This window comes from Paraburkholderia phytofirmans, from assembly GCF_046028095.1.
GTDB classification, from domain to species: domain Bacteria; phylum Pseudomonadota; class Gammaproteobacteria; order Burkholderiales; family Burkholderiaceae; genus Paraburkholderia; species Paraburkholderia phytofirmans_A.
This window is the reverse complement of sequence record NZ_JAQQDJ010000001.1, coordinates 517,223-574,893: the sequence shown is the minus strand read 5'-3', so window position 1 is coordinate 574,893 and position 57,671 is coordinate 517,223. Positions and strand designations below refer to the sequence as shown.

At 63.3% G+C, this 57,671-nt stretch carries 51 protein-coding genes (1 of these 51 cut by a window edge); 36 read left to right on the top strand and 15 right to left on the bottom strand.

Annotated features, from left to right (window positions below):
- Positions 1-74: 74 nt before the first annotated feature.
- From PQR54_RS02565 to PQR54_RS02545, 5 genes are all read right to left on the bottom strand, one after another.
- The gene (locus tag PQR54_RS02565) at positions 75-947 is read right to left on the bottom strand and encodes a ferritin family protein (RefSeq protein WP_408243941.1); all 873 of its coding nucleotides are present in this window, start codon (positions 945-947) and stop codon (positions 75-77) included.
- A gap of 565 nt (positions 948-1,512) precedes the next feature.
- Positions 1,513-2,331 (bottom strand): PhaM family polyhydroxyalkanoate granule multifunctional regulatory protein, encoded by an 819-nt coding sequence (locus tag PQR54_RS02560; RefSeq protein WP_408243940.1) that lies wholly within the window; start codon positions 2,329-2,331, stop codon positions 1,513-1,515.
- A 97-nt stretch (positions 2,332-2,428) separates the two neighbouring features.
- The gene (locus tag PQR54_RS02555; protein WP_408243939.1) at positions 2,429-3,316 is read right to left on the bottom strand and encodes an enoyl-CoA hydratase/isomerase family protein; all 888 of its coding nucleotides are present in this window, start codon (positions 3,314-3,316) and stop codon (positions 2,429-2,431) included.
- Between the two features lie 49 nt (positions 3,317-3,365).
- Entirely contained in the window at positions 3,366-4,601 is a 1,236-nt protein-coding gene (locus PQR54_RS02550; protein WP_408243938.1) for an ABC transporter substrate-binding protein, read from the bottom strand.
- 254 nt (positions 4,602-4,855) lie between these two features.
- Complete coding sequence (locus PQR54_RS02545; RefSeq protein WP_408243937.1) at positions 4,856-5,839, bottom strand: fumarylacetoacetate hydrolase family protein; 984 nt, start codon at positions 5,837-5,839, stop codon at positions 4,856-4,858.
- Positions 5,840-5,967: 128 nt separating this feature from the next.
- Between PQR54_RS02545 and PQR54_RS02540 the strand changes: the two genes are divergently transcribed.
- The 7 genes from PQR54_RS02540 to PQR54_RS02510 all read left to right on the top strand — a co-directional run bounded on the left by PQR54_RS02540 (position 5,968) and on the right by PQR54_RS02510 (position 14,341).
- Positions 5,968-6,870 (top strand): IclR family transcriptional regulator, encoded by a 903-nt coding sequence (locus PQR54_RS02540; RefSeq protein WP_408243936.1) that lies wholly within the window; start codon positions 5,968-5,970, stop codon positions 6,868-6,870.
- 281 nt (positions 6,871-7,151) lie between these two features.
- Complete coding sequence (locus tag PQR54_RS02535; protein ID WP_408243935.1) at positions 7,152-8,447, top strand: DUF3108 domain-containing protein; 1,296 nt, start codon at positions 7,152-7,154, stop codon at positions 8,445-8,447.
- 184 nt (positions 8,448-8,631) lie between these two features.
- Positions 8,632-9,420 carry an alpha/beta fold hydrolase gene (locus PQR54_RS02530; protein ID WP_408243934.1) on the top strand — a complete coding sequence of 263 codons (789 nt, stop codon included), beginning with the start codon at positions 8,632-8,634 and terminating at the stop codon, positions 9,418-9,420.
- Positions 9,421-9,538: 118 nt separating this feature from the next.
- Positions 9,539-9,796 carry a BTH_I0359 family protein gene (locus PQR54_RS02525; protein ID WP_007179533.1) on the top strand — a complete coding sequence of 86 codons (258 nt, stop codon included), beginning with the start codon at positions 9,539-9,541 and terminating at the stop codon, positions 9,794-9,796.
- A 300-nt stretch (positions 9,797-10,096) separates the two neighbouring features.
- Entirely contained in the window at positions 10,097-11,167 is a 1,071-nt protein-coding gene (locus PQR54_RS02520) for a homocysteine S-methyltransferase family protein (RefSeq protein ID WP_091796928.1), read from the top strand.
- A gap of 87 nt (positions 11,168-11,254) precedes the next feature.
- Entirely contained in the window at positions 11,255-13,972 is a 2,718-nt protein-coding gene (gene metH / locus PQR54_RS02515) for a methionine synthase (protein ID WP_408243933.1), read from the top strand.
- A gap of 159 nt (positions 13,973-14,131) precedes the next feature.
- Positions 14,132-14,341, top strand: coding sequence for a hypothetical protein (locus PQR54_RS02510; RefSeq protein WP_012431543.1), 210 nt, complete (start codon positions 14,132-14,134; stop codon positions 14,339-14,341).
- A gap of 142 nt (positions 14,342-14,483) precedes the next feature.
- On the opposite strand, the gene PQR54_RS02505 is transcribed toward PQR54_RS02510, so the two are convergent.
- Entirely contained in the window at positions 14,484-14,810 is a 327-nt protein-coding gene (locus PQR54_RS02505; RefSeq protein ID WP_121306771.1) for a DUF1840 domain-containing protein, read from the bottom strand.
- A gap of 445 nt (positions 14,811-15,255) precedes the next feature.
- Between PQR54_RS02505 and argS the strand changes: the two genes are divergently transcribed.
- From argS to PQR54_RS02475, 6 genes are all read left to right on the top strand, one after another.
- Positions 15,256-17,046, top strand: coding sequence for an arginine--tRNA ligase (argS, locus tag PQR54_RS02500; protein ID WP_408243932.1), 1,791 nt, complete (start codon positions 15,256-15,258; stop codon positions 17,044-17,046).
- 61 nt (positions 17,047-17,107) lie between these two features.
- Entirely contained in the window at positions 17,108-17,929 is an 822-nt protein-coding gene (locus PQR54_RS02495) for an SPOR domain-containing protein (protein ID WP_408243931.1), read from the top strand.
- Positions 17,930-18,101: 172 nt separating this feature from the next.
- Positions 18,102-18,740, top strand: coding sequence for a thiol:disulfide interchange protein DsbA/DsbL (locus PQR54_RS02490; RefSeq protein ID WP_012431539.1), 639 nt, complete (start codon positions 18,102-18,104; stop codon positions 18,738-18,740).
- Positions 18,741-18,755: 15 nt separating this feature from the next.
- The gene (locus PQR54_RS02485; RefSeq protein ID WP_408243930.1) at positions 18,756-19,535 is read left to right on the top strand and encodes an SDR family oxidoreductase; all 780 of its coding nucleotides are present in this window, start codon (positions 18,756-18,758) and stop codon (positions 19,533-19,535) included.
- A gap of 3 nt (positions 19,536-19,538) precedes the next feature.
- Complete coding sequence (locus PQR54_RS02480; RefSeq protein WP_408243929.1) at positions 19,539-20,357, top strand: cobalamin-binding protein; 819 nt, start codon at positions 19,539-19,541, stop codon at positions 20,355-20,357.
- Between the two features lie 267 nt (positions 20,358-20,624).
- Complete coding sequence (locus PQR54_RS02475) at positions 20,625-22,211, top strand: ABC transporter substrate-binding protein (RefSeq protein WP_408243928.1); 1,587 nt, start codon at positions 20,625-20,627, stop codon at positions 22,209-22,211.
- A 91-nt stretch (positions 22,212-22,302) separates the two neighbouring features.
- Here PQR54_RS02475 and PQR54_RS02470 read toward each other — a convergent pair whose 3' ends face one another.
- Positions 22,303-23,376 carry an MBL fold metallo-hydrolase gene (locus tag PQR54_RS02470; RefSeq protein ID WP_408243927.1) on the bottom strand — a complete coding sequence of 358 codons (1,074 nt, stop codon included), beginning with the start codon at positions 23,374-23,376 and terminating at the stop codon, positions 22,303-22,305.
- Positions 23,377-23,566: 190 nt separating this feature from the next.
- Here PQR54_RS02470 and PQR54_RS02465 point away from each other — a divergent pair, with 190 nt between their 5' ends.
- From PQR54_RS02465 to bioB, 12 genes are all read left to right on the top strand, one after another.
- Positions 23,567-23,971, top strand: coding sequence for a MerR family transcriptional regulator (locus PQR54_RS02465; RefSeq protein ID WP_012431532.1), 405 nt, complete (start codon positions 23,567-23,569; stop codon positions 23,969-23,971).
- 85 nt (positions 23,972-24,056) lie between these two features.
- Complete coding sequence (aceK, locus tag PQR54_RS02460; RefSeq protein WP_408243926.1) at positions 24,057-25,895, top strand: bifunctional isocitrate dehydrogenase kinase/phosphatase; 1,839 nt, start codon at positions 24,057-24,059, stop codon at positions 25,893-25,895.
- 94 nt (positions 25,896-25,989) lie between these two features.
- Positions 25,990-26,766, top strand: coding sequence for a carbonate dehydratase (gene can / locus PQR54_RS02455; RefSeq protein WP_408243925.1), 777 nt, complete (start codon positions 25,990-25,992; stop codon positions 26,764-26,766).
- The gene (locus PQR54_RS02450) at positions 26,759-27,952 is read left to right on the top strand and encodes an acetyl-CoA C-acetyltransferase (protein ID WP_408243924.1); all 1,194 of its coding nucleotides are present in this window, start codon (positions 26,759-26,761) and stop codon (positions 27,950-27,952) included. The genes can and PQR54_RS02450 overlap by 8 nt, the downstream gene beginning before the upstream one ends.
- 46 nt (positions 27,953-27,998) lie before the next feature.
- A complete protein-coding gene (locus PQR54_RS02445; RefSeq protein WP_408243923.1) occupies positions 27,999-28,676 on the top strand; it encodes an SDR family oxidoreductase in 678 nt (225 codons plus the stop codon).
- A 27-nt stretch (positions 28,677-28,703) separates the two neighbouring features.
- A complete protein-coding gene (locus PQR54_RS02440; RefSeq protein WP_408243922.1) occupies positions 28,704-29,834 on the top strand; it encodes an acyl-CoA dehydrogenase family protein in 1,131 nt (376 codons plus the stop codon).
- Between the two features lie 7 nt (positions 29,835-29,841).
- Complete coding sequence (locus tag PQR54_RS02435; RefSeq protein ID WP_408243921.1) at positions 29,842-30,291, top strand: YchJ family protein; 450 nt, start codon at positions 29,842-29,844, stop codon at positions 30,289-30,291.
- Positions 30,292-30,866: 575 nt separating this feature from the next.
- Positions 30,867-32,144 carry a dienelactone hydrolase family protein gene (locus tag PQR54_RS02430; protein WP_408243920.1) on the top strand — a complete coding sequence of 426 codons (1,278 nt, stop codon included), beginning with the start codon at positions 30,867-30,869 and terminating at the stop codon, positions 32,142-32,144.
- 1,023 nt (positions 32,145-33,167) lie between these two features.
- The gene (bioA, locus tag PQR54_RS02425; protein WP_408243919.1) at positions 33,168-34,529 is read left to right on the top strand and encodes an adenosylmethionine--8-amino-7-oxononanoate transaminase; all 1,362 of its coding nucleotides are present in this window, start codon (positions 33,168-33,170) and stop codon (positions 34,527-34,529) included.
- Complete coding sequence (gene bioF / locus PQR54_RS02420) at positions 34,529-35,713, top strand: 8-amino-7-oxononanoate synthase (protein WP_408243918.1); 1,185 nt, start codon at positions 34,529-34,531, stop codon at positions 35,711-35,713. Before bioA ends, bioF begins: the two co-directional genes overlap by 1 nt.
- Entirely contained in the window at positions 35,710-36,453 is a 744-nt protein-coding gene (gene bioD / locus PQR54_RS02415; protein WP_408243917.1) for a dethiobiotin synthase, read from the top strand. The genes bioF and bioD overlap by 4 nt, the downstream gene beginning before the upstream one ends.
- A 34-nt stretch (positions 36,454-36,487) precedes the next feature.
- Positions 36,488-37,573, top strand: a complete 1,086-nt coding sequence (gene bioB / locus PQR54_RS02410; RefSeq protein ID WP_408243916.1) for a biotin synthase BioB — start codon at positions 36,488-36,490, stop codon at positions 37,571-37,573.
- Positions 37,574-37,665: 92 nt separating this feature from the next.
- On the opposite strand, the gene PQR54_RS02405 is transcribed toward bioB, so the two are convergent.
- The gene (locus PQR54_RS02405; RefSeq protein WP_408243915.1) at positions 37,666-38,691 is read right to left on the bottom strand and encodes a sulfate ABC transporter substrate-binding protein; all 1,026 of its coding nucleotides are present in this window, start codon (positions 38,689-38,691) and stop codon (positions 37,666-37,668) included.
- Positions 38,692-38,827: 136 nt separating this feature from the next.
- Positions 38,828-39,430 carry an RBBP9/YdeN family alpha/beta hydrolase gene (locus PQR54_RS02400; protein WP_408243914.1) on the bottom strand — a complete coding sequence of 201 codons (603 nt, stop codon included), beginning with the start codon at positions 39,428-39,430 and terminating at the stop codon, positions 38,828-38,830.
- Between the two features lie 325 nt (positions 39,431-39,755).
- Here PQR54_RS02400 and PQR54_RS02395 point away from each other — a divergent pair, with 325 nt between their 5' ends.
- The 6 genes from PQR54_RS02395 to PQR54_RS02370 are packed head-to-tail and all read left to right on the top strand — an operon-like array spanning position 39,756 to position 43,902.
- Positions 39,756-40,697 (top strand): 2-hydroxyacid dehydrogenase, encoded by a 942-nt coding sequence (locus tag PQR54_RS02395; protein ID WP_408243913.1) that lies wholly within the window; start codon positions 39,756-39,758, stop codon positions 40,695-40,697.
- A gap of 60 nt (positions 40,698-40,757) precedes the next feature.
- Complete coding sequence (locus PQR54_RS02390) at positions 40,758-41,684, top strand: hydroxymethylglutaryl-CoA lyase (protein ID WP_408243912.1); 927 nt, start codon at positions 40,758-40,760, stop codon at positions 41,682-41,684.
- Between the two features lie 53 nt (positions 41,685-41,737).
- Complete coding sequence (locus PQR54_RS02385) at positions 41,738-42,259, top strand: YbaK/EbsC family protein (RefSeq protein WP_408243911.1); 522 nt, start codon at positions 41,738-41,740, stop codon at positions 42,257-42,259.
- 13 nt (positions 42,260-42,272) lie between these two features.
- A complete protein-coding gene (locus tag PQR54_RS02380; RefSeq protein WP_408244244.1) occupies positions 42,273-42,497 on the top strand; it encodes a DUF1289 domain-containing protein in 225 nt (74 codons plus the stop codon).
- Complete coding sequence (locus PQR54_RS02375) at positions 42,494-42,985, top strand: MaoC family dehydratase (RefSeq protein WP_408243910.1); 492 nt, start codon at positions 42,494-42,496, stop codon at positions 42,983-42,985. The genes PQR54_RS02380 and PQR54_RS02375 overlap by 4 nt, the downstream gene beginning before the upstream one ends.
- On the top strand, positions 42,982-43,902 hold the full coding sequence (locus tag PQR54_RS02370) for an MBL fold metallo-hydrolase (protein ID WP_408243909.1): 921 nt from the start codon (positions 42,982-42,984) through the stop codon (positions 43,900-43,902). Before PQR54_RS02375 ends, PQR54_RS02370 begins: the two co-directional genes overlap by 4 nt.
- 316 nt (positions 43,903-44,218) lie before the next feature.
- Here PQR54_RS02370 and PQR54_RS02365 read toward each other — a convergent pair whose 3' ends face one another.
- Positions 44,219-45,118: a DMT family transporter gene (locus PQR54_RS02365; RefSeq protein ID WP_408243908.1), complete on the bottom strand. Its 900-nt coding sequence runs from the start codon at positions 45,116-45,118 to the stop codon at positions 44,219-44,221.
- A gap of 114 nt (positions 45,119-45,232) precedes the next feature.
- Between PQR54_RS02365 and PQR54_RS02360 the strand changes: the two genes are divergently transcribed.
- Positions 45,233-45,703, top strand: coding sequence for an Lrp/AsnC family transcriptional regulator (locus PQR54_RS02360; RefSeq protein WP_408243907.1), 471 nt, complete (start codon positions 45,233-45,235; stop codon positions 45,701-45,703).
- Between the two features lie 55 nt (positions 45,704-45,758).
- On the opposite strand, the gene PQR54_RS02355 is transcribed toward PQR54_RS02360, so the two are convergent.
- Positions 45,759-46,649 carry an alpha/beta fold hydrolase gene (locus PQR54_RS02355; protein WP_408243906.1) on the bottom strand — a complete coding sequence of 297 codons (891 nt, stop codon included), beginning with the start codon at positions 46,647-46,649 and terminating at the stop codon, positions 45,759-45,761.
- A 282-nt stretch (positions 46,650-46,931) separates the two neighbouring features.
- Between PQR54_RS02355 and PQR54_RS02350 the strand changes: the two genes are divergently transcribed.
- Positions 46,932-47,891 carry an NAD(P)H-dependent flavin oxidoreductase gene (locus tag PQR54_RS02350; protein ID WP_408243905.1) on the top strand — a complete coding sequence of 320 codons (960 nt, stop codon included), beginning with the start codon at positions 46,932-46,934 and terminating at the stop codon, positions 47,889-47,891.
- Between the two features lie 47 nt (positions 47,892-47,938).
- On the opposite strand, the gene PQR54_RS02345 is transcribed toward PQR54_RS02350, so the two are convergent.
- The 3 genes from PQR54_RS02345 to PQR54_RS02335 form a co-directional block, all read right to left on the bottom strand.
- Entirely contained in the window at positions 47,939-51,418 is a 3,480-nt protein-coding gene (locus PQR54_RS02345) for a methylmalonyl-CoA mutase family protein (protein ID WP_408243904.1), read from the bottom strand.
- A gap of 82 nt (positions 51,419-51,500) precedes the next feature.
- Positions 51,501-52,439 (bottom strand): LysR family transcriptional regulator, encoded by a 939-nt coding sequence (locus PQR54_RS02340; protein WP_116143216.1) that lies wholly within the window; start codon positions 52,437-52,439, stop codon positions 51,501-51,503.
- A gap of 204 nt (positions 52,440-52,643) precedes the next feature.
- The gene (locus PQR54_RS02335; RefSeq protein ID WP_408243903.1) at positions 52,644-53,729 is read right to left on the bottom strand and encodes a porin; all 1,086 of its coding nucleotides are present in this window, start codon (positions 53,727-53,729) and stop codon (positions 52,644-52,646) included.
- 124 nt (positions 53,730-53,853) lie between these two features.
- On the opposite strand from PQR54_RS02335, the gene PQR54_RS02330 reads away from it, so the two are divergent.
- Positions 53,854-54,066, top strand: coding sequence for a hypothetical protein (locus tag PQR54_RS02330; RefSeq protein ID WP_408243902.1), 213 nt, complete (start codon positions 53,854-53,856; stop codon positions 54,064-54,066).
- Positions 54,067-54,432: 366 nt separating this feature from the next.
- Here PQR54_RS02330 and PQR54_RS02325 read toward each other — a convergent pair whose 3' ends face one another.
- Positions 54,433-54,945, bottom strand: a complete 513-nt coding sequence (locus tag PQR54_RS02325) for a hypothetical protein (protein ID WP_408243901.1) — start codon at positions 54,943-54,945, stop codon at positions 54,433-54,435.
- A gap of 596 nt (positions 54,946-55,541) precedes the next feature.
- Between PQR54_RS02325 and PQR54_RS02320 the strand changes: the two genes are divergently transcribed.
- Complete coding sequence (locus PQR54_RS02320) at positions 55,542-56,570, top strand: bile acid:sodium symporter family protein (protein ID WP_408243900.1); 1,029 nt, start codon at positions 55,542-55,544, stop codon at positions 56,568-56,570.
- Between the two features lie 292 nt (positions 56,571-56,862).
- On the top strand, positions 56,863-57,671 hold the start of the coding sequence (locus PQR54_RS02315; RefSeq protein ID WP_408243899.1) for an EAL domain-containing protein. Its footprint extends 1,042 nt past the window's final position; the window shows 809 of its 1,851 coding nt (coding positions 1-809); the start codon lies at positions 56,863-56,865; its stop codon lies off the right edge, out of view.

The following is a 57,671-nucleotide window of genomic DNA, read 5'->3' as shown; positions in this document are numbered from 1 at the left end:
GGGCGTCAGGCCGTTCTTTTTCAAACCGGTTCGCAGCGCGCGGCGGCGCAAACCGAGTCACATGCTCGCTACCCTCAGGCCGGTTGTTCCGCCGACTTCTGATCGGCTTGCAGACGCAGCACCACTTCCTTGCGGTAGCGGTTCAGTTCCTGCGCGGTGGTGAACGTGCGCTCGAACAGAATGGACAGATTGTGCAGAATGCGCTCGACCACCTTCTTTTCCCAGCCGTCGTCGAAGCGGATCTGTTCGTCGAGCCAGCGTTCGAGCCATTCCGGATCCGGCAGACGCGACTGAATCGTGTCGCGCGGGAACAGCGCCTGATTCACGTGCAGGTTGGTGGGGTGCAGCGGTTTTTCCGTGCGGCGCGCCGATGCCATCAGGACACCGATCTTCGCAAACGCAGCCCGCGCGATGTCGCCGGTTTGCGCCATTGCCTTCTTCATGTAGCGCAGATACGCGCCGCCATGCCGCGCTTCGTCGCGCGAGATGGTTTCGTAGATGTGCTTGATGACCGGCTCGGTGTGCCATTCGGCAGCCCGGCGATACCAATGATTCAGGCGGATTTCGCCGCAGAAGTGGAGCATCAGCGTTTCGAGCGGCGGCGCCGGATCGAATTCGAAGCGCACGGCGTGCAGTTCCTCTTCGGTCGGGCACATTTCCGGTTTGAAGCGGCGCAGATATTCCATCAGCACCAGCGAATGCTTCTGTTCTTCGAAGAACCACACGCTCATGAACGCGGAGAAATCGCTGTCGTGATGGTTGTCACGCAGAAACATTTCCGTGGCGGGCAACGCCGACCATTCGGTGATCGCGTTCATCTTGATCGTCGCTGCCTGCTCGTCGGTCAATAGCGATGCATCGAACTTGTCCCAGGGAATGTCTTTCTCCATGTCCCATCGAACGGATTCGAGCGATTTATAAAGTTCCGGATAAAGCATGGTGTTCATAGTCCCACCCCTGTTCTGCGCATACTGTGTGTGTCTGTCACTACTACGGTGTAGTACTTTTGCCCACGACGAACGGATCGCACCTAAATGTGCACCGTTTGCCGGCCAAGCATTCAATTTTACGCGGTAATCGGCCGCCCAGATGCACCTGACGGCAAAGAAGACCAGGCGTTTGCGCCCGCGCGTCTACCCTACGTTACGCGCTGCGCGGCCAACCGTGGGTGAGGGATACCCTGTGCCTGAGGTCGAGCCAGTTTGCGATGAAAACCGCACCGTCCAGCCCTGCGCCGGTGTTGCCGGCGGCGAATGGAGCAAGGGCGGCTGGATTGGTAGTTTTCAGCGCGCGCCCAAAAGCCAAAATAAAGCTTACACAATGATAGCACGCTGACTTCAACGAACCCGCGCTGTAACAGTCGCAATTCCGGTGCCTGGCTGACCGTGCGCAAGAAATCGTGCGATTCGCGGAGTGTGGCCGACGATCGGGGTCAAAAGCATGACAGACGGCCAACTCGCCTTTCTGTGTGGTTTCGATCCCCGCGCCGCGCCACGCGTTTCATTCCTGCCTTTAAATAGACTTTTTCGTGGCTTTCGGGCTGGCGCTGGCGCCGCTCGTACGCTTCGTGGCCGCCGGCGCCCGCTTCGCCGCCGTCCGTTTGGCCTCTGACTCCGCGGCGTCCGCGTCTCGCGCCGACGTCTGCGGCGTGCCGGCCGCTGGCTCGCCGCCGGCTGCCGAAGCGGCCGCATCGTCCGGGACAAAATCGGACGCCTCGGCGCCCGCACCGGCGGCCGGCGGTTGCGTCATCGCGAACTGGGCGATCTGGTTGAACTGCGATTGCAGCAGATTCCACCACGCGGATGCGTCGAATGGCGGCGTGGCCGACGCCTCCTCTTCCCCACCCGCCGATTCCTCAGCCGACGAAGCGGCGCTCGCCGCATCCGGCGGCGCCGGGGCAGGCGCCGCCGGATGCGGCCAGCCTCTCGCGGCGGGCGCGGGACTCGGCGCGGCCGACTCCGCCGCGGGTTGCGACATCGACGACTGCGCGAACGCGCCGAACGCGCGCAATGTCGCGAGCGTCGCGCGCTGCACTTCGAGCGCCTGAATCGCGGATTGCAGCATGCTCAGATTCAGCTTGAGCCATTGCTCGACGGCCCGCATGTCGGTGATGCGCTTGTCGAGTTCCTCGACGTTGGTGAGCGGCGCCATCATGTCGGACATCATCGAGAGCGAAGGTCCGAGGCCGCCGCCGCCGGCTGGCTGCGCGCCCGAAAAAGCCGAGCCGAACGGCGACAGCCGCATCATGCCCCACATGCGTTCGAGCATTTCAGCGGGCGGGAAACCAGGAAAGCCGGGAAAGGGCGGCGTGGAGTTAGAAGTATCGGTCATGGTTGTCGCCTCGCTGCGTAAATTGAAGAAGAAGCGGTAAGGAAGGGGCGCCGTCCCGCGCGCGTCTTGTTTCGATCATACCGTGCGGGAGGCGGCCTCAGGAGCGCTCGCCGCCTGTCGCGCCGCCACTCGACGGCTGACCGCGCCACGGGTCGGCGCCGCCGAAATCCGGCGCGCGCCGTTCACGCAGCGAGTTCACGCCCTCTCGCACATCGGGGCCGGCAAAGCCCATGAATTCCAGCGCGAGCGACGTATCGAACGCAGGCCCCGCCGAGCGCAGCCAGTTGTTCAACGCGTACTTGGTCCAGCGAATCGCCGTTTGCGAGCCGTTGGCCAGCTTCTGCGCGACTTCGAATGCTTTGGGCAGCAGATCGTTTTCGTCGACGGCGAGCGAGACGAGGCCGATGCGCTCAGCCTCCTCGCCGCTCACCGGCTCGCATAGCATCAGGTAGTACTTGGCTTTCGCCATCCCGCACAGCAGCGGCCAGACGATCGCCGCGTGATCGCCGGCGGCCACGCCCAGACGCGTATGGCCGTCGATGATCCGCGCCGTCTTCGTCGCGATCGAAATGTCGGCGAGGAGCCCCGCCACGAGCCCCGCGCCGACTGCCGGTCCGTGCATCGCCGACACAACAGGCTTGCTGCAATTGATCACGTTGTAGACCAGATCGCGCGCCTCGCGCCACACTCGCGCGCGCACGTCGAAATCAGTGGCCATGTCTTCGACGAGTTGCAGGTCGCCGCCGGCCGAAAAGCCCTTGCCTTCGCCGCGAATGATCGCCACGCGCGTGTCGGGATCGCGGTCGATGTCGCGCCAGATCTCCGCGAGTTCGAAGTGCATGCGCGCGTTGGCGGTGGCGAGCGCGCTCTTGTTGGCGCCCTCGCCGCTCATCACGACTTCGAGCACGCCGTGCGGATGGCGATGCAACTGGAGCGACTGGTAGTGCGCGTAGAACGCGTCGTTACGGTGTGGTGCCTGAGACATGATGAGCAATCCGTATATCGGTGTTTCGTTTGAACCGTGCCGCGTTCGTTCAACGCGGCTGATAAACCCACTTCGCATTCTTGATTTCGACCATCACCCGCGCCCGTTGATCGAGCCCGAGGTGATCCGTGGCGCTCATGTTGACGACGCCGTTGGTGTCCGCGAGACCGCGTGTCGCTTCGAGCGCATCGCGCAGCGCGCGGCGAAATTCCGGCGTGCCCGGCGCGGCGCTTTTCAGCGCGATCGGTACGGCATTGCCGAGCAGCATGCCCGCGTCCCACGTGTACGAGCCGAATGCCGAGACGCTGCCCGCACCGCGCACCGCCTCGAAGCGCGCGATGTAATCGAGCGCGAGCCGCTTGGCCGGATGATCCGCCGGCAATTGCGCGGCGACCAGCACCGGACTCGCGGGCAGGAAGGTGCCGTTGCAGTCGGCGCCGCAGACGCGCAGGAAGTCGTTATTCCCGACGCCGTGATTGTGATAGATCAGGCCTTTGTAGCCGCGTTCCCTGAGCGTCTTCGGCGGCAAGGCGGCGGGCGTGCCGGCCGCGCCGACCACCACCGCGTCGGGATGCGTCGCGAGAATCTTGAGGACCTGACCGGTCACGCTCGGATCGGTGCGATTGAAGCGTTCGCTCGCCACCATGTCGATGTGATGGAGCTGCGCGAACTTCGCGACCTCGGTGTAGAAGGTCTCGCCGAGCGCGTCGGCCTGGCCGATGAAGGCAATCGTTTTGACGCCGTGCAGGCTCGCGTGTTCGGCAATCGCCGACGCCATCATCGCGTCCGTTTGCGGCGTCTTGAACACCCAGTGGCGTTTTGCATCCACGGGCTCGATGATTTTCGCGGACGAGGCCAGCGAGATCATCGGCGTTTGACCTTCGGCGACCACGTCGATCATCGCCAACGAATTCGGCGTAATTGACGAACCGATGATCGCGTCGACGTGATTCTCGGAGATCAGCTTCTTGGTGTCCTGCACGGCCTGCGTGGTATCGGATGCATCGTCGAGCACGATGTATTCGACGCTCTGACCGCCGATCTGTTTGGGCAGCAGCGCAACCGTATCGCGCGCGGGAATGCCGAGCGACGCGGCCGGTCCGGTGAGCGACAACACCAGGCCGATTTTCACCTGCGCCAACGCGATGCCGGGCAATACACCCGCCAACGCCGCGCATAGCGCAACGGCACGACGCGCGAGGCGATCGCGCGAGGGCGTCAGGCGCGAGTGGTCGGCCGCGCAAGCGCGCCGGGTTTCAGGTTCAAGGAATTCGATTCGCGGCATGCTGTCTCCTCACGTCGGTTTTTCGTTTTGATGTACTGCCGATGTCCGGCTTATGCCCTGCTCACGTGCCGTCACACGCGTCTTCGCGACAGTCCTGCGATGAACCCGCAGTCAGCCACCCCGGCCATGCCGTCGCGCCAGTCAGTGTAGCCGCGCGCACTCGACGCGGCATCGGGCGAAACCCTTTCGAATCCGAACGAAGCACGCGAACGCGGGTAGGGCCGACATGCCTCGTTCCGCACAACAGCGGTGCGTCAATCCAGCGGCGCAATGCCCTGGTCGATCGAACCGAAGATCGACTTGCCCGCTTCGTCGAACATTTCGATCTTCACCGTATCGCCGTACTTCATGAACTCGGTCTGCGGCGCGCCGTGCTCGATGGTTTCGAGGCAGCGCTTCTCGGCGATACAGCAATAGCCGCGCTTGGCGTCCTTGTTCGACACCGTGCCCGAGCCGACAATCGCGCCCGCGCGCAGATTGCGCGTCTTCGCCGCGTGCGCGATCAGCTGGCCGAAGTGGAACACCATGTCCGTGCCGGCATCCGGTTGGCCGACCTTCTTGTTGTTCCAGTGGACGATCATCGGCCGATGCACGCGGCCTTCGCGCCAGTGTTCGCCGAGTTCGTCGGGAGTCACCGCGACCGGCGCGAACGACGTGGCCGGCTTGCTCTGGAAAAAGCCGAAGCCTTTCGCGAGTTCGGCGGGAATCAGATTGCGCAGCGACACGTCGTTGACGAGCGTGATCAGACGCACGCTCTTGAGCGCCTGGTCGGGCGTGGCGCCCATCGGCACATCGCTGGTGATCACGGCGACTTCCGCCTCGAAGTCGATGCCGAATGCTTCGGACGCGCATAGCACGTCGTCTTTCGGTCCGATGAAGTCGTCACTGCCGCCTTGGTACATCAGCGGATCGGTCCAGAATTCCGGCGGCATTTCCGCGCCGCGCGCGCGGCGCACCAGTTCGACATGGTTCACATACGACGAGCCGTCGGCCCATTGGAACGCGCGCGGCAGCGGCGCCATGCAATCCTTGGCGTCGAACGGGAAGGTGTTGCGCGCGCGGCCCTGATTGAGCGCGTCGTACAGATCGAGCAATTGCGGCGCGTAGAAGGCCCAGTCGTCGAGCACGCGCTGCAACGTGGGCGCGATCGCGTCGGCGACAGCCGCGGTGTGCAGGTCGCGGGACACGACGATCAGCTGGCCGTCGCGCGTGCCGTCCTTCAGCGTGGCAAGTTTCATAGAGGAATGAACCGTGTTAGTGACGATAGAAGGAATCTATTCTACGATGGTGAATCGGCCCGGCCCAAGTGCCGGCGATCCGCCTCATCCGTGTGTCACTTTTTGACTGCGCCGCGTGCGCCTCGCTCATGCCTCCAACTGCCCGCTCCGGCGCCATCCGCACCGACGCCGACTCCGCTGAACCGCTCGACCCGACCGAACCCGACGAAGAAGGCGGCGATAGTGTCGATGGCGGCGAGGAAAAGCTGCGCTCGGGCATCCAGTCGATCGAAGTCGGCTTCAAATTGCTTGATGTGCTGACCCGCGAACCGCGCGCCATGATGCTGCGCGATCTCGCGCAACGTGCCGGCATGAGTCCGGCGAAAGCGCATCGCTATCTGGTGAGTTTTCTGCGCCTCGGTGTGGTGTCGCAAGATCCGCTGTCGGGCCGTTACGAGTTGGGCGGATTCGCGCTGCAACTGGGACTCGCGCGGCTTGCTCGGGTCGACGGCGTCAAACTCGCGCGCATCGCGCTCTCCGAATTGCGCGACCGGCTCGATCTCACGGTCGGCATTGCGGTATGGGGCAATCAGGGGCCGACCATGGTGCATTGGATGGAATCGAGCTATCCGGCAAAAGCATCGCTCAAACTCGGCGATGTAATGCCGTTGCTCAGTTCCGCCACCGGCCTGCTGTTCGCCGCGTATCTGCCGTCGAGTAAGACCGCCGCGATGCTCGAACGTGAACTGGCCGATTCGCGCCGTTCGTCGCACATCGGCGGCCCGCGCACGCGCGATGAAGTCGAACAGGTCCTCGCGCAGGTGCGGGCGCATCAGGCAGCGCGCGTCGAAGGCATGTTGCTGCCGACCATTCACGCGTTTTGCATGCCGGTGTTCGACTCGACCGGCGAGCTCGCGCTCGGCCTCGTCGCGCTCGGTCACGAAGGCGCGTTCGATATTCGCTGGGGCGGCGAGATCGATACGGTATTGCGGGAATGCGCAGAAAAGCTCTCGTATGAGCTGGGGTATAGTGCGTCGCCACGCGATGAATAGGCGTGATGCGGCGCGTTGGCTTAGTGGCGCGTTGCTGGGTTTGACACGAACTCAGTCGGCAAGCATGGCGGCACCGCGCTGCGTTTTCTGTTCCGGGTCTTGAACGTGCAGGTGTTTTCGTCGGCGCGGAACATCGCTCGCGGCGATGAGGTCAAATCGGTTCGCTGCCCGTCCATAAACGCATCAGGCGCCAAGGCCTGGCGCCTTTGTCGTATTCACCGCAGCTCGCACGCTCCGCTCGTCAATCCCAAAGCCTCGCGCCCGCACACAATCACTGACCGATGTCCTCAGCCCCCGCCACCCACCGTTCCGATCACACGCCGCCCAGCGGGCCGCGCACCGGTTTGCGCGTGTGGCGCTGGATCGTGGTGCTGTTCATTGTCGCCGTTTTGCACTGGATCGCCGCGCAATGGGTCGAGCGCAATCGCGCGAACCTCAATCCCTCCGACAATGAGCATGTGCCGGTACAAGTCGCATTGCTGACGCCCGAACGTATCGAGCGCAAACCGGCCGCCGCCGCGGCGCCCGCGCCTGAACCGACGCCCGCGCGCCACGCTGCGGCGAGCAAACCGCGCGAACACGTGCTGACTGCCCTGCAGCCGGCAAAGCAAGCCGCGCCGGCGGCAGCTGTTGCGGCATCGGACGCCGTCGCGAGCGCTCCGAGCGCAGCGTCGAGCGCCAACACAGCACCCAATGCCGCCGCTAGCGCCACCGGCACGGCCAGCGCGCCCGCTGCCGCGAGCGCGCCGCAAGCATCGCCGGGCGTGAAATTCTCGGTCCCGCCATCGGGCGAACTGCAGTACGACACGTTCTACAACGGCGTGCGCAATCAGCCCGGCACGATCCACTGGACCAGCAACGCACAAAGCTACGAAATGATCGTCTCCGTGCCGCTGCCTTTTGTCGGCACCTTCGTGTATTCGAGCCATGGCCGTATCGACGCCTTCGGTCTCGCGCCGGACCAATACATCGAAAAACGCGGCCGCCGGGCGGAAGACATTGCAATCTTTAACCGCACCGACAAGAAGATCGCTTTCACACGCACTCCGTCCACATTACCGTTGCCCGACGGCGCGCAGGACCGTTTCAGCATGGTGATGCAGCTTGCGAGCCTCGTGCGTGGCGATCCGGGCGCGTACAAGCCGGGCGTGACGCGCCAGTTCTTCGTGGTCGATAACGATAGCGGCGAGAACTGGCCGGTCGAGACGATCGGCGATGAAACCATCCGCACGGCTCAAGGTTTCCTCGACACACGTCATTTCAAACGCCTGCCCCGTCATGACGGCGATTTGCGCCGCATCGACGTATGGCTCGCGCCGTCGCTCGGCTGGCTGCCTGCGCGCATCGTGCAGACGGAGCCGAATGGCACGCAATTCGAGCTGGTTTGGCGCGGCAAGCTCAATGCAGATGCGGGTGGCAGCGCTACCAACAGCACTGGCGACGTGGCCACCGCTTCTCCTGACAATTCGACCAGCCCTTCGGCTCCGGCCGCATCGGCAGCTATGCCCGAGGCCACGCCCTCCGCACCGGCCGATCCGACCGACTCCGGCAATACGCCCGGCATCATCAAACCCTGAATCCGCGAACTCGAACAGGGTTCTATCCAATCGGCGAAACTTCCGCGCCGAGGCTGACTCGCACCACCTGCTGCAACCGTTCGCACCTATGCTGCGTATATAGATCAGCCCGGTAAGCATGTGGCCAAGTGGCACCCAGCGCGCGAATGGACCTTCCACTGCGTTCCCCTTCAAAGGAGCCCGCATGCAAGTGAACATCAACGGTATCGAGACGCGCTATGTGCTGAGCAACGAGGGCGGCGGCCCCTGGCTGACGTTTATCCATCAGCTCGGCGGCGATTTGTCCGTATGGGACCAGCTCGCCGGCTATTTCCGCGACGACTACACCGTGCTGCGCTACGACGTGCGCGGTCACGGCAAGACTGCCGCGTCCGGCGCGCCGTTTAGCATCGCCGATCTGTCACACGATCTCGCCACGCTGCTCGATGCGCTTGGCGCACCCACTACGCATCTAGTCGGCATGTCGATGGGCGGCATGATCGCGCAGCAATTTGCACTCGATCATCCCGCGCGCGTCGATACCTTGACGATCGCCGACAGCAGCGGCGGCACGCCGCAGGAAGCCCGCGCCACGTGGGATCAGCGTGCGGCGGCGGCCCGCCGCAACGGGATGGCGTCGCTCGTGCCCGCGACATTGAGCCGCTGGCTGACCCCCGATTTCCAGGCCGCGCACCCCGAAGCAGTCGAGCAGATCCGCGACGTGTTGACCAACACGTTGTCAGAAGGCTACGCCATGGCATGCGAAGCCCTGCGCGATTTCGACGTACGCAGTAAGCTGGGAGCAATCCGATGCCCAACATTGACCGTGGCGGGCCGCCACGACACGGGCACGCCGCCTGCTTCTACACAGGCAATAGCAGACGCCATCCACGGCGCACGTTTCGAACTGCTGGATGCCGCTCATCTCGCGCCCATCGAGCAATCTCACCGTTTTGCTGCCCTGCTTGAAACGTTTCTTGAAAGGCCGGTCTAACCGGTAGGTTCGGAACTTTGACGTGCGTCAATTCGGACCCACCCCTTGAATTCCAAACCATACGCTCCACCTATGGCGCAGGAATGGCCAGGAGCCAACGGAAATAAGGAGTGTCGCCATGCAAATGATCTACAACAGCCCCAACTATTGTGTCGTCGAGTTTCCGCCGCAGGAAGGCCCGCTGGCCATGAAGTCAGGCGGCTACGAGATCGTCGACAAAAACATGCAGCGTGAGATCTATATCGACGGAGCAATGGCGGCGCGTTTTCGCGAGCACGTGCAGAAGCTGATCGAAGAGGAACCGTCGCTGGATGAAGTAGACGAATTCCTCGGCCAGTTCGACAGCCTGATGCATCAACCGGTGATTCTTCACTAACCGCGAGGTCTGGCTTAGCGTTTTTTGGCGACATACATCGACCGCGCCGTCCGCTCCCGTAACTGGGCTAGCAGGCGGCTTTTACAAGTCGGTCGGCAAATATGAAGTGGCCCAGCAGGCTTTTGCCTCGCTGGGCCGTTTTCTTTGTCACGCAGCTCGGTCACGCTGTGTCCCCGCTCTTGTTCATGCAGTGCGCCTCGCCAGCCGGAGGCGGCTGCTCATCCCGCGCCGGGCGGATCTGTCTGGCAGCGGCTACAATGACAGGTTTCCCGAAAAAGCCGGCGCAAGCCCTCGTCCGCCATGAACCAGCCCGCTCAAACCGCCACGCCAGTCCGCCCCGACGCCGCCTACACGCGCGGCACGGCGCTGCCCGCGCTGCTCAAGTCGCGCATCCTGATCCTGGACGGCGCAATGGGCACGATGATCCAGCGCTACAAGCTCGACGAAGCCCGCTATCGCGGCGAACGCTTCAAGGACTACGGGCGCGACATCAAGGGCAACAACGAGTTGCTGTCGATTACGCAGCCGCAGATCATCAGCGAGATTCACGAGCAGTATCTGGCGGCGGGCGCGGACATCATCGAAACCAACACGTTCGGCGCAACCACCGTCGCTCAGGCGGACTACGGCATGGAAGACCTCGCCATCGAGATGAATCTCGAATCGGCGAAACTGGCGCGCGCCGCCTGCGACAAGTATTCGACGCCCGACAAGCCGCGCTTCGTCGCCGGCGCGATCGGACCGACGCCGAAGACCGCGAGCATTTCCCCTGACGTGAACGATCCAGGCGCGCGCAACGTGACGTTCGACGAACTGCGCGCTGCTTACTACGAGCAGGCCAAGGCTTTGCTCGACGGCGGCGCCGATCTGTTCCTCGTCGAGACCATTTTCGACACGCTCAACGCAAAGGCCGCGTTGTTCGCGCTCGACGAATTGTTCGAAGACACCGGCGAGCGTTTGCCGATCATGATCTCGGGCACCGTTACGGACGCGTCGGGCCGCATTCTGTCGGGTCAGACGGTTGAAGCATTCTGGAACTCGCTGCGTCATGCAAAGCCGCTCACATTCGGGTTGAACTGCGCGTTGGGCGCGGCGTTGATGCGGCCGTATATCGCCGAACTGGCCAAGCTGTGCGACACCTACGTGTCGTGCTATCCGAACGCGGGCTTGCCGAATCCGATGAGCGATACGGGCTTTGATGAACTGCCCGCGGATACTTCAGGCTTGCTGAAGGAGTTCGCGCAGGCTGGGCTGGTGAATATTGCCGGCGGCTGCTGCGGCACAACGCCGGAGCACATTGCGGCGATCGCCCAGGCGCTGGCCGAAGTGAAACCGCGCCAATGGCCGACGCAATACCGCGACGCAGCCTGAGTCGAGCGGCGCCTCGCTGAGCAGGCGCCGCCGCACTTCCGCTATCGAACACGACGCACTTAATCGCAGCAATCGAGCACATACGCCATGACCGATCACACCATGCGCCTTGCCGGCCTCGAGCCGTTCAACGTCACGTCCGGGACGCTTTTCATCAACGTCGGTGAACGCACCAACGTGACCGGCTCGAAGGCGTTCGCGCGAATGATCCTGAACGACCAGTTCGACGACGCGATCGCGGTCGCGCGCCAGCAGGTCGAAAACGGCGCGCAGGTCATCGACGTGAACATGGACGAAGCCATGCTCGATTCGAAAGCGGCGATGGTGCGCTTCATGAATCTGATCGCGTCGGAACCGGATATTGCGCGCGTGCCGATCATGATCGACTCGTCGAAATGGGAAGTGATCGAAGCCGGCCTGAAGTGTGTGCAGGGCAAGGCGATCGTCAACTCGATCTCGCTGAAGGAAGGCGAGGAAGCGTTCCGTCACCACGCGAACCTGATTCGCCGCTATGGCGCGGCCGCCGTGGTGATGGCCTTCGACGAACAAGGCCAGGCCGATACCTTCGAGCGCAAGACGCAGATCTGCAAGCGTTCGTATGATTTCCTGGTGAACGAAGTCGGCTTCCCGCCTGAAGACATCATCTTCGATCCGAACATCTTCGCGATCGCGACCGGCATCGAAGAGCACAACAACTACGCGGTCGATTTCATCAACGCGACGCGCTGGATCAAAGAGAATCTGCCGTACGCGAAAGTGAGCGGCGGCGTGTCGAACGTGTCGTTCTCGTTCCGCGGCAACGACCCGGTTCGCGAAGCGATCCACACCGTGTTCCTCTATCACGCGATCCAGGCGGGGATGGACATGGGCATCGTCAACGCGGGCCAGCTCGGCGTGTATGCCGACCTCGATCCGGAGTTGCGCGAACGCGTGGAAGACGTCGTGCTGAACCGCCGTGAAGACGGCACCGACCGTCTGCTCGAAATCGCCGACAAGTTCAAAACCGGCGCCGCGAAGAAAGAAGAGAACCTCGAGTGGCGCAACCAGCCGGTCGAGAAGCGTCTGTCGCACGCGCTCGTGCATGGCATCACCAACTTCATCGTCGAAGACACCGAAGAAGTGCGCGCCAAGATCGCCGCCGATGGCGGCCGCCCGATCAACGTGATCGAAGGCCCGCTGATGGACGGCATGAATATCGTCGGCGACCTGTTCGGCCAGGGCAAGATGTTCCTGCCGCAAGTGGTGAAGTCGGCGCGCGTGATGAAGCAGGCCGTCGCGCATCTGATTCCGTACATCGAAGAAGAGAAGAAGCTGCTCGCCGAAGCCGGCGCCGACGTGCGCGCAAAGGGCAAGATCGTCATCGCCACGGTGAAGGGCGACGTGCACGATATCGGCAAGAACATCGTTTCGGTGGTGCTTCAGTGCAATAACTTCGAAGTGGTCAACATGGGCGTAATGGTCTCCTGCAACGACATTCTCGCGAAGGCGAAGGTCGAAGGCGCGGACATCATCGGGCTCTCCGGGCTCATCACGCCGAGCCTTGAAGAAATGGCCTACGTCGCCTCGGAAATGCAGCGCGACGACTACTTCCGCGTAAAGAAGATTCCGCTTTTGATCGGCGGCGCGACCACTTCGCGCGTGCATACTGCCGTGAAGATTGCGCCGCATTACGAAGGGCCGGTGGTCTATGTGCCGGACGCGTCGCGCTCGGTCTCCGTGGCGTCGAGCCTGCTGTCCGACGAAGGCGCGGCAAAGTATCTCGACGAACTCAAATCCGATTACGAGCGGATCCGCGTTCAGCACGCCAACAAGAAAGCGCAGCCCATGGTCACGTTGGCCGAAGCTCGCGCCAACAAGACTAAGGTCGACTGGGCGGGTTATCAGCCGGTCAAGCCGAAGTTCATCGGCCGCCGCGTGTTCAAGAATTTCGATCTGAGCGAGCTGGCGAACTACATCGACTGGGCTCCGTTCTTCCAGACGTGGGACCTGGCCGGCCCGTATCCTGCCATTCTGAACGATGAGATCGTCGGCGAATCGGCGCGGCGCGTGTTCTCGGACGGCAAGTCGATGCTCGCGCGCCTGATCCAGGGCCGCTGGCTGCAAGCGAACGGCGTGATCGCGCTGCTGCCGGCCAACACGGTGAACGACGACGACATCGAAATCTACACGGACGAATCGCGCTCGGAAGTCGCGCTCACGTGGCGCAACCTGCGTCAGCAGAGCGTACGTCCGGTGGTGGACGGCGTGATGCGGCCGAACCGGTCGCTCGCCGACTTCATCGCGCCGAAGGACTCGGGCGTGGCCGACTACATCGGCATGTTCGCGGTCACGGCGGGTCTGGGCGTCGACGTGAAGGAAAAGCAGTTCGAGAAGGATCACGACGACTACAGCGCGATCATGCTGAAAGCGCTCGCCGACCGTTTCGCCGAAGCCTTCGCCGAGGCGCTGCATGCGCGCGTGCGGCGCGACCTGTGGGGCTACGCGAACGCCGAAACGCTCTCCAACGAAGACCTGATCGCGGAAAAGTACCACGGCATCCGGCCGGCGCCCGGCTATCCGGCTTGCCCGGATCACCTCGTTAAACGCGATATGTTCGACGTGCTGCACGCCACCGAAATCGGCATGAGCGTGACCGAATCGCTGGCCATGCTGCCGGCGGCGAGCGTCTCCGGCTTCTATCTGGCGCATCCGGACAGCACTTACTTCTCGGTCGGCAAGATCGGCCAGGACCAGCTGGAAGACTACGCAAAGCGCATGTCGCTGTCGAAAGCGGATGCGGAGCGGGCCTTGGCGCCTTTGCTGTAAGCCGTCGGGCGTGGCGGGAACCCCACTATATCGGGCTTGAAAGACTGAATATTTGCGGCAACGTAATTTTCGGCTTTGTAGACTGAGGCGGCTTGACCCCGCCAGACGCGGCCAAAACGCGTCGGCTTACTAATTGCAATCGTCAACGGAGAAAATCGTATGAAGAAGCTGACGCTGTTGTTGACCGCTGTTTCGCTTGCTCTCGGCGCCACCGCGGCGCTGGCCCAGCCCGCTGCGCCTGGCGGCTCGAGCTCGGTCAGTTCGTATTCGCCGCCCACGGTGAAACACGTCAAGAAGCCGAAGAAACAGAAAGCGAAGAAAGGTGCGTCGGCTCCCGCAGCCGCGCCGGCGGACGCCGCCAGCCAGTAACAGCTCGGTAGCGCCGGTCGGTCTGGATCTCTGAACGACAAAGAGCCCGCACTAAGCGGGCTCTTTTCATTGGTGCGCAAGGTTTCGCCCCGCCGTGTGCCGCGGCTCTTTCGAACGCCGCGCACGGCGGTTCAACGTGGGATCAGAGACCCCAGACGATATCCGCGTTTTCCTTCTGCGCCGCGCGCAGCATGTCGAGGAACGGATACGCGCGCTGCGCGAGTCCCGGCGGAATCTCGTGATGCTCGTGGCCGTCTTCGCCTTCGTGAAAGTGGCCGTCGTGCTCGGCACGTTCCTGTTTGTCGAAGGTAATGGCTGCCTCGAGCTTCTCGATAGCCGGCCCCGCTTCGTCGTGAGTGATCACGCCGCGCTCACCCAGCCGCTTGCCGACGATGCCGACCAGATACTGCGCGAGATTTTCCAGCATCATCACGTCCGGACAGGCGCGGCATTTGAAAGTAATCAGCATGACTGTTCCCTTTTTCGTTATGTTGGATTGGCGCGCAAGCCGCCCGAAGGCGGCCGCCAGCGCGCGTTACGTTGGCTCGCCAATCAGGCGCGGCGGCCACGGCCCTTGTTGGGCATCTCATTGAACATATTAGCACCTGCTAAAATCCGTCTGGACGGAAAAGCGTGCCGCAATGCACCGCGCGGCGAGGGGCGAGTAACGTGGCTGGCCGGTTGAGCACAACCCGCATACCGCCGCGGCCTGCCGCAAGCAGCCGACGCCACAGCAGGCCCGCCTGCACCGCATTCGATGCGTTGCAGGCAACGTGCCTGATACCGCGCGCATCGGCCGCCGCGGTTCGGCAACTGCATGCCGCTTTCCACGCTTCTGACGAACCGGTTGCGCCTCGCGCGCGGCCGGCGCCTCCCCCGCATCACCGGATTGCCTCACTGGACTCGCAACAAGCATGCTGCCTGCACATAAACATACTCTCGAAACCCTGCTCGCCGAAACGGTGAAGCAGGTCGCGACCGCCTCGCAAGGCGCGAGCGAAGCCGCGTTCGTGTCGCCCACCATCACGCTGGAGCGTCCCAAGGTCGCCGCGCACGGCGACGTCGCGTGCAACGTCGCGATGCAACTCGCCAAGCCGCTGCGCGCCAATCCGCGGCAGCTCGCGCAACAGATCCTCGACGCGCTGCTCGCGCAACCGCAGGCCAAAGGCCTCGTCGAAGCCGCCGAAGTGGCCGGCCCCGGCTTTATCAACCTGCGCCTCGCGGCCGCTGCCAAGCAGGCAGTGATCGCGGCCGTGTTCGCCGAGAAAGAGGCCTTCGGCCGCTCGCAGCGCGACGCCGGCAAGCATGTGCTGATCGAATTCGTCTCGGCCAACCCGACCGGCCCGCTGCACGTCGGCCACGGCCGCCAGGCCGCGCTCGGCGATGCGCTCTCGAACGTGCTGGCTAGCCAGGGCTATGACGTGCATCGCGAGTTCTATTACAACGACGCCGGCGTGCAGATCCAGACGCTCGCGCTGTCTACTCAGGCGCGCGCGCGCGGCCTCGCTCCCGGCGACGCAGGCTGGCCGGCTTCGGCGTACAACGGCGAGTACATCGCCGAGATCGCGCGAGACTATCTGAACGGCGTCACCGTGGCCGCGAGCGACGGTGAGCCGGTCACGGGCGCGCGCGACGTCGAAGACCTCGAAGCGATCCGCCGCTTCGCCGTGGCGTACCTGCGCCGCGAGCAGGACATGGACTTGCAGGCGTTCGGCGTGAAGTTCGACCAGTACTATCTGGAATCGTCGCTGTACAAGGAAGGCCGGGTCGAAAAGACTGTCGAGGCGTTGATCGCCGCCGGCAAGACCTACGAGCAGGAAGGCGCGCTGTGGCTGCGCACCACCGACGACGGCGACGACAAAGACCGCGTGATGCGCAAGAGCGACGGCACATACACGTACTTCGTGCCGGACGTCGCCTATCACGTCGCCAAGTGGGAACGCGGCTTCACCAAGGTCATCAACATTCAGGGTTCGGACCACCACGGCACGATCGCGCGGGTGCGCGCCGGCCTGCAGGGTCTCGGCGTCGGCATTCCGAAGGGCTATCCCGACTACATCCTGCACAAGATGGTCACGGTCATGCGCAACGGCGAAGAGGTGAAAATCTCCAAGCGCGCCGGCAGCTATGTGACGGTGCGCGACCTGATCGAATGGTCGGGCGGCGCGACGCCGGGTTCGGAAGCCGCCGTCGATCTGATCGACGAGGAAACGATCCGCCGTGGCCGCGACGCTGTGCGCTTTTTCCTGATCTCGCGCAAGGCGGATACGGAATTCGTGTTCGACATCGACCTCGCGCTGAAGCAGAACGACGAGAATCCGGTGCATTACGTACAGTACGCGCACGCGCGGATCTGCTCGGTCATCGCCGAATGCAAGGCGCGCTACAGCACGGACGAAAGCACGCTGGCGGACGTTGACGTCTCGCCGCTCACCAGCGAACGCGCCATGGCCCTGCTGAACAAGCTCGCGGAATTCCCAGACATGCTGCAACACGCCGCCGACGAACTCGCGCCGCACGCGGTCGCGTTCTATCTGCGCGACCTCGCCGGGGAATTCCACTCGTTCTACAATGACCGTGCCGAACGCGTGCTGGTCGACGATGCGGCCGAGCGCAATGCACGCGTCGCGCTGCTCGCGGCCACGCGTCAAGTGCTGGCCAACGGTCTCGCGACGATCGGCGTCTCCGCTCCCGTCAAGATGTAAGTCCTCCGGCGCAACATGCATGCGGCCGTCGTTATAATCGACGGCCGTTCCAGGATTCTTTTTGCAGGTGATTCATACGATGGCAAAACCACGCCGCACAACAAAGCAATCGAAACAAACCGGGGGGACTTTTCTCGGCATCGTGCTGGGCCTGATCGTCGGCCTTGCGATCGCGGTAGTGGTGGCGCTGTATATCACCCGTGCGCCTACGCCATTCGTCTCGAAGGTGGCGCCGCCCGCGGCGTCGGATTCGTCCAGCGCAAACCAGCCGCAATACGATCCGAACCGTCCGCTGCAAGGCAAGACGCCGGGCCAGCCTGTGCCGCAAGCCGCGCAACCCGCGCCGCCGAACACCGCGCCGGGCCAGACCAACTCGCAGACGCAGTCGGGCATGCTGGAAGAACCGCAGATCGTCGAAGTGCCGCCTTCTAACGCCAACAACGGCAACGCGAACGGTACGGCGGTTGCACCGAAGCCCGCGCAGGATAACGGCAACGGCACGGCCACCGCACCGGCGAAGAAGCCGCAAGCATCCAGCGCACCGGCCGCCACCGCGGCAGGTTCGGCGCCTAAGGGCAGCTCGTCCACCACGGCCGCCAACGCCAAGCCCGGTTCGGGTGCAGCGCCGGCGCCGGGCGATGCGAACACCGGCTACTTCCTGCAAGTGGGCGCGTACAAGACCTCGGCGGACGCCGAACAGCAGCGCGCGCGCCTCGCCTTCCAGGGCTTCGAATCGAAAGTCACGCAGCGCGACGCCGGCGGCGTTACGTATTACCGCGTGCGTATCGGGCCGTTCTCGAAGTTCGAAGACATGAATTCGAGCCGTCAGCGTTTGTCGGACGCGGGCGTGGATACCGCAGTGATCCGTTTCACGAAGCAATAAGCCAACAATAAATACACGGTGATTTGCCGGGACGCGCCGCCGCCGAACTATCGGCGTGCGGCGCGTGTCACAAGCACGACGGACGGTTCAAACCGTTCAACGCCGAATCTTGAAGACGGTGACGGGCATTTGCGTGGCGCCACCGCTTTACGCCTACTTGGGTCAACACAACATGAAGAAACTGCTGAGCATTCTGTTCCTCTCGCTGGGCCTCGTTGCCGCCTCGGCACAGGCATCGCCCACCGCGCCGGTGTCGGGCAAGGATTTCACCGTGCTGCCCACCGCGCAGCCGACCGACGTGCCCGCCGGCAAGATCGAAGTCACCGAATTCTTCTGGTACGGCTGCCCGCACTGCAATGAATTCAACCCATACCTTGAAGCGTGGGTGAAGAAGCAAGGTCCGGACGTGGTGTTCAAGCGCGTGCCGGTCGCCTTCCGCGACGACTTCATTCCGCACTCCAAGATGTACCACGCGCTCGACGCGCTCGGCCTCGCGACGCAGCTCACGCCGAAGGTCTTCAACGAAATCCACGTCAACAAGGACTACCTGCTGACGCCGGAAGATCAGGCCAAATTCCTCGCGAAGAACGGCGTCGATCCGAAGAAGTACATGGACGCGTACAACTCGTTCTCGACGCAAAGCGCGCTGCAGAAGGACAAGAAGCTGCTGGACGACTACAAGATCGACGGCGTGCCGACGCTGGCCGTGCAGGGCAAGTATGAAACCGGCCCGGCTGCGACCAACAGCCTGCCGGGCACGATCCAGGTGCTGGACTACCTGGTCGCCCAGGTCCGCGCCAAGAAGATGTAAAGCCGAGGCGCCGGAATGAGTTCACCCCTGAAGGTTTTCATTACCGGCGCCTCGAGTGGCATAGGCCTCGCGCTCGCCGCCGAATATGCGCGGCGCGGCGCGATTCTCGGCCTCGTTGCCCGCCGCGGCGACGCACTCGCCGCCTTCCAGCAGTCCCATCCGCAGAACACCGTCTCCATCTATTCCGTCGACGTGCGCGACGCCGAAGCGCTCTCCGACGCGGCCGCGCAGTTCATCGCGCGGCACGGTTTGCCGGATGTCGTGATCGCCAACGCCGGCATCAGCCGTGGCGCGGTCACCGGTCACGGCGATCTGCGCACCTTCCGCGAAGTGATGGACATCAACTACTTCGGCATGGTCGCCACCTTCGAGCCGTTCGCCGCCGCGATGGTCGCCGCGAAACGCGGCACGCTGGTGGGTATCGCCAGCGTCGCCAGTGTGCGCGGCTTGCCGGGCTCCGGCGCGTACAGCGCGTCGAAATCGGCGGCGCTCAAATATCTGGAAGCGTTGCGCGTCGAAATGCGGCCGCATGATGTCGGCGTGGTCACGATTGCGCCCGGCTATATCCGTACGCCGATGACGGAGCACAACCCGTACACCATGCCGTTCCTGATGGATGCCGACCGTTTCGCGCTCAAGGTGGCGCAGGCGATCGAGCGTCAAACGGCGTTCGCGGTGTTTCCCTGGCAGATGCGCGTGGTGGCCATGCTGCTGCACGTGCTGCCGCGCTGGCTGTACGACCGCGCTTTCGAGCGCGCGCCGCGCAAGCCGCGCGCCGCCGCCGAAGCCGAGTAAGCCATGCAATCCCGTGCGGTCGATGCAGCCGGCGTCGCGCACGAACCAGCGGGCGCCGCGGCGCGTATCGTTTCGCTGGTGCCGAGCATCACAGAACTGCTGTTCGCGCTCGGACTCGACAGGCAGATTGTCGGCCGCACCGGTTTTTGCGTGCATCCGCACGACAAGGTGCAGCAGGTGCGCAAGGTCGGCGGCACCAAGGCCGTGAACCTCGACGCCATTCGTGCGTTGCGCCCCACTCATCTGATCGTCAATATCGACGAAAACGAGCGCGATACCGTCGAGCAATTGCGCGCGTTCGTGCCGCATATCGTCGTGACGCATCCTCAAACGCCGCAGGACAATCTGGCGCTCTACACGCTGCTGGACGCGATCTTCGATCGTGCGCGGGAAGCGCAGCGCCTGAGCGAAGCGCTCGAAGCCCGCCTTCGCGAAGCGGAGGCGCACGCGTTCGCTCCGCAAAACGTGCTGTATCTGATCTGGCGCGAACCGTGGATGACCGTAGCGCGCGACACCTATATCTCGAAGATGTTGCGGCTGGTGAACTGGCGCACGCTGCCGGACGTGCAAGGCGGCGCGGCAGGCGCCGCGCGTTATCCAACACTCGACTTCGACACCGCGCCGTGGCTTGCTAAGGTCGACCGCATCCTGCTCTCCAGCGAGCCGTACCGTTTCACGCAAGTCCATTGCGACGCGCTGAAACGCGATCCGCGCCTGGCCGGCAAGCGCATCGAGTTGATCGATGGTGAAATGGTGTCGTGGTACGGCGTGCGCGCAATTGAAGGCATCGCTTACCTGCTGCGGCGCGCTGCGGCGGCCTGAGCGCATGCAAGGACGGTGCGCTTTAAACCTGGCCCGCCCCAGCCATATGAATATGCGGATTATGTTGTTGTCGCCGCAACCACCCTTCGATAAGCTTTCGCGAAGGCCGGCGCGCACGTCAGCGGCATCATCCGACCCATGCGCCAGCGCCGGAAACGTATCACAATAAAGACGACGGCTACGCCGCAAGGCCGCCCGTCCTTCGTCAACGGAACATAACCACACAACCAGACGCACTGCCTGACTGCGCTTGTTATGGGAGATCCTATGCGCTTCAAACTGCTCGCAGCCGCCGTACTGTTCACGGCGCCCGCGCTCGTGCTCGCCAAACCGCTGACCGTCTGTACCGAGTCGAGCCCTGACGGCTTCGATGTCGTGCAGTTCAATTCGCTCGTCACGACCAACGCGTCGGCCGACGTGATCTTCAACTCGCTGGTCTCGTACGACGAGGCCGCGAAGAAAGTGGTGCCGGCGCTGGCCGACAAGTGGGAAGTGAGTGCCGACGGCCTCACCTACACGTTCCATCTGCGCCCGAACGTGCAGTTCCAGACCACCGACTACTTCAAGCCCACCCGCGCGCTGAATGCCGACGACGTCGTCTTCACGTTCGACCGCATGCTCAACGACAGCAATCCGTGGCACAAGGTGGCGGGCGCGAGCGGCTTCCCGCATGCGCAGTCGATGGGTCTGCCGAAGCTCATCAAGTCGATCAGCAAGGTCGACGACAACACCGTCAAGTTCGAACTGAACGCGCCCGACGCGACCTTCGTGTCGATCCTGACCATGGGTTTCGCCTCGATCTATTCGGCCGAATACGCCGACCAGTTGCTCAAGGCCGGCAAGCAGGTCGATCTGAATTCAAAGCCGATCGGCACCGGCCCGTTCGAGCTGAAGAGCTATACGAAAGACGCGGTAATCCGCTACGACGTGAACCCGACCTACTGGGGCCCGAAGCCGAAGATCGATCGCCTGATCTACGCGATCACGCCTGACGCCACGGTGCGCGCGCAAAAAGTGAAGGCTGGCGAATGCCAGATCGCCTTGTCGCCGAAGCCGCAGGATCTCGCCGATGCGAAGGGCGATAAATCGCTCGCCATCGTGCAGACGCCCGCGTTCATGACGGCGTTCGTCGCGCTGAACACGCAGAAGAAGCCGCTCGACAACCAGAAGGTGCGCGCCGCGCTGAACATGGCGTTCGACCGCACCACGTATTTGAAGACCGTGTTCGACAACACGGCGACGCCGGCCGTGAACCCGTATCCGCCGAACACGTGGAGCTACGACAAGGCCGTGAAGGGATGGCCGTACGACCCGGCGAAGGCGAAGAAGCTACTCGCCGACGCGGGCTATCCGAACGGTTTCGAAACGACGATCTGGGTGCGGCCGAACGGCAGCGTGCTGAATCCGAATCCGAAGGCCGGCGCCGAATTGCTGCAAGCGGACTTCGCGAAGATCGGCGTGAAGGCCGACGTGAAGGTGATCGAATGGGGCGAGTTGATCAAGCAGGCCAAGCAGGGCCAGCATGATTCGCTCTTTATGGGCTGGGCCGGCGACAACGGCGATCCGGACAACTACCTGTCGCCGCTATTCAGTTGCAATGCGGTGAAGTCTGGGATCAACTTCGCGCGGTTCTGCGATCAGGATCTGGACAAGCTGATCGCCGACGGCAAGGCGACGCCGGATCAGGCCAAGCGCACGAAGGCGTATGAACAGGCGCAGCAGATCATCCACGATCAGGCGCTGTGGATTCCGCTTGGGTATCCGACTGCCGCGGCGATCGCGCGCACGAACGTGAGCGGTTATCACGTGAGTCCGTTTGGGCGGCAGAACTTCGGGACAGTGTCGGTGCAGTAATCGCGTTCGCGTTCGCGTTTGAACGTGCCGCATGCGAAAGAAAGCCCGGTTGCGAAAGCACCGGGCTTTTTTTATCGCCGCACCACCTCGATCACGCCGGCGAAAACCGAATCACCCCATCCGCATCCTGCTTACGCTTCAACTCACCCGCAAGCCACAGCAGATGCAAGTGCGCCAGTGCCTCACCCATCGCAAACGTCATCTGATGGATGTCGAGCTGGCGCTTGAACATCAGCGGCACGATATCCGCGGCGCTCTGCGGTTTCTCCGCACACGCCTCGCGCACTTCGGCCAGACGCGCGTCGTGATGCTCGCGCAACTGCCGGATCCGCGTGCGCACGCCGCGAAACGGCTTGCCATGCGAAGGCAGCACGAGTGTGTCTTCCGGCATCGTCTCGTAACGGCCGAGCGACTCCAGATAGAGCGCGAGCGGTGTGCCTTCCGGCTCCATATCGAACACCGACACGTTGGTCGAGATACGCGGCAACACCATGTCGCCGGAAATCAGCACGCCGGTCTCTTCGCAGAACAACGCGCAGTGTTCCGGCGAATGGCCGAAGCCGGTCACCACGCGCCACGTCTTGCCGCCGATCGTCACGCCGTCGGCTTCCCGCAAGCGGCGGTACTGCCCCGGAATCGCCGGCACGAGGCTCGCGTAATAACTCTTGCGATTGCGCAGTTTTTCGAGCGACTCTTCGTCGGTCACGCCGTGCCGCGCGAAGTGCCGCGCCGCGCCCTCGCCGCCCGCATTCGAACCGTCGCCGGCAGCCATGACGCGGGCCTGCATGTATTCGCCGAGCGTCATCCATAGCCGCACGTCCCAGCGCTTTTTGTCGCCGCCCGCGCAAATCCAGTGCGCGAGGCCGATGTGATCGGGATGGCAATGCGTGACGATCACGCGCAGCACCGGCAGACCGTCGAGCACCGAGTCGAACACTTTCTCCCAGTTCTCCTTGATCGTGTCCGAGGTGATGCCGCAGTCGACCACCGTCCAACCCTGCTGTCCGTCGATTTCATCGCGTAGCAGCCAGAGGTTGATGTGATCCAGCGCGAAAGGCAGCGGCATGCGCAGCCAGAACACGCCTGGCGCGACTTCCATCGCACGGCCCGCGTCCGGCAAGGTATCGCTGAACGGGTAGTCGAGTTGATGTTCGAGTGCATTCATTGTGGGTGTCTTCCTCCGTCGGCCGTCCGGCATGGCGAGGTGTGCGATGCCGGTCGGCGTGGTTGCGGCGTGCTGGTGCCGTTTTACTGCGGCCGTACTGCGCCTGGTTGCGTTCAACTCAAGTTGACGATAACGTAAACGTCGATTCTATCGTTCAATCCGATTTTCTGCCCGGCTACGGACTGCCCCGATGAACACGCAATACACGATCACCGAGCTCGCGCGGGAATTCGACGTCACGCCGCGCGCCATCCGCTTCTACGAAGACCAGGGTTTACTCTCGCCGAGCCGCGAAGGGTCGAGTGGCTTGCGGCGCGTCTACTCGGGCCGCGACCGAACTCGTTTGAAGCTCACGTTGCGCGGCAAACGGCTCGGCTTCACGCTATCGGAGATTCGCGATCTGCTGGACGTGTACGAGTCGCCGACCGACACGGTACCGCAGTTGCACGCGTTCCTCGCCACGGTGGCGCGTCACCGCGAAGTGCTCGAGCGTCAACTGGAAGACCTGAACGCGACGCTCGAAGACCTCGCGCAATACGAAACCCAGGCGCGCGCGCTGCTGGAAGGCGGCACGCGCGAAGCCAAGCCGGCTTGAACAAGCGCGGCGCGATGCGTCGCAGGTCCACCCGAACGATACAATCACGGGTGTCTTCACGACATGAGGCGAATGCGCGGTCGACATGAATCACTTCCCCAAACTGCTGTCGTCGCAGATCGGCTTTGACCTCGCGCAGACCATGCTCGAAGGATTCGACCGCCATTACCGGATCTTTCGCGACGCCGCGATCCACGCCAAGACGCTGTTTGAAAAAGCCGACTGGCACGGTCTGCAGAAGCTTGCACGCGATCGCATTACTTCATACGACGAGCGTGTCGATGAATGCGTCGAACTGCTCGAAGACGAATACGACGCGGAAAAAATCGACAGCGAAGTGTGGCAGCAGATCAAGCTGCATTACATCGGCCTGTTGACCACGCACCGTCAGCCGGAGTGCGCGGAAACGTTTTTCAATTCGGTATGCTGCAAGATCCTGCACCGCTCGTACTTCAACAACGACTTCATTTTCGTGCGCCCGGCCATCTCGACGGAATACATAGAGAACGATGAACCGGCCGCGAAACCGACTTACCGTGCGTACTATCCCGGCAAAGACGGACTCGCGGCGACGCTCGAACGCATCGTCACGAACTTTCAGTTGGAGCCGCCGTTCGAAGATTTGACGCGCGACGTCGGCTGCGTGATGCAAGCGATTCACGACGCGTTCGGTGCGTTCGACGAAGCGCCCAATTTCCAGATTCACGTGCTCTCGTCGCTGTTCTACCGGAACAAGTCGGCGTATATCGTCGGACGGATCATCAACGGCGATTTGCTGCTGCCGTTCGCCGTGCCTTTGCGTCATGTGAAACCAGGCGTGCTCGCGCTCGACACCGTGCTGCTCAAGCGTGAACAGCTGCTGATCATTTTCAGCTTTTCGCATTCCTACTTCCTGGTGGATATGGAAGTGCCGTCCGCTTACGTCGAATTTCTCGGCACTATCATGCCGGGCAAGCCGAAGGCGGAAATCTATACGTCGGTGGGTTTGCAGAAGCAGGGCAAGAATCTGTTCTACCGCGACCTGCTGCATCACCTCTCGCATTCGAGCGATCAGTTCATCATCGCGCCCGGCATCAAAGGGCTCGTGATGCTGGTGTTCACGCTGCCGTCGTTTCCATACGTGTTCAAGCTGATCAAGGACAACTTCCCGCCGCCGAAGGAAACCACGCGCGCGCAGATCCAGGGCAAGTATCAGCTCGTCAAACGACATGACCGCCTAGGCCGCATGGCCGACACGCTCGAATATTCGAGCGTGGCGTTGCCCCGCTCACGCCTCGACGACGCGCTGGTGCGCGAGCTCGAAAAGGAAGTGCCGTCGCTGCTCGAATACGAGGGCGACAACCTCGTGATTCGCCACATGTATATCGAGCGCCGCATGGTGCCGCTCAATCTGTTCCTGCAGAACGGCAACGACGAGGATGTCGAGCACGGCATCAAGGAATACGGCAATGCGGTCAAGGAATTGATGCAGGCGAACATCTTTCCGGGCGACATGCTGTACAAGAACTTTGGCGTGACGCGTCACGGCCGCGTGGTGTTCTACGACTACGACGAAATCGAATATCTGACCGACTGCAACGTGCGCGCGGTGCCGGCGCCACGTAACGAGGAGGACGAAATGTCGGGCGAGCCGTGGTACTCCGTCGGCCCGCACGACATCTTTCCGGAAACGTACGGCACATTTCTGCTCGGCGACCCACGCGTGCGCCGCTCCTTCATGCAGCATCACGCGGACTTCTTCGATCCTGCGCTATGGCAACGGCACAAGGATCATCTATTGAAAGGCGAACTGCCCGACTTTTTCCCGTACGACGACAGCGCGCGCTTCTGCAACTGCTATCCGGAACGCTTTGCCGATGCCGCAGGCCGTGCATCGCCCGCGCCGGACGCGCCAGCCGACACGCGCAGCGTGCGGGTGGCGTGAAGCTCACGCGCCGCTCGCATCTTCAGATGCCTCGTCCGAACCTTATGCAACGACATCGACCGGTCAATCGGTCGAGCAACCGCCAAGACGCACCATGAACACGAACGCATCAACTCCTGACAATCCGCTCTCGCATCTGTTCGACAACAATGAAGCGTGGGTCGCCCGCAAGCTGTCCGAAGACCCGGAGTATTTCTCGCGCCTCGCGCATCAGCAGACGCCCGAGTATCTGTGGATCGGCTGCTCGGATTCGCGCGTGCCGGCCAACCAGATCATCGGCTTGCCGCCGGGCGAAGTGTTCGTGCACAGAAATATCGCCAACGTGGTCGTGCATACCGATCTGAACTGTCTCTCGGTGATCCAGTTCGCCGTCGATCTGCTGAAGGTCAAGCACATCATGGTGGTGGGCCACTACGGCTGCTCGGGCGTCGGCGCGGCGCTGCACGGCCGTCGCGTGGGTCTCGCGGACAACTGGCTGCATCACGTACAGGACGTGCGCACCAAACATGCGGCGCTGATCGAGGAATGGCCGATCGGCGAGGTGCGTCACCGGCGCCTGGTCGAACTGAACGCGATCGAACAGGTGATGAACGTATGCCGCACCACCATCGTCAACGATGCATGGGCGCGCGGCCAGGAGTTGACGGTGCACGGCTGGGCGTATGGTGTGCATGACGGCAAGGTGCGCAACCTCGGCATGACGGTCAGCGAGCCGGGTGCGCTCGATGCCACGTATCAGAAGTGCGTCGCGGCGGTGTCGGCCAGTGGCCCGCACAAGGCAGAGAACGACGTGGTGGCCGCCGATGCGGCGCAACTCGGCGACGTGCCGGCTATCGTCGCAGGCGTAATCAAGGAGCTTAAACATGAGTGAGACAAAGGGTGATCCGATCGTCATCGTGGGCGTGGCCCGCACGCCGATGGCGGCATTTCAAGGCGACTTCGCCGCGCTGACGGCGCCGCAGCTGGGCTCGGTGGCAATCGAAGCGGCCGTAAAACGCGCGGGCCTCAAGCCCGAACAGATCGACGAAGTGGTGATGGGTTGCGTGCTGCCTGCCGGCCTCGGTCAGGCGCCCGCGCGTCAGGCCGCGCTCGGCGCCGGCTTGCCGCTCGCCACCGGCAGCACCACGGTGAACAAGATGTGCGGCTCCGGCATGCGCGCGGCGATGTTCGCGCACGACATGCTCGCGGCGGGCTCGGTCGACGTGATCGTCGCGGGCGGCATGGAAAGCATGACGAATGCGCCATACCTGCTGCCCAAAGCGCGCAACGGTATGCGCATGGGCCACGGTCAGGTGATCGACCATATGTTCTACGACGGCCTCGAAGACGCCTACGAAAAAGGCCGTCTGATGGGCACCTTTGCCGAAGAATGCGCGGCCTCGTTCGACTTCACGCGCGAGGCGCAGGACGCGTTCGCCGTCGAGTCGCTCGCTCGTGCGAAGCGCGCCAACGAAGACGGTTCGTTCGGCTGGGAAATCGCACCGGTGAAAGTAGAAAGCCGCAAAGGCGATGTCACCATCGATTGTGATGAGCAGCCGTTCAAGGCGAACATTGAAAAGATTCCGACGCTCAAACCGGCGTTCAGCAAAACCGGCACGGTGACGGCGGCGAATTCGTCGTCGATTTCCGACGGCGCCGCCGCGCTCGTCATGATGCGCGAGTCGACGGCCAGGCGTCTCGGCGTCGAGCCGATTGCCCGCGTGGTCGGCCACTCGACTTTCGCGCAGGAACCGGCAAAGTTCACCACCGCGCCGGTCGGCGCGATTCGCAAGCTGTTCGAGAAAAACGGCTGGCGCGCGGACGAAGTCGATCTGTATGAGGTCAACGAAGCATTTGCCGTCGTGACGATGGCGGCCATGAAAGAACACCATCTGCCGCACGAGAAGGTCAATGTGAATGGCGGCGCCTGTGCGCTCGGCCATCCGATCGGCGCGTCGGGTGCGCGGATTCTGGTCACGCTGATCGGCGCGCTGAAGAAACGTGGACTGAAGCGGGGCGTTGCGACGCTGTGCATCGGCGGCGGCGAAGCTACGGCGATGGGTATCGAACTGGTTTAACCCGCGTTTTTAAAGCGCGCTGTTTGACGGCTTGCTGAGGTATTCGATGAAGACAGTGTTGATCGTCGGTGCGTCGCGCGGCATCGGCCAGGAGTTTGCACGGCAGTACAGGAAGAGCGGCTGGCGCGTGCTCGCCACCGCGCGCGACGGCGCCGTGCTCGATGCATTGAAGGCACTCGGCGCCGAAACTTTTTCGCTCGACGTGAGCGCGCCGGAAGAAATCGCCGCACTCGGCTGGAAGCTCGACGGTGAACGGCTCGATGCGGCGATCCTGGTGTCGGGCGTTTATGGCCCGCGCACGGAAGGCATCGAGACGATCACCGCCGAAGACTTCGACCACGTCATGCACACCAATGTGCGCGGGCCGATGCAATTGATGCCGATCCTGCTGCCGCTCGTCGAAGAAGCTGGCGGCGTGTTCGCGGTGATCTCCAGCAAGATGGGCAGCATCGGCGATGCAAGCGGCACGACCGGGTGGCTGTATCGAGCGAGCAAGGCGGCGTTGAACGACGCGCTGAAACTCGCCTCGCTGGAAGCGAAGCGCGCCGCGTGCGTTTCGTTGCATCCGGGCTGGGTGCGCACCGATATGGGCGGCGCGCAGGCGGCGATCGATCCGGCACGCAGCGTCACCGGCATGCGTGAAGTGCTGGCGCAGGCCGCCGCGGCGCACGACGAGTTTAATGGCCGCTTCTATCAATACGACGGCACGCTGCTCGACTGGTGAGCAACGAGCCGGCAAGGAGACACACTCATGGTGCTTGATCAGGATCATTTGATGGTCCGCGATGCGCTGCGCACCTTCGTGCGCGAAGCGATCACGCCGCACGCGGCAGCATGGGACCGCGAGCGCACTTTTCCGAAGGATGTGCATCGGCAACTCGCGGAGCTCGGCGCATACGGCGTGCTGGTGCCCGAAGCGTATGGCGGCGCCGGCATGGACGCGCTGGCGCTCGCGCTGATTCTCGAAGAAATCGCTGCCGGCGACGGTGGCACCTCGACGGCTATCTCCGTCAACAACTGCCCGGTGTGCAGCATTCTGCTGACCTATGGCAACGACGCGCAGAAACGCGACTGGCTAACGCCGCTCGCGCGCGGCGAGATGCTTGGCGCGTTTTGCCTGACCGAACCGCAAGCCGGTTCCGACGCATCCGCGTTGCGCACCACCGCCACACGCGATGGCGATGCGTATGTGCTGAACGGCGTCAAACAATTCATCACGAGCGGCAAGAACGGCAACGTCGCGATCGTGATGGCCGTGACCGATAAAGCCGCGGGCAAGCGCGGCATCAGCGCGTTCATCGTGCCTACCGACACGAACGGCTACGTTGTCGCGCGAGTCGAGGACAAGCTCGGCCAGCATTCGTCGGATACGGCGCAGATCATTTTCGAGGACTGCCGCGTGCCGGCAGCGAATCTGATCGGCGCGGAAGGCGAAGGCTATCGGATCGCGTTGTCGGGGCTGGAAGGCGGCCGCATCGGTATCGCGGCGCAAAGCGTCGGCATGGCGCGCGCCGCGTTCGAAGCGGCGCTGAGTTACGCGAAGGAGCGAGAGAGCTTCGGCGCGCCGCTCTTTTCGCACCAGGCCGTGCAATTCCGCCTCGCCGACATGGCGACGCAACTCGAAGCCGCGCGGCAGTTGATCTGGCACGCCGCGTCGTTGAAAGACGCCGGCCAACCGTGCCTGACCGAAGCCGCGATGGCCAAGCTGTTCGCGTCCGAAGCCGCCGAGCGCATCTGTTCGGCCGCCTTACAGATTCATGGCGGCTACGGCTACCTGAGCGATTTTCCGGTCGAGCGGATTTACCGCGACGTGCGTGTCTGCCAGATCTATGAAGGCACCAGCGACATCCAGAAAATTTTGATCGCGCGCGGTCTTGGCTGAAAGTCTGATGAATAAACAACTGTTGTCGATGCAACGACCATCCGATTGTCCGTGCGGCGGCGCTGCGCCTGACCAGCGCAGCGGTGTCAAGGCGCCGCGCTTCGCCCAGTGCTGCGGCCGCTATATCGACGGCGGCGAAGCGGCGCCACGGGCGCTCGAACTGATGCGTTCGCGCTATAGCGCGTATGTTTTGGGCGCAACTGACTATCTGCGCGCCACGTGGGCGCCGCACACCCGCCCCGCCGATCTCGACGCAGACCCGGCCGCACCCGACGCGCCGCGTTGGCTCGGACTGCAGATCAAGGCTTTTGCCGAAACCGACGCCGATCACGCGACGGTCGAGTTCGTCGCGCGCTACAAGGTGGGTGGCCGTGCGCATCGGTTGCACGAACTGAGCCGCTTCGTTCGCGGCGATGACGGCCGCTGGCGCTACGTCGACGGCGACGTCAGCGAATAAAGTCCCTTTCTGCCCCTTACAAACCGCCGCAGCGTCCTTACGCCACGCTCACATATGGCCCTGATAGCAGGGCCATTTTTTCTGTTGGCGCGATGCCACAGGACCCGCGCCACGCCTGATTGCTTCGGTGCGCCAAACACTCGTGAAGCCTGCAGCGACCGGCCTCACGCGACCAAACGGCACGCGGAAATTTTTGCGGCGCGGGTTCTCCTTGATTGCACAAAACAAAATTGTCGTGCCAGGATGGGGCCGTAGCTTCATGACGTCACGTTGCGAGAGCCGGTCCATACCAACTCCGCAAAATGCGCAGGAGGCCCTGCCAGGCACCAGACAGTGTGGTTCCGGCGGCGGTTTTCAGGCAGCAGCCGTGGCGCTCATCATCGGCGCGTGGGGTCGCGTCGGCCGTTTGGGTTCATCCCGTGCGATCTCGATTAGCGTGCGTGCGCCTCTGGCGCACTCCGTACGCGAGTGTGTTTTTGTTTGTCGAAAACCTGCCCGAAAGGCAAATGTCAGCAATGACTTTCGACAGATAGACACCACGGTGTTCAGGGCAGGTTTTTGAGGCAGGTGCGTGAATGGTGTTCAGCAAGGTTCTGACGAAGTGTGCGGTGATCTGTGCGGCGGCTACGTGCGCTGTCGCACTCGCGCACGCCGACCCGCTCGCGGACACCCAGCCGGGACCTTTGACCCGCGCACACGTGCCGCGCATCGCGCTCGACGACGACGTCTATCTGCCCACCGCCGGTCTGAACGAACAGATCATCCGCGTACCGGTCGACGCAGCCGGCACGGTCACTCTCGAAACGACGATCTATAAACCGGACGGCGCTGGCCCGTTTCCGATGATCGTTTTCAACCACGGCAAGATCCCCGGCGATCCGCACACGCAGGAACGCAGCGACCCGCTGCCGTTCGCGCGCGAATTCGTGCGCCGCGGCTACGTGGTGGTGGCGCCGAACCGCCAGGGTTTCGGCCATTCGGATGGCGTGTATCAGCAGGATGGCTGCGATGTCGAGAAGAACGGCATCGGCCAGGCCGGCGATGTCGCCGCGACGATCGACTTCATGTCGAAGCAGCCTTACGTGGACGCCACGCATATCGTCGTGGCCGGCACCTCGCACGGCGGTCTTGCGACGATGGCGTACGGCACGCAGGCAGCGCCGGGCGTGCGGGCGCTGATCAATTTCTCGGGCGGCTTGCGGCAGGACGCGTGCAGCGACTGGCAGGGCAACCTGACGCGTGCGTTCGGCGCGTATGGCGAGAAGACCAAGGTGCCGTCGCTGTGGATGTATGGCGATAACGATTCGGTGTGGAACGCGCCGTTGGTGGCGGGCATGTATGCCGCTTATGGCGCGCACGGCGCGAGTGCGAAGATGGTGGATTTCGGCAACTACAAGAATGACGCGCATCGGCTGGTCGGGGATCGTGATGGCGTGCATGTGTGGTGGCCGACTGTCGAGGCTTTCCTGGCGCAGGTGGGTATGCCCACTGGCGTGCAGTATCGTGTGTCGGATCCGTCCATGCCTAAGGCTAGTGGGTTTGCTGCTGTCGATGCGGTCGACGCCGTGCCGTTTGTCGATGAAGCCGGGCGGAATGGGTATCGGAATTTCTTGCATCAGTTTCCTAGTCGGGCGTTTGCTGTTTCTGACTCGGGGGCCTGGTCGTGGGCTGAAGGTGGCGATGATCCGATGTCGGTCGCGGTCGCGAATTGTCAGAAGCAGTCGTCTGCGCCTTGCCGGTTGTATGCGGTGAATAGCTCCGTTGTTTGGGGCGATCAGTCTTCGCAGACGGCTGATGGTGGGGCTCCTGCTATTGGTGCCGATGCTCGGCGGGCTATTGCTAGTCGTGAATAAGAGTTAGGCTTGTTTTTGCCTGCTCGGCGGGTTTTTGCTTCTCTGTGTTCTCTCTCTGGCTTTGGCCTTTCCTTGAATTCGCGGTGGTCTATTAGCGTTGCCCCTGTGCGGGACGGCACCTACTTTCTTTGCCGCGGCAAAGAAAGTAGGCAAAGAAAGCCGCTTCACACCGCTAGCCCATAAGCGGGGCCCTCGGCTTGGAGGGCGCAGTGGTGCATCTGGAATCCGTGTTCTCGCACATTCCGCGTCAGTGACAACGCGCTCATTCTTCGGCGGCGCTGCGCGCGCCGTCGCGGTCATTCATCAACCATCGGTTGCTCTTCTGCTTCAGTACTTACTGGGCTGCCCCAGATTTCTGTCCCATTCTCCATCGTCCACCGCTTCGCGTCACCCCAACTGACACCAAGACCCATCGCGCACAAAAACCCGAATGGTTTAAGCGCCCCTTCTGGCGAGCGCGCAGCGCGAGGCGGGAGGTATGACAGCCTTGTCACTCGCGCCGACTGTGCGAGGGCACAGATTCCAGATGCACCACTACCGTGGCTGCGCGAGGGACCCGCTTATGGGCTGGCGGTGTGAAGCCGCTTTCTTTGCCTACTTTCTTTGCGGCAAGCAAAGAAAGTAGGTGCCGCCCCGCACAGGGGCAACGCTAATACACCACAAAGAACTCAAGGAAAGGCCAACGCCCTCAGAGCACACGGAAAGCAAACCCAAGCGCCGAAGCAGCCCAAAACCCCAAATCCCCACCAGTAAGTTGCAACTACTTTGCCGTCGTCAACTCCGCCGATCAGAGACCTTCATCCAGAAACAGAAACCACCTGCACCGAACATCGCCAAACCCCAGCGCCGCAGGCAAAACCGCCACCCGAACCCCTAGTGCACAGCACGAAATAAACCGCTAATCTCGACCCCGCAAGCCCGCCAAGGGCCGCGCGCAGCGCAAACAAATCCGCGCCACGCGCCTGAAAAATGGCCCTAAAAAGCCACGCCGCGCAGCGGCAAAAAGCATCCCTGGAGCACCCTTTGGAAAAGTCAGCAACACCACCAGCATCCCCCGAAGACTGGATCGCCCGCAGCCTCCGCGCCGTCTGGCACCCCTGCACGCAGATGAAGCACCACGAGCGCCTGCCGCTCATCCCCGTCGCGCGCGGCCAGGGCGCCTGGCTCTACGACCGCGCCGGCCGCCGTTATCTGGATGCCATCAGCTCCTGGTGGGTCAACCTGTTCGGCCACGCCAACCCGCGCATCAACGCGGCGCTGAAAGACCAGCTCGACACGCTCGAACACGCCATGCTCGCCGGCTGCACGCACGAACCGGCCATCGAACTCGCCGAGCGCCTCAGCGCGCTCACGAACAACACGCTAGGCCACGCGTTCTTCGCGTCAGATGGCGCATCCGCGGTCGAAATCGCCCTGAAGATGAGCTTCCACTCGTGGCGCAACCGCGGTTTCGCCGACAAGCAGGAATTCGTCTGCATCGCCAACAGCTATCATGGCGAAACCATCGGCGCGCTCGGCGTCACCGATGTCGCGCTCTTCAAGGACGCCTACGATCCGCTGATCCGCCACGCGCACGTCGTGGCATCGCCCGACGCGCGCCTTGCGCAACCAGACGAAACCGGCGCTGATGTCGCCCGCCGTGCGCTCGATAACGTTCGCTCGCTATTCGAAGCGCGCGCCGCGAAAATCGCCGCGCTGATCGTCGAGCCGCTGGTGCAGTGCGCGGCCGGCATGGCCATGCACGACGCGTCGTATATCGCGGGATTGCGCGCCTTGTGCGACCAGTACGGCGTGCATCTGATCGCCGACGAAATCGCCGTCGGCTGCGGACGCACCGGCACCTTCTTCGCCTGCGAACAGGCCGGCATCTGGCCGGACTTCATCTGTCTGTCGAAAGGCATCAGCGGCGGCTATCTGCCGCTCTCGATCGTGCTGTCGCGCGACGAAATCTTCGCGGCCTTCTATCACGACGACACCGCGCGCGGCTTCCTGCACTCACATTCGTACACCGGCAATCCGCTCGCCTGCCGCGCGGCGCTCGCCACGCTCGATCTGTTCGCGAGCGACAACGTGCTCGCCGTCAACGCGCAAAAATCCGCGAAGCTGAAAGCCGCGCTCGCGCCGCTAGCCGAGCACGAGCAAGTCCGCAATCTACGCCAGTGCGGCACGCTCTTCGCATTCGACGCCGTGATCGACGACGCCCAGCAAGCCAAAACATTCTCGCGCCGCTTCTTCGAAAACGCGTTGCAGCGCGAACTGCTGCTGCGCCCGATTTCGACCACGGTGTATCTGATGCCTCCTTATATCCTCGACGACGAAGAACTCGCGCTGCTCGCCTCGCGCACGCGCGAAACCTTCGAAGCCACGCTCGCGGAGACCCGCTAATGCACCTGCTCGACACACTCGCCGAAGGGCTGAAGGACATCGACGCGCGCGGCCTGCGCCGTCGCCGCCGCACCGCCGACACGCCGTGCGCGGCGCACATGACCGTCGATGGCCGCGCAATCATCGGCTTCGCCAGTAACGACTATCTCGGTCTCGCCGCGCATCCGCAACTCATCGCGGCGATCGCTGAAGGCGCGCAGCGTTATGGCGCGGGCAGCGGCGGCTCGCATCTGCTCGGCGGCCACTCGCGCGCGCATGCGCAACTCGAAGACGATCTCGCGGAATTCGCCGGCGGCTTCGTCGACAACGCGCGCGCGCTCTACTTCAGCACCGGCTACATGGCGAATCTCGCCACGCTCACCGCGCTCGCGGGCCGCGGCACGACGCTCTTCTCCGATGCGCTGAATCACGCGTCGCTGATCGACGGCGCGCGCCTGTCCCGGGCCGACGTGCAGATCTACCCGCACTGCGACACGGAAGCGCTGAGCGCGATGCTCGAAGCCTCGGAGGCCGATGTCAAAGTGATCGTCTCCGATACCGTCTTCAGCATGGACGGCGATATCGCGCCGTTGCCGCGTCTGCTCGAACTCGCGGAGCAACACGGCGCATGGCTGATCGTCGACGACGCGCACGGCTTCGGCGTGCTCGGTCCGCAAGGCCGCGGCGCGATCGCGCAAGCCGCGCTGCGTTCGCCGAATCTCATTTCGATCGGCACGCTCGGCAAAGCCGCCGGCGTCTCCGGCGCGTTCGTCACGGCGCATGAGACGGTGATCGAGTGGCTCGTGCAGCGCGCGCGTCCGTACATCTTCACCACGGCGTCGGTGCCGGCCGCGGCGCACGCGGTGTCGGCGAGCTTGCGCATCATCGGTGGCGAGGAAGGCGACGCGCGGCGCGCGCATCTTCAGCAACTGATCGAACGCACGCGCGCCATGTTGAAGGCCACGCCGTGGTTGCCGGTCGACTCGCATACTGCCGTGCAGCCGCTCATCATCGGCGCGAACGATGCCACGCTCGACATCGCGGCCACGCTCGACCGCGCGGGTCTGTGGGTGCCGGCGATCCGTCCGCCGACCGTACCCAGCGGCACGTCGCGTTTGCGTATTTCGCTGTCGGCCGCGCACTCGCAAGCGGACCTCGACCGGCTCGAAGCGGGCTTGCAGCAACTGGGAGTGAAGGCGGCATGAGCGGCTTGAATCAAAATGCGCTGTCCTTATTCGTCACCGGCACCGATACGGAAATCGGCAAGACGTTCGTCTCGTCGGCGCTGTTGCGCGGCTTCGTCCGCGAAGGCCTGCAAGCGGCCGCGATGAAGCCGATCGCCGCCGGCGCACTCGAACTGAACGGCGTGCTGCACAACGAAGACGCGGACCAACTCGACGCCGCCTCGAACGTGTTGCTGCCGCCCGCGATGCGCACGCCGTATCTGCTGAAGGAACCGGCCGCGCCGCATATCGCGGCCGCGCTGGAAAACGTGACGTTCGATCTCGAGCACATCGTCGATTGTCACGCCCAGGCTCTGAAGCGCGCGGAGATCGTGGTTGTGGAAGGCGTCGGCGGCTTTCGTGTGCCGTTGACGGCCACGCAGGACACCGCCGATCTCGCCGTCGCATTGAAGCTGCCGGTCGTGCTGGTGGTCGGCATGCGGCTCGGCTGCATCAGCCATGCGCTGCTGACCGCCGAGGCGATCGCCGCGCGCGGGCTCATGCTCGCCGGCTGGGTCGCGAACCGCATCGATCCGGACATGACGTTCCCCGACGAAAACATCGCATCGATCCGCGAGCATCTGGCACGTGAATACGACGCGCCATTGCTCGGCATCGTGCCGAATCTGAAACCAGCGTCGCCCGAACTTGCGGCAGACCAACTCGACATCAACCGGCTTTTGCAGACGCTGCGGCACACGCAAACGCATTCGCAGCGGTAAAAAACTCACATATCCATCCATGAGGATTGACGACATGACGCAACTGAACATCGCTCCCACGCCCGCCGACACAGCCGCGGCAAACAACAATGCCAACGCCGCAGCCGGCGCGAAACAGGTCGCGCGCTGGCGCGTCGCCGACATCGTCGCGTTGTACGAACTGCCGTTCAACGACCTGATGTTCAAGGCACAGCAAACGCATCGCGAGCATTTCGATGCGAACACCGTGCAACTGTCCACGCTGCTGTCCATCAAGACCGGCGGCTGCGAGGAGGATTGCGCGTACTGTCCGCAGTCGGTGCATCACGACACGGGCCTGCAAGCCGACAAGCTGATGCCGGTCGACGAAGTGCTCGCCGCCGCCAAGGTCGCCAAGGAAAACGGCGCGACGCGCTTCTGCATGGGCGCCGCGTGGCGTAATCCGAAAGACCGTCACCTCGAACCGATCAAGGACATGATTCGCGGCGTGAAAGCCATGGGTCTGGAAACCTGCGTGACGCTAGGCATGCTCGAAACGCATCAGGCGCAAGGGCTGCGCGAAGCGGGCCTCGACTATTACAACCACAACCTGGATACGTCGCCGGAGTTCTACGGACAGATCATTTCGACGCGCACGTATCAGGACCGCCTCGACACGCTCGAACGCGTGCGCGATGCGGGTATCAACGTGTGCTGCGGCGGGATTGTCGGCCTGGGCGAATCGCGCCGTGAGCGCGCTGGCCTGATCGCGCAACTGGCGAACATGGAGCCGTATCCGGAGTCGGTGCCCATCAACAATCTGGTGCAAGTGGAAGGCACGCCGCTGACCGGCACGGAGGCGATCGACCCGTTCGAATTCGTGCGTACGATCGCGATCGCGCGCATCACCATGCCGCGCGCGATGGTGCGTCTGTCGGCCGGCCGCGAGCAGATGGACGAAGCGTTGCAGGCGTTGTGCTTCCTCGCCGGCGCGAACTCGATTTTCTACGGCGATCAGTTGCTGACTACCAGCAACCCGCAAGCAGAAGCGGACCGCAAGCTGCTCGAGCGTCTCGGCATTCGCGCCGAAGCCGCGCAGCAAATGCCGCTCGATCAAAGCGGCTGCGAACATGGCTGCGATAAGCACGCTGCGCCGAACTAAGCGCATCTGCCGCGTGCGATAAAGCACGCTAAATAAAAAAGGCTGCCTCGTTTTTCGAGGCAGCCTTTTTGCTTATTGACGACGCTGAAAACCTACTTCTTATCCACGATGATCTGATCAAACGTCCCGCCATCGGAGAAGTGCGTTTGCTGCGCTTTCTGCCAGCTGCCGAACATCTCTTCCACGGTGAACGTCTTGATCGGCTTGAACTCCGCCACGTGCTTCGCGAGCACGGTCTTGTCACGCGGACGCAGATGATGCTGCGCGATGATCTCCTGCGCGGCCGGCGACCACAGGTAGTCGAGATACGCCTGCGCTTCCTTGCGCGTGCCGCGCTTGTCGACCACCTTGTCGACGATGGAAACCGGCGGCGCGGCCAGCAAACTGACCGACGGATACACCGCCTCGAAATTGCCCCCACCAACGCCCGTGTCCATCAGCGCGACTTCGTTTTCAAACGTCACCAGCACGTCGCCGATGCCGCGTTGCGTAAAGGTGGTCGTCGCGCCGCGGCCGCCCGTGTCGAGCACCGGCACGTTCTTGAAGATCTCTTTTTCGAAGTCGAGCGTCTGCGCATCGGTGCCGCCGTGCTGCTTGCGATAACCCCATGCGGCCAGATACGCGTAGCGTCCGTTACCTGAAGTCTTCGGATTGGCGATCACCACCTGCACGCCCGGCTTGGCGAGATCGTCCCAGTCCTTGATGTGCTTCGGATTGCCCTTGCGTACGAGGAACACCATCGTGGTGGTGTACGGCGCGCTGTCGTCCGGCAAGCGCGTACGCCAGTTGGCGGGCACCAGTTGACCTTTCTCGGCGAGCAGGTCGATGTCGTTCGGCTGGTTCATCGTCACCACGTCGGCCTGCAGGCCTTGCAGCACCGACAGCGCCTGCGCGCTCGACGCGCCGTGCGACTGGCGGATCGACACATTTTCGCCGCTCTTCTGCTTGTACGCCGCGATAAAGCCCGCGTTGATGTCCTTGTACAACTCGCGCGTCACGTCGTACGACACGTTGAGCAGCGATGTATCCGCGTGCGCCGTCGACATGCCCGCCAGCGCGAGCGTGATTGCCGTCATGCCGGCTGCCAGCCAGCGCGATGTCCCCGTCTTGCCTGCCATCTTGTCCCCGCCTATCGATGATGAAAACCAGTGGCCGCACGAACGTGCAGCGTGAAGCGGGATTCTAACGGATCGCTTACTTGGCCAGTGTTCGTTGCGTGCGTCACTCGATGTGCGAACGCTACAACTCAAACGCTCACACGAACGCGTGCTGTACAGCCTCGAACGACTCCTCGCGAAAGCGCAGCGGCGCCGCGCAATGCACGAGCGTATCGACGAAATATTTCGCGCGCGGCCACGGACCGAAACCGGCCGCGGTGTTGATATGCCCCGCGTCCCCGAGGTTGACGAACGCGCTGCCGAAACGCTGCGCGAGATCGCGCGAACCGGCGAGCGACATCCACGGATCGGTTTCGCTGCCGATCAGGATCGAGGGCACGCCGAGACGCCGCGCATCGAACGGTCCCGCAAAGGCGAATTTCTGCGGACTCGCGGGCGCCACGAACAGCACACCGACCACGTCGTTCGCGTACGAGGCCTGCTGCAACGCATGCGCGGTCGCGAGGCAACCGAAGCTATGCGCTGCCAGCACGAACGGCCCGCGCTCGCGCGCCAGCAAATCGCGCAACGATTTTGACCACACTGCGAGGTCCGGCGCGTCCCAGTCGGCTTGTTCGACGCGCAGCGAGCGCGCGAACTGACGCTCCAGCCAGGTCTGCCAGTGCGCGCCCTCGCTGCCGTGCAGACCGGGAACGGTGACGAGCCGCGGCGGCCATGTCGATTTGGTGCATGAAAGCATGTGTGTGCCTCGCTGCGAGAATCCGGGTAGTGATTGTCCCGCCCGGCGCCGCGCGGGCGAACCAAGTTTTTGTGCTTTGTTTATCGGGCAAATGCGCAGGCAAACGCACCGTCGGATAGGCGCCGCGCAGCGGAATGCTCACCAGCGAACCGCACGCCCGTACGCAAACGCGCGCGAATCGCGTCGAAAAAGTAGAATGAAGCCTATCCATAAAAGGAGGAGGCCTCATGCCGCAAGCGTCGTCCGCAACGCCGCAGCCGTCGCGCCGGTCATGCCGTGGCTTCTTCGTCTCCAGACCCGATCTCGCAGGCGCCTTCCGGACCGTATGAAAATCCTCTTCTACACGCCGCAATCCGATGCTGCCGCGTGGCTGCACGATCTTGCACGCGCACTGCCGCAAGCCGATCTGCGTGAATGGCAACCGGGCGACACTGCGCCGGCCGATTTTGCGGTCGTGTGGCGTCCGCCGCGCGAGATGCTGGCCGGCCGTGACGATCTGCGCGCGATCTTCAATCTCGGTGCGGGCGTCGACGCGATCCTCGCGCTCGAACACCAACAGCCCGGCACGTTGCCGCGCAACGCGCAGTTGATCCGGCTGGAGGACACCGGCATGGCGCCGCAAATGGCCGAGTATGCGACGCACGCGGTGCTGCGCTATCTGCGCCGTTTCGACGAATATCAGACGCTGCAAAAAGAGCGCCGCTGGGAAGTGCTCGAGCCGCATCCGCGTGACACTTTCACGGTGGGCGTGCTGGGGCTCGGCGTGCTCGGTGCGCATGTCGCACAAACGCTCGCGGCGTTCGGCGTGCCGGTGCGCGGCTACAGCCGCAGTCCGCGGCAGATCGACGGAATCACGACCTTCGCCGGTGAAGCGCAATTCGATGCGTTTCTCGACGGCGTGAAAGTGCTGGTCAATCTGCTGCCGCATACTCCGGAAACGGCCGATGTGCTGAACACGCGCACCTTCGCGAAGCTCGCGCACGGTGCATATCTGATCAACCTGGCGCGCGGCGGGCATCTGGTCGAACAGGATTTGCTCGACGCCATCGCGAGCGGGCGGATCACCGCCGCCACGCTCGACGTGTTCCGCGCAGAACCGTTGCCGCCGGATCATCCGTTCTGGCAGGAGCCGCGCATTACGATCACGCCGCACGTGTCCGCGCTGACGTTGCGCGAAGAAAGCGTGACCCAGGTCGCGCAGAAGATCACCGCGCTGGCGCGCGGCGAAACGATCAGCGGCGTGGTGAATATCGAACGCGGATACTGAACCCATCGAATCCAGTTGAAGGAGCGCCGCCACGCGCGGCGCCGACATAGGAGACACATCATGGCCCTACCCCAGCAAGTGAAAATCGTCGAAGTCGGTCCGCGTGACGGACTTCAGAACGAAAAAGACTTCGTGCCCACCGCGACCAAGATCGAGTTGATCAACCGTTTGTCGGCGGCGGGCTTCCGTAACGTCGAGGCCGCTTCGTTCGTGTCGCCGAAATGGGTGCCGCAGATGGCCGATGGCGCCGACGTGATGGCCGGCATCGAACGTCGTCCCGGCACGATCTACTCGGTGCTGACGCCGAATCTGCGCGGCTTCGAGGGCGCGCTCGCCGCGCGTGCCGACGAGATCGTGATTTTCGGCGCCGCTAGCGAAGCGTTTTCGCAGAAGAACATCAACTGCAGCATCGCGGAAAGCATCGATCGGTTCGCGCCGGTCGCGCAGGCGGCGAAGGAAAACGGTTTGCGGATTCGCGGCAGCGTGTCGTGCGCGCTCGGCTGTCCGTATCAGGGCGAAGTGCCGGTGGCGTCGGTGGTGGATGTAGTCCAGCGTTTTGCGGCGCTCGGCTGCGACGAGATCGATATCGCCGACACGATCGGCGTCGGCACGCCGAAGCGCACGCGTGAAGTGTTCGAGGCGGTCACGCAGGTGTTTCCGCGCGAGCGTCTATCCGGCCACTTCCACGACACCTATGGCCAGGCGCTCGCCAACATCTACGCGGCGCTGCAGGAAGGCATCGAGATTTATCACGCATCGGTGGCGGGCCTCGGCGGCTGTCCGTATGCGAAGGGCGCGACCGGCAACGTCGCGACCGAAGACGTGCTGTATCTGATGAACGGCCTCGGCATTCAGACCGGCATCGACCTCGCGCAAGTCGTCGCGATCGGCGATTTCATCTCGACGTCGATCGGCCGGCCCAATGTTTCGCGCGCCGGTAAAGCGCTGCTCGCCAAAGCACGCAGCGAAGCGGCCAACTGCGTCTAACGCTGGCGCAATGCGGCCGCTCACCACTCACGCAATCAACAGGACCTGAAACGATGACGGACCACGCTTCTCTCGAATCCGACGATCTCACCGCGCTGCCCGACTCGGCGCGCCGCGTCGCGCTGCTGTTGCGCGAACGCGGTCACGCGGGCCGGATCGTGATGCTGCCGGAAACCGGCAAGACCTCCGCCGAAGCCGCCGCGGGACTCGGCTGTTCGGTCGCGCAGATCGCCAAGTCGATCCTGTTTCGCCGCCGTGAAGACGACGCGCCGGTATTGGTGATCGCGAGCGGCGCGAATCGTGTGGATGAAAAGAAAGTCGCTGCGCAGGTCGGCGAGATCGGCCGTGCGGACGCGAAGTTCGTCCGCGAAAAAACCGGCTATGCGATCGGCGGCGTCTGCCCGATCGGTCATGCGACCGAGCCGGTCACGCTAATCGATGCCGATCTGCTGGAACTCGACAGTCTGTGGGCCGCCGCGGGTCATCCGCACGCGGTGTTCAATCTAACCGCGCAAGAGCTGATTGCGCTGACGGGCGCGCCGGTGATCGACGTCGCGCTGCGCGAGACGGCGTGACGCGATGACGATGATGACAGCGGGCCTCGATAACGAAGATCACCACGCCGTACCGTCGCCCTGCATCAACGTGTGCAGGATGGACGCGTCGACGGGCTGGTGCGAAGGATGCCTGCGCACCATCGACGAAATCGCCGGCTGGTCGTTATTCGACGACGACGCGAAGCGCGCGGTCTGGGACGCGATCGAGCTTCGCCACGCGGAGTTCGTCGCTAATCAGACGAAGGTGCGGCGATGAACGCCGCGCCGCGCATCGTCACGGTTGGCGAAACGTTCAGTTCGACGCTGGAGTTGTCGGCAGAGTCGGTGAAGTCGTTCGCCGCGCTCGTCAATGATCACAACCCGCTGCATCACGACGAAGCGTATGCCGCGCAAAGCCGCTTCGGCGGCCTCATCGCGTCCGGCACTCAACCGACCGCGCATTTCATGGCGCTGCTGGCAACGCACTACTCGACCTACGCGCAACCGCTCGGTCTCGACTTCGATATCAAGCTGAAGAAAGCCGTCCACGCGAACGACACGCTCACGATCACGTGGCGCGTGAAGCATGCTTACTGGAAGCCGAGTCTGAACGGCGATCTGACGCATCTTGAAGGCTCGGTCGTGAACCAGCGTGGCGAGACGATGTTGATCGGTTCGTCGACGATTCTGGTGATGCCGAAACCCGAAGCGTCCGCGAACGCAGACGCAAGCGCAAGCGCAAACGTAGCGCCCAATTCGCCATGATCGCGCTACCGGAATCGATTCGGGTTTTCGAACGCGGCTGGCTCTCGTCGAACAACGTGCTGCTGGTGGACGACGCCTGCGCCGCGCTGGTCGATACCGGCTACGCCACGCACGCGCCGCAAACGCTCGCCCTCGTGCGGCAAGCGCTCGGCGCGCGGCCGCTCGATCTGATCGTCAACACGCATCTGCATTCGGACCATTGCGGCGGCAATGCGCTCCTGCAGGCGACGTGGCCGTGCCGCACCTTTATTCCGGCCTCGGAGGCCGGCGCCGTGCGCGACTGGGACGAAACGCGCCTGACGTTTCGCGCCACCGGCCAGACCTGCGAGCGCTTCACCTTCACCGGAACGATCGCGCCCGGCACGCCCTTGCGGCTCGGCGCGCTCGATTGGGATGTGCTCGGCGCGCCCGGCCACGATCCGCATTCGCTGATGCTTTACTGCGCGGACGAACGCATCCTGATCAGCGCGGACGCGCTGTGGGAAAACGGCTTCGGCGTGATCTTTCCCGAACTGGAAGGCGAAAGCGGGTTTGCTGAGGAGCAAGCCGTGCTGGAAGCCATTGCGAAGCTCGACGTGCGTCTCGTGATACCCGGCCATGGCGCACCCTTCACGAATGTCGAACAGGCGCTTGAACGCGCGTTTTCGCGTGTTGCGTGGCTGCGCGCCGATCCCGCGCGCAATGCAAAGAACGCGCTGAAGGTGCTGATCGTGTTCAAACTGCTCGAAGTCCGCGCGATGCACTTCGACACCTTATTGCAGATGCTCGACGACGCCAGCGTGATGCGCGCCGCGGCGTCGATGCTCAAGCCGCGTGGCGAATGGCCCGTGTTGCTGAAGCAGATCGTCGAGGAACTGGCGGCCAGGAATGGGCCGCTGGAAGTGGATGGCGCGAGCATCGTCGCGCGCGCGGCCTGACGCGCCGCCGCTGACAGAGGCAAAGCGGGATATCGTCGACACAAAAAGAAAGCCGCTCAACCCTTGCAGGCGAGCGGCGGAAATTCTGTCGGACGTGATCAGCGTCAAGACGCATGATACGCGCGCCTGTTTTTTGACCGCATCGGTGATTTCCCTACAGAAGTTTGACGCGCGCTTTCAAAGCCGCCTACAACACGTCACGTTACGAGGCCCCGTAGTCGCGCGTCTTTCGCTTCATTACTGATATGAATAATTTGCGCATCCGGTTACTCGGGAATCCGTAGCATTGTGATTCGCCACAAGGACGCAACGCCCGTCAGGTCGACGACAGGCGCTTTTGCGGCACGATCCGCCAGCCGAGATTGACGCCGGCTGCCGCCACCAGAATCAGCACCGCCCCCAGCACCTGAATCCACGCAAGCGTTTGCCCGAACGCAACCCGGTCGACGATGATCGCCACCACCGGATAGATGAACGAGAGCGCGCCCGTCATCGAAGTCGGCAGCTTCTGGATCGCGCCGTACAGCAGCACGTACATGAGTCCGGTATTGACGATGCCGAGCACGATCAATTCGAGCCACTGCACGCTGGTGGTGGGCAACGCATCGAAGCGCACGAACGGCGCGAGCATCAGCACGCCGAGCGACACCTGGATCAACGCGATCAGATGCGGCGGCGTGCCCTTGAGCCGCTTCGTAATGATCGACGACACCGCGTACATTGCCGCCGCGCCCACCGCGTATGCGACGCCGACCAGATATTGCCCCGGCACCGCCAGCACCGCCGGTTCGACCTTCACGACGAACACGAGGCCGATAAACGCGATCACCAGCCACGCGACCGTCGACGCGCTGATGCGCTCGCGGAACACCAGCGCGCCGAGCGCCACCAGCATGAACGGCTGCGTGTTGTAGACCGCCGTCGCCATCGAGATCGACGCGCGCGAATACGCGGCGAACAGCAACACCCAGTTGATGACGATTGCCGCGCCGCCGAGCAAGGCGAGGCCGAGCATCTTCCAGGAGAACAGCTTGCGCTGAAACAGCCCGAGTAAGGCGCACACGAGCGCGAGCGTCGCGCCGCCGAAAACGCAGCGGAAGAACACGACATTGAACGGGCTTTGCTGCGACGACACCACCAGCCAGCCGATGGTGCCGGACATCAGCATGGCCATGGTCATTTCCGCGGCTCCGCGGCGGATTTCATTTGACGCCATGATTCGATCCTCGAATTGATTCCTGCATGACGAGCAGTGTAATTAATCCGATCGTCCGAATACATGGCTAAACTTAAGCGTTCTCGCGACGCAACCTAATAATCGAAGGCCGTCATGACCAAGCGCCTTGTTCCTCCTACGCCCGCCCCGCTCGACGAAACCGACCGGGCGCTCCTCGCCGCGCTCGCGCAAGACGCCCGTCAACCGGTCAGCGAACTGGCGCGTCAGGTCGGCCTGTCGGCGCCGAGCACGGCGGAGCGCGTGCGCAGGCTCGAAGCGCAAGGCGTGATCGAGCGCTTCACGGTGCAGATCGATCCGCGCGCGCTCGGCTACACGCTGCAGGCCATCGTGCGCGTGAAGCCGCTGCCCGGTCAGTTGCATCTGGTGGAAGAGGTGATCCGGCGGATTCCGGAGTTCGTCGAATGCGACAAGGTGACGGGCGACGATTGCTTCATCTGCCGCCTGTATCTCCATTCGATCGAGCAGCTCGACGAGATTTTGTCGAAGGTCACCGAGCGCGCGGAGACCAGCACCGCAATCGTCAAGTCGACGCCGGTCGCGCGCCGTTTGCCGCCGCTCGGTTGAGCCAGGCGCGGGGCGCGGGCGCGGCGTCACCTGTGAATGAAACGAACGGAAAGGCTTACTGTTCGACCGCTTCGAAGAAGGACAGCATTTCGGCGACCAGTTCGTCCGGCGCTTCTTCGGGTATGTAGTGTCCGCAAGACAGCGCACGGCCGCTTACGTCGCGCGCCACATGACGCCATTCCGCCAGCGCGTCGAAGCATTTCTCGATCACACCTTTGTCGCCCCACAGCACGCGCAGCGGGCAGCCGATCTTGAGACCGCGCTCGATGTCGGCGCGATCGTGTTCCAGGTCGATGCTCGCCGACGCGCGGTAGTCCTCGCACATCGCGTGAATCGCGTCCGGTTGCGCGAGGGCCGCGCGATAGGCGTCGAGCGCGGCGGGCTCGAACGGCGCGAGACCCGCATGACGGCTGCCCATCACCGCGTCGACATAGGCGGCCGGATTCGCGCTGATCAGCGTTTCAGGCAGCGGCTCCGGCTGGATCAGGAAGAACCAGTGGAAGTAATGCGTCGCAAAGGTGCGGTCGGTGGCTTCGTACATCGCGAGCGTCGGCGCAATGTCGAGCAGCATAAGACGCTCGACGGCATCCGCATGATCGAGCGCCATGCGATGCGCGACGCGCGCGCCGCGATCGTGCGCGCACACGAGAAAACGTTCGAAGCCGAAATGGCGCATCACGGCAACCTGATCGGCCGCCATCACGCGCTTGGAATACGGCGTGTGCGCGGCGTCGCTCGGCGGCTTGCCCGACGCGCCGTAGCCGCGCAGGTCCGTGGCGATCACCGTGAAATGCTCGGCCAGTTGCGCGGCGCACTTCTGCCAGATCAGATGCGACTGCGGATGACCGTGCAGCAACAGAAGAGGCGGCCCCGCCCCGCCCTTCACTCCAAAAATATCGACATCGCCCACGGCGACGCGAAAGGGCGTGAAATTCTCGAAGGCCATGGCGTCTCTCTCGTGATTTTGGAGTCCCTGCATTGTAAAAGCCCGATGTGTTCACGCGAGGTGGGATAGCCCACGCAAGCATAGAACCTGAACACTCCTTCCAACTGTTCTAAACAACCCAATCGAACGCGCTCGCCGCGCTTCGCCTATAATCGAACGACCGTTCTTAAATTTTCGGATGGCTGCAGCGGATGAAAGCGCCGCGAGCCATGTGCCGCTAAACTCAGTCATCGCCGGGCGCGCAACGACGCACCGGCCCGCTCAAATCAGGAGACACGCACTATGGCACTGCCCGCCGTCCTGCAAAAACTCGCGCTGCCCGTCGTCGCTTCGCCGATGTTCATCGTCAGCTATCCCGAACTCGTGCTGGCTCAATGTAAGGCTGGAATCGTCGGCTCGTTTCCCGCGCTGAATGCCCGTCCGGCTGAACTGCTCGACGAATGGCTCACCCAGATTCAGGCGCAGCTCGCCGAGCACAAAGCGGCTAACCCCGATGCGGTCATCGGGCCGATCGCCGTCAATCAGATCGTCCATCAATCGAATACGCGGCTCGAACACGACGTGCGCGTATGCGTCGAACACAAGGTGCCGATTTTCATCACGAGCCTGCGGGCGCCGGCGCGAGAAATTGTCGATGCGGTGCATAGCTACGGCGGCATCGTGCTGCACGACGTGATCAATCTGCGCCATGCGCAGAAGGCGCTGGAAGCGGGCGTCGACGGTCTGATCCTGGTCGCGTCCGGCGCGGGCGGCCATGCGGGCACGACCTCGCCGTTCGCGCTGGTCGGCGAAGTGCGGCGCATATTCGACGGCCCGATCGTACTGTCGGGTTCGATCGCCAACGGCGGCTCGATTCTCGCCGCTCAGGCGATGGGCGCGGACCTCGCCTACATGGGCACGCGCTTCATCGCGACCAAGGAAGCGCACGCGGTCGACAGCTACAAGCAGGCGATCGTCAATTCCACGGCGTCGGACATCATCTACACGAACCTGTTCACCGGCGTGCACGGCAACTACATCCGCGAAAGTATCGTGAACGCGGGGCTGGACCCGGACGCACTGCCGGAATCGGACAAGAGCGCGATGAACTTCGGCAGCGATAAGGCGAAGGCGTGGAAGGATATCTGGGGCGCGGGCCAGGGCGTCGGTTTGATGGACGATGTGCCGAGCGTGGGCGAGTTGGTGCAGCGGTTGACGAAGGAATATGACGACGCGAAGGCGCGGCTCGGGATTGCGCGCTGAGGTGGTGCGCCCCGGCCTGACTCGGCCGGGGTTACGCACAGCCTGACTTACATATTGCGGCGGTACTGCCCGCCCACTTCAAACAACGCGTGCGTGATCTGCCCGAGCGAGCAGACACGCACGACGTCCATCAGCACCGCAAACACGTTTTCATCGTCGATCACCGCGCGCTTCAGGCGTTCCAGCGCAGCGGGCGCCGCGTCGCGATGCTGCGCCTGGAAAGCGCGCAGACGTTGCAACTGGCTCTGTTTTTCGTCGTCGGTGGAACGGGCTAGTGCGATCGGCTGCGGCGCCTCATGCGGATGCGCGCTCAAAAACGTATTCACGCCGACGATCGGATACGAGCCGTCATGCTTGCGATGCTCGTACAACATCGACTCGTCCTGAATGCGTCCGCGCTGATAGCCGGTTTCCATCGCGCCGAGCACGCCGCCGCGCTCGGTCAGCCGGTCGAATTCGGCGAGCACCGCCTCTTCCACCAGGTCGGTCAGTTCCTCGATCACGAAGCTGCCCTGATTCGGATTCTGATTCTTTGCGAGCCCCCATTCACGATTGATGATCAACTGGATCGCCACCGCGCGGCGCACGGAATCTTCGGTGGGCGTGGTGATCGCTTCGTCGAAGGCATTTGTGTGAAGGGAATTGCAGTTGTCGTAGATCGCGATCAGCGCCTGCAGCGTGGTGCGGATATCGTTGAAGTCGATCTCCTGCGCATGCAGGCTGCGGCCCGACGTCTGCACGTGATACTTGAGCTTCTGGCTGCGTTCGTTCGCGCCGTAGCGCTCGCGCATGGCGACGGCCCAGATGCGTCGCGCGACGCGGCCCAGCACCGTGTACTCCGGATCCATGCCGTTCGAAAAGAAGAACGACAGATTCGGCGCGAAGTCGTCGATCGACATGCCGCGGGCAAGATAGGCCTCGACATAGGTGAAGCCGTTCGCGAGCGTGTAGGCCAGTTGCGAAATCGGGTTCGCGCCGGCTTCGGCGATGTGATAGCCGGAGATCGACACCGAATAGAAATTGCGCACGCCATGCTCGACGAAGTACGCCTGAATATCGCCCATCACCTTCAGGCTGAATTCGGTCGAGAAGATGCAGGTGTTCTGGCCTTGGTCTTCTTTCAGGATGTCGGCTTGCACGGTGCCGCGTACGTTTTCGAGGACTGTGCGGCGCGTGGCGGCGAGTTCGTCATCCGTGAGCGGTCGGCCTTGCTGCTGCGTCATGCGTGCGATCTGCTGATCGATCGCGACGTTGAAGAACATCGCGAGGATGGTCGGCGCGGGACCGTTGATCGTCATCGAGACCGAGGTTTCCGGCGCGCAGAGATCGAAGCCGTCGTACAGCGTCTTCATGTCGTCGAGCGTCGCTACCGAAACGCCCGAATTGCCCACCTTGCCGTAGATGTCGGGGCGCTCGTCGGGTTCTTCGCCGTAGAGCGTGACCGAATCGAAGGCGGTCGAAAGACGCTTGGCCGGCATGCCTTCCGAGAGCAGCTTGAAGCGGCGATTGGTGCGTTGCGGATCGCCTTCGCCGGCGAACATCCGCGTCGGGTCTTCGTTTTCGCGGCGGAATGGGAACACGCCAGCAGTGAACGGAAAGTAGCCGGGCAGATTGTCGAGCATCAGCCAGCGGAGAATCTCACCGTGGTCGACGAACTTCGGCAGCGAGACTTTGCGGACTTCCGATCCGGAAAGCGTCGTGACGGTGAGCGCGCTGCGGATCTCGCGGTCGCGGATGCGGACGATGTGTTCGGCGCCTGAATAGGCTTCGACGGTTTGCGGCCAGGTGTCGAGGAGCGCGCGTTCGCGTTCGCCGAGGGAGGCGGTGCGTTGGGCGATGAGGCGGTCGAGTTGCTGGAGCGGCGAAGGGGCGCCAGCGGACGCGACGTTCGCTGCTGAGTCTTTGTTTGAGTCGGAGCCTGGGTTGCCGGTCGAGTTGGCGCTCGAGTTGGCGCTCGAGTTGCCACTCGGGTTGACGTTCGGGTTGCCGCTCGCGCTTGCCCGCGATTGCGCAACAGCCCCTTCGACCGTAACTGCCTCCGCAAGCATCCGGCGCGCTTCGACAAGTTGCCAGCGTTCGCGCGCCACACGCGCTTGCGCGTCGGCTCGCTCGCGATAAGCGTGGACCGTCTGCGCGATATCCGCCAGATAGCGCACCCGCGCCGGCGGCACGATCGCGTTGCGACCGCTCGAAAAGCGCAGACCTTCGGGCGCGGCCAGACGGCCGCCGCCGGATCGCAGGCCGTGCTTATGCAGTGCTTCGGCGACGTGCAGGTAGAGCGCGGTCACGCCGTCGTCGTTAAAGCGCGAGGCGATCGTGCCGAACACCGGCATCGCTTCCGGCGGCTTCGCGAAGTCGCCGCGATTGCGCTGCACCTGTTTGGCGACGTCGCGCAATGCGTCCGGCGCGCCCTTCCGATCAAACTTGTTGATCGCGACGAAGCCGGCGAAGTCGAGCATGTCGATCTTCTCCAACTGGCTAGCCGCGCCGAACTCCGGCGTCATCACATACAGCGATTCGTCGACGAACGGCACGATCGCCGCATTGCCCTGGCCGATGCCGGATGTTTCGACGATGATCAGATCGAAGCCCGCCGCTTTGCACAGCATCAGCGCATCGGGCAGCGAGTCGGAGACTTCGCTCGACGCTTCGCGCGTCGCCATCGAACGCATGTAGACGCGCGCGCCGCCGCCCCAGTCGCCGATCGCGTTCATGCGGATGCGGTCGCCCAGCAGCGCGCCGCCGGACTTGCGGCGCGATGGATCGATGGCGAGCACGGCGATGGTGAGGGCGTCGCCGTAGTCGAGGCGAAAGCGGCGGATCAGCTCGTCGGTGAGCGAGGATTTGCCGGCGCCACCCGTTCCGGTGATGCCGAGGACGGGGATGGCGGTTGCCTTTGCCTTGGTCTTGGCCTGTGCGGACAGTTTTTCGCGGGCGGTTGCGTCGACGGTGCCCGCTTCGAATGCGCTGATGAGTTGCGCGAGGCGGCGGAAGGCGTGGGATGCCGAAAACTCGTCCACCCACTCGCCAACCGGACTCTGCCCGACCGCCTCAGCCGCACGCGCGCCTTCGGCGCAGCGCGCGATCATATCGTCGATCATGCCTTGCAGCCCGAGCCGCTGCCCATCCTGCGGCGAATAGATCTTCTCGACGCCGTAACGCTCGAGCTCCGCAATTTCCTCAGGGACGATCACCCCACCGCCGCCGCCGAACACCTTGATGCGCTCGCCGCCGCGCGCTCGCAGCAGATCGACCAGATAGCGGAAGTATTCGTTGTGCCCGCCCTGGTAGCTGGACACGGCGACGCCGTCGGCGTCCTCTTGCAACGCGGCGGTGGCGACTTCATCGACGGAGCGGTTGTGGCCGAGGTGAATCACCTCGACGCCGCTCGCCTGCAGAATGCGCCGCATGATGTTGATCGACGCATCGTGGCCATCGAACAATGCAGCCGCCGTGACAAAGCGCAGGCGCCGGCCCGCGGGCAGCTTGTGGCTACCGGCGCGCTGCGGCGTGGACAGATCGGTCATGTCTCCCCCAGATCGTTACGCGTATGGGTGCTGGCAACCAGTATAGCGAAACGGGTCGGGGCGCCGCGGTGGCCTGAGCGGCCTAGCGCACCGCCAACGCCTTGATCTGCTCCAGCGACGGCCACAGCGATTCGTTCGCGAACCGCTCGGCGAGAAAGTCGACAAACGAGCGCACCTTGGCCGACAGATGCCGGCGGCTCGCGTAGACCACGTGAATGGGCAGCTCGCGCGGCGGCACGTCGTCCACCAGCAGCGGCACGAGGCGTCCCGCTGCCAGATCGTCGCCGATCACTTCGGTGCCGAGCATCGCGATGCCCGCGCCTTGCAGCACGATCACGCGCTGCGCTTCCAGATGATTGACGATCAGATTGCCCGTCAGACGTACGCGCGGTGAGGCGTCGCCGGTGGCGGGCGCGATTTCGAGCGCCGACACGCCCGCGTATTGCAGATAGTTGTGGCGCGCCAGATCGGCGACGGTCTTCGGCGTGCCATGCCGCTTCAGATACGCCGGCGACGCGCAGAGCACGAGATGCGCGGTCGCGATCTGCCGCGCGATCAATGAAGAAGACTTGAGTCCGCTCGGCGACGCGCGGATCGCGACATCGAAACCCTCGTCGATCAATTCGACCACGCGGTCCGACAAGGTCATGTCGACGGTGACCTGCGGATACTGCGCGGCGTAGTCGGCCACCGCGGCCATCACGTGGCTCAAGCCGAACGCCGATAGCGACGATACCCGCAAGCGCCCCTGCGGCACGACGCTCGCCGCGCCGACCACCTGCTCGGCCTCCTCGAGTTCGGTGAGCACCTGGCTCAGACGCTCGTAGTACTCGCGGCCCGCCTCGGTCGGCGCGACCCGCCGCGTGGTGCGGTTCAACAGACGCGCGCCGAGTTGCTGTTCGAGGTGCATCACATGCTTGCTCGCCATGGCCGCCGACATCTCCATCCGTTCGGCCGCGCCGACAAAGCTGCCGACTTCGACCACATGGCGGAACACTTTCATGCTGACGAGGGTATCCATCTCAATCGCTCGCTTTGGGAATCAATCGACGTCATTTTGCCGGGTTTATTAAAGACTGGTCGGCAAAACGGCTTCCCAGTGCATGAAGACCGAGGCGCAGAAGCAAAAAAACCCGCCTTCCGAAGAAGACGGGCTTGGAGATCAAACTGATGTGGCCGCCACGCGAAGCCAGCAAGCAGACCTCGCGCGGCGCGGCCGTGACGCTTAGAACTTCGCGCGCAGGCCGACGCCGTAGGTGTTGCCGCTCGACAGGTTGGAGATGTGGTCGTACATGTAGGCGGCGTAGATGTCCGTGCGCTTGGACAACGGATAGTCGTAGCCAAGCGCCGCCGTCTGGCGGATCTGATCGAAGCCGCCGCCGTCGCGCGAGTAGGCGTACGACGCCATCACCGAGCCCGGGCCGAACGGCACCGTCGCGCCGCCTTGCGCCGTGTTCACGTGCCAGCTCGTGACCTGCTGGTCGTTGTACGTGTACATGTACTGGCCGAAGAACTTCACGAACTTCAGGTCGTACGACACGCCGACTTGCGCGACGCTCTGGCTCTTCAGGCCGGGCACACCCGACGTGCCGAAGCTGCCCAGGTCGCTCGGCACGTTGTTGAAGTTCACGTACTGATACACCGCCGTCGCCGCGAACGGGCCGTGGAAGTACAGCACCTGGCCGCTCCACTTCTTCGCGCCGTTCTCGGTCGTGTTGCCGAGCGCGTACATGGCCGTCGCCGAGAGGCCGTTAAAGTTCGGCGACGAGTACGACACCGCGTTGCTCCAGCCCGAATCGCCGGTCACGCCCTGATCGGTCGAGTAGGTCGGGAACGTACCGAGGCCCAGGTACGTGTGCCAGACCATCGGCGAGAACTGGTACGAATCGACGAACGGGTTGAACAGAATCGTCGACACGAACAGCGGCGTCGTCAGACGGCCGGCCGTGACCGTGCCGTAGGGCGACTCAATACCCACGTACGCGTTACGCGAGAACATCGTGTCGCCCGTGAAGCGGCCGTACTGGCCGTTTTGCGCCAGGAAGAACCCTTCCAACGCGAAGATCGCCTTGTAGCCGTTGCCCAGATCCTCCGCCCCTTTCAAGCCCCAGTACGAAGTCGACATGCCGCCGCCCGAGACCTGCACCGCGGTCTTTCCGCCCGGGAATTTCTGCGCGCCGACCCATTCGTCGACCTGACCGTAGAGCTGCACGCTCGATTGCGCAAAAGCAGACGATGCACTGGCCAGCAGAGCGGCACACGCGGTTGCCTTGAGGGTGGTCTTCAGCGCACTGCTGATGCTTGTTTTCATGGGTTCTCCTGTCTTTGTCAAAAAGGGTGTGGCTGTGCGAAAGGGGGAGCTCGCGCGAATCATTGTTGTTGTCCGTTCGATCATCGAGCCAATCTGGGCGGGACCATCTTTGCGGACCATTTTTATGAACAAAAATATCGTTGGTTATTGCCGGTATATCGGTCTGATTAGTTTTGTCGCTTATCGGCCTGATAAAGCCATGGCGGAAAGCGTGCTCGCCGTGCCGCCGCAAGTTTTGCCGCAGCGCGCAAAGCGTTGCTCACATTGCAGCGGACGCGTTGATAACGCCTCAGATGACACGCGGATGACGCACCGCCGCAGAAACGACCAAATTTGACGATGGGAGGGGGTGTGCTGCCGAGCGTTTTCAAAAAAGTGTGGCGTCGAAACGTCACATTGAGCGCGGGTGGTTATGGTGAAGGCAAGGCGGAAGGCCGCTATCAAGCGGTTTGAAAGGCAGGCGAAGTGGTGCGGCGGGACGAAGCGGTGAGAATTTGGGAGGACGAAATGGGCAGAGACGCCTCGCATCCGGTTTGCGATGACGCATGCGCGAGGGGCGCGCAGTCAGATAAGCAATGGACGGCACTCGAACAAAGTCGAAGCGGCCGGGAGGCAGAAACAGGTATGTCCGTGCGCAGCGTAAACGGCAAACACTGGTTGCTCACGCAACCAACACAACGCACAGCGCACGCAGCGCGATCGGCTAGTTCCGATAAGGCGAGCCTTCTGATTGGCGCGGGTCGTCGGACTGTCGCTGCATGGCGCGCTGCGAACCGCGTTCTTCGTTGTAACGGGCGATGTCGGCGCGAATCGAGCCGGCGCGAACCGGCGCATTAACCGGCGGCCGCGGCACCGTGCGCGATTCGGCACTGACCGGGGTGATGGCGCCGGCGTACTGCATGCTGCCGCGACCGTCGCCTGCGTATCCGGCCGGGCCGGCGACACGGCGCATGCCGGGCTTGTAGACGTCGAAGCCATCGGCGTAAGTTCCGCCCGCGAAGTTCGCTCCGCCGGGCGGTAGACGCGCGTTGCGATCGGCCGCCGTATTGCGCGCGGGTGCTGCCGGGGCTCCGCCGTAGTAGCGGCCACCGTTTTGCATTTCGCCGCGTACGGCGTGATTCGCTTCGGCGTGCGAATAGCCGCCACCGCCGCCGTGCGGCACGCCTGGCGCTTTCGCATAGGCGAACGAGCACAGCGCGGCGATGACCGCGCCCAAAACCCAGTGCCTCGTTCTCGACAACCCGTCCACCCAGTGACTCTCACGCCCGAAGACTTGCCTGAAGCCCACCGTTCGAGCTGCGACGGACTTGTTTTGGGACTGGCACGAGCGCTGCGATTACATCGCGGCGCCGGGTATCCCGACGGCCTTTGAACCGTAATTTATGGGTGCCGGCAAAGGGTGTCGAGCCAAAAAGTGTTAGGCCTCGGACGCGGATGTAACACCTTGTTACTGCGACGTTTTTCTGCGACAGAGCCCTTGCGTGAAAACCCTGAAACCGCTTGCTTTCAATGACTTGGAGAGGCCGTTAACGCGCTCTTGTGTATGACGAATCGCGTGCGGATTTTCGCCTTAATTGTCAAAACTGCATGGACCAAACAGATCACGTCGCCAATACTGAAAAGTGGATCATGGCGCTGTCCGAATTTTCCGGAAACGCACTTATCAATGCACAACTTTCATTAATCGATTCGGCAAATGAATTTGCATATTTAATCGAAAATCAACAACAATAGCGGTTTCCCATAGGCTGGGACGGCGGTTTCACGCGCACGTCCCGCCCGCTCTTTCGCATCACGAATCGAGATTCCGACATGGCTCGCCCGAAATTGCTTCCCGACAACTTCACCCTGTGCCTCGTCGGCACCGTGATTTTTGCCAGCTTGCTGCCGGTTCATGGGCAGGCCGCCGTCGGGTTCAACTGGGTGACGAACGTGGCGGTCGGCCTGCTGTTTTTCCTGCACGGCGCCAAGCTCTCACGCGAAGCGATTATTGCGGGCGCGACGCATTGGCGCCTGCATCTTGTAGTGCTGCTCAGCACGTTCGCGCTCTTTCCGCTGCTCGGCCTCGCGCTTAAACCGCTCCTTTCGCCACTTGTCACGCCGGCGCTCTATGCGGGGGTCCTCTTCCTCTGCACGCTGCCGTCTACGGTTCAGTCGTCGATCGCGTTCACGTCCATTGCCAAAGGCAACGTGCCGGCTGCCGTATGCAGCGCGTCGGCCTCGAGCCTGCTCGGCATCTTCATCACACCCGCGCTCGTCAGCCTCGTCGTCACCAATCAGGCGGCCGGCGGCGGCGCTTCGCCGTGGCATACGGTAGGCAACATCGTGCTGCAACTGCTGGTGCCGTTTGTGGCCGGGCAGTTGCTGCGCCCGCTGATCGGCAAGTGGATCGAGCGCAATCGCGGCGTGCTCAAGTTCGTCGACCAGGGGTCGATCCTGCTGGTGGTGTACGGCGCGTTCAGCGAGGCCGTCAACGAAGGCCTGTGGCATCAGATTCCCCTCTCCGCGCTGGGCGGTCTGCTGCTTCTGTGCGTCGTGCTGCTCGCGTTGGCCCTCGCCGTGACGATATTCGTCAGCAAGCGGCTCGGCTTTAGCCGTGCGGACCAGATCACCATCATCTTCTGCGGGTCGAAGAAGAGTCTCGCCGCCGGCGTGCCGATGGCCAAGGTGATCTTCGCCTCGCATGCGGTGGGCGCCGTCGTCTTGCCGCTGATGCTGTTCCACCAGATCCAGTTGATGGTGTGCGCCGCGCTCGCGCAGCGCTGGGGCGCCCGCGACACGAGCGGCGAGACCCACGCCGCTTCGCGCGAGCGGACCGCCGCCGCCGTCGCCCGCCGGTGAATACGCGCGCAATGCAAACAGGACATTCATAAGCGCCCTCCCTGAGCGTCATTTGAAGAAAGCCGCCTCGCGCGGCTTTTTTGTTATTTCACGCGCAAACGCCGCTGCTGTCGCCTCGGCCGGATGGCATAGGCCGATTCCTGGTAATGCGAAGCCGGACGGAGCCGGCCTTCAGAATGACTCGACCGAATCAACCGCCGCACCAAGCCGGTGCAACGGTTCATTAAAACTTCACTTAATTCCAGGCAAGCCCGGCCGATAAGCCGAAGGTCGAACGCTACGCCTACCCGCCATGCAACCTCGCTCGCCCTCCCGATCCGCCGCGCCGCGCATCGAGGAGTTGATCGCCCGGCGTGAGCTGTCCGCCGTGTTCCAGCCGATCATCGATTTCGAAGACGGCGCGATCCTCGGCTATGAAGGTCTGATCCGCGGCCCGGCCGGCACGCCGCTCGAAGCGCCGTTCGCCCTGTTTGCGCAGGCGCTCGCCGAGGGCTGCACTATCGAGCTCGAACGCGCCGCCGCGCGCACCTGCATCGAAGCGTTCGCGCGGCTCGATTTCGACGGCAAGCTGTTTCTGAATTTCAGCGCGGGCGCGATGCGTCAGCTGGCCGAGGCGCGCGACGACACGCTCGCGCTGCTGCGTCATCGCGGCGTGGATCCGCAACGGATCGTGGTCGAGTTGACCGAGCAAAGCACGATTCTGGACGTGGGCAGTTTCCTGCCGGTGATCACGAGCCTGCGCACAACCGGCGCGCAATTCGCGCTCGACGACTACGGCACCGCGAACGCCAGCATGAATTTGTGGGTGCGGCTGCAACCGGACGTCGTGAAGATCGACCGCTTCTTCATTCACGACATCGCCTGCGACCCGCTCAAGTTCGAGGCCGTGCGCGCGATGCAGCATTTCGCCAGCGCGAGCGGCGCGCGGCTCGTCGCGGAGGGCATCGAAAACGAAGCGGATCTGATCGTAGCGCGCGACATGGGGATCGGCTGCGGGCAGGGCTTTTTCTTCGGCCGTCCGCACGCGCAGCCGGCCCGCCACGTGACCGACGACGCCCGCGACGCGCTGCGCGCCGGCCACATCGCCGTGTTCCCCGAGAC

Coding starts and splice junctions, on each gene's coding strand:
- PQR54_RS02375 (WP_408243910.1), top strand. CDS start 42,494: ATGAACGCCGCGCCGCGCATCGTCACGGTTGGCGAAACGTTCAGTTCG.
- PQR54_RS02540 (WP_408243936.1), top strand. CDS start 5,968: ATGCCTCCAACTGCCCGCTCCGGCGCCATCCGCACCGACGCCGACTCC.
- PQR54_RS02380 (WP_408244244.1), top strand. CDS start 42,273: ATGACAGCGGGCCTCGATAACGAAGATCACCACGCCGTACCGTCGCCC.
- PQR54_RS02465 (WP_012431532.1), top strand. CDS start 23,567: ATGAACACGCAATACACGATCACCGAGCTCGCGCGGGAATTCGACGTC.
- PQR54_RS02555 (WP_408243939.1), bottom strand. CDS start 3,316: ATGTCTCAGGCACCACACCGTAACGACGCGTTCTACGCGCACTACCAG.
- PQR54_RS02510 (WP_012431543.1), top strand. CDS start 14,132: ATGAAGAAGCTGACGCTGTTGTTGACCGCTGTTTCGCTTGCTCTCGGC.
- PQR54_RS02480 (WP_408243929.1), top strand. CDS start 19,539: ATGCAATCCCGTGCGGTCGATGCAGCCGGCGTCGCGCACGAACCAGCG.
- aceK (WP_408243926.1), top strand. CDS start 24,057: ATGAATCACTTCCCCAAACTGCTGTCGTCGCAGATCGGCTTTGACCTC.
- PQR54_RS02440 (WP_408243922.1), top strand. CDS start 28,704: ATGGTGCTTGATCAGGATCATTTGATGGTCCGCGATGCGCTGCGCACC.
- bioB (WP_408243916.1), top strand. CDS start 36,488: ATGACGCAACTGAACATCGCTCCCACGCCCGCCGACACAGCCGCGGCA.
- PQR54_RS02435 (WP_408243921.1), top strand. CDS start 29,842: ATGAATAAACAACTGTTGTCGATGCAACGACCATCCGATTGTCCGTGC.
- PQR54_RS02385 (WP_408243911.1), top strand. CDS start 41,738: ATGACGGACCACGCTTCTCTCGAATCCGACGATCTCACCGCGCTGCCC.
- bioF (WP_408243918.1), top strand. CDS start 34,529: ATGCACCTGCTCGACACACTCGCCGAAGGGCTGAAGGACATCGACGCG.
- PQR54_RS02370 (WP_408243909.1), top strand. CDS start 42,982: ATGATCGCGCTACCGGAATCGATTCGGGTTTTCGAACGCGGCTGGCTC.
- PQR54_RS02405 (WP_408243915.1), bottom strand. CDS start 38,691: ATGGCAGGCAAGACGGGGACATCGCGCTGGCTGGCAGCCGGCATGACG.
- PQR54_RS02530 (WP_408243934.1), top strand. CDS start 8,632: ATGCAAGTGAACATCAACGGTATCGAGACGCGCTATGTGCTGAGCAAC.
- PQR54_RS02400 (WP_408243914.1), bottom strand. CDS start 39,430: ATGCTTTCATGCACCAAATCGACATGGCCGCCGCGGCTCGTCACCGTT.
- can (WP_408243925.1), top strand. CDS start 25,990: ATGAACACGAACGCATCAACTCCTGACAATCCGCTCTCGCATCTGTTC.
- metH (WP_408243933.1), top strand. CDS start 11,255: ATGACCGATCACACCATGCGCCTTGCCGGCCTCGAGCCGTTCAACGTC.
- PQR54_RS02505 (WP_121306771.1), bottom strand. CDS start 14,810: ATGCTGATTACTTTCAAATGCCGCGCCTGTCCGGACGTGATGATGCTG.
- PQR54_RS02330 (WP_408243902.1), top strand. CDS start 53,854: ATGAACAAAAATATCGTTGGTTATTGCCGGTATATCGGTCTGATTAGT.
- PQR54_RS02545 (WP_408243937.1), bottom strand. CDS start 5,839: ATGAAACTTGCCACGCTGAAGGACGGCACGCGCGACGGCCAGCTGATC.
- PQR54_RS02335 (WP_408243903.1), bottom strand. CDS start 53,729: ATGAAAACAAGCATCAGCAGTGCGCTGAAGACCACCCTCAAGGCAACC.
- PQR54_RS02445 (WP_408243923.1), top strand. CDS start 27,999: ATGAAGACAGTGTTGATCGTCGGTGCGTCGCGCGGCATCGGCCAGGAG.
- PQR54_RS02430 (WP_408243920.1), top strand. CDS start 30,867: ATGGTGTTCAGCAAGGTTCTGACGAAGTGTGCGGTGATCTGTGCGGCG.
- PQR54_RS02525 (WP_007179533.1), top strand. CDS start 9,539: ATGCAAATGATCTACAACAGCCCCAACTATTGTGTCGTCGAGTTTCCG.
- PQR54_RS02470 (WP_408243927.1), bottom strand. CDS start 23,376: ATGAATGCACTCGAACATCAACTCGACTACCCGTTCAGCGATACCTTG.
- PQR54_RS02345 (WP_408243904.1), bottom strand. CDS start 51,418: ATGACCGATCTGTCCACGCCGCAGCGCGCCGGTAGCCACAAGCTGCCC.
- PQR54_RS02390 (WP_408243912.1), top strand. CDS start 40,758: ATGGCCCTACCCCAGCAAGTGAAAATCGTCGAAGTCGGTCCGCGTGAC.
- PQR54_RS02560 (WP_408243940.1), bottom strand. CDS start 2,331: ATGACCGATACTTCTAACTCCACGCCGCCCTTTCCCGGCTTTCCTGGT.
- PQR54_RS02450 (WP_408243924.1), top strand. CDS start 26,759: ATGAGTGAGACAAAGGGTGATCCGATCGTCATCGTGGGCGTGGCCCGC.
- bioD (WP_408243917.1), top strand. CDS start 35,710: ATGAGCGGCTTGAATCAAAATGCGCTGTCCTTATTCGTCACCGGCACC.
- PQR54_RS02550 (WP_408243938.1), bottom strand. CDS start 4,601: ATGCCGCGAATCGAATTCCTTGAACCTGAAACCCGGCGCGCTTGCGCG.
- PQR54_RS02490 (WP_012431539.1), top strand. CDS start 18,102: ATGAAGAAACTGCTGAGCATTCTGTTCCTCTCGCTGGGCCTCGTTGCC.
- PQR54_RS02320 (WP_408243900.1), top strand. CDS start 55,542: ATGGCTCGCCCGAAATTGCTTCCCGACAACTTCACCCTGTGCCTCGTC.
- PQR54_RS02475 (WP_408243928.1), top strand. CDS start 20,625: ATGCGCTTCAAACTGCTCGCAGCCGCCGTACTGTTCACGGCGCCCGCG.
- PQR54_RS02360 (WP_408243907.1), top strand. CDS start 45,233: ATGACCAAGCGCCTTGTTCCTCCTACGCCCGCCCCGCTCGACGAAACC.
- argS (WP_408243932.1), top strand. CDS start 15,256: ATGCTGCCTGCACATAAACATACTCTCGAAACCCTGCTCGCCGAAACG.
- PQR54_RS02485 (WP_408243930.1), top strand. CDS start 18,756: ATGAGTTCACCCCTGAAGGTTTTCATTACCGGCGCCTCGAGTGGCATA.
- PQR54_RS02340 (WP_116143216.1), bottom strand. CDS start 52,439: ATGGATACCCTCGTCAGCATGAAAGTGTTCCGCCATGTGGTCGAAGTC.
- PQR54_RS02350 (WP_408243905.1), top strand. CDS start 46,932: ATGGCACTGCCCGCCGTCCTGCAAAAACTCGCGCTGCCCGTCGTCGCT.
- PQR54_RS02395 (WP_408243913.1), top strand. CDS start 39,756: ATGAAAATCCTCTTCTACACGCCGCAATCCGATGCTGCCGCGTGGCTG.
- PQR54_RS02355 (WP_408243906.1), bottom strand. CDS start 46,649: ATGGCCTTCGAGAATTTCACGCCCTTTCGCGTCGCCGTGGGCGATGTC.
- PQR54_RS02565 (WP_408243941.1), bottom strand. CDS start 947: ATGAACACCATGCTTTATCCGGAACTTTATAAATCGCTCGAATCCGTT.
- PQR54_RS02535 (WP_408243935.1), top strand. CDS start 7,152: ATGTCCTCAGCCCCCGCCACCCACCGTTCCGATCACACGCCGCCCAGC.
- PQR54_RS02365 (WP_408243908.1), bottom strand. CDS start 45,118: ATGGCGTCAAATGAAATCCGCCGCGGAGCCGCGGAAATGACCATGGCC.
- PQR54_RS02520 (WP_091796928.1), top strand. CDS start 10,097: ATGAACCAGCCCGCTCAAACCGCCACGCCAGTCCGCCCCGACGCCGCC.